Source organism: Kribbella sp. NBC_01484 (genome assembly GCF_036227145.1).
GTDB lineage: Bacteria > Actinomycetota > Actinomycetes > Propionibacteriales > Kribbellaceae > Kribbella.
The window spans coordinates 6,054,288-6,111,958 of the sequence record NZ_CP109437.1 but is presented as its reverse complement, the minus strand read 5'-3'; the positions used below and the strand labels follow the sequence as shown (position 1 = coordinate 6,111,958).

The following is a 57,671-nucleotide window of genomic DNA, read 5'->3' as shown; positions in this document are numbered from 1 at the left end:
CCCACCCCGCCGGCCCCAGCCCGGCGGTTCCGGTCCCCGCCCGGTGCTGTGTGTCGGCGCGGACCTGTCCCGAGCGTCCCCTTTGGTGGGTTGACGTCCGAGATGGCGGGTTGGCGCCCCGGAATCCGGTACGGCAACCCACCACATGGGACGTCAACCCACCAAAAGCCCACGCCGGCCGCCTACCACCTGGACGAATCGCCGGACGACGACCGCGACCACCCACACATCAAGCTGAAGAGCCGGATAACCCATCGAATGGACGGCCGAGGGGGTTTGGGCGTCAGCCGAGCTTGGAGACGTCCCGTACGGCGCCCTTGTCGGCGCTGGTCGCCATCGCGGCGTACGCGCGGAGGGCCTGGGAGACCTTGCGGTCGCGGGCGCGAGGGGCGTAGACACCGCCGAGGGCCTCGCGACGGGCGGTCAGCTCGGACTCGTCGACCAGCAGTTCGATGGAGCGACCGGGGATGTCGATGCGGATCTGGTCGCCGTCCTGGACGAGTGCGATCGTGCCGCCGGACGCGGCCTCGGGTGAGGCATGACCGATCGAGAGGCCCGACGTACCGCCGGAGAAGCGGCCGTCGGTGACCAGTGCGCACACCTTGCCCAGGCCGCGGCCCTTCAGGAACGACGTCGGGTACAGCATCTCCTGCATGCCCGGGCCGCCCTTCGGACCCTCGTAGCGGATCACCACGACGTCACCTGGCTGGACCTGCTTGGCCAGGATCTTCTCGACGGCTTCCTCCTGCGACTCGCACACCACCGCAGGACCCTGGAACGTCCAGATCGACTCGTCCACGCCGGCCGTCTTCACCACGCAGCCGTCGACGGCCAGATTGCCCTTCAGTACGGCGAGTCCGCCGTCCTTGGAGTACGCGTGCTCCAGATCGCGGATGCAGCCGCCAGCCGCGTCCGTGTCCAGCGTCTCCCACCGCTCCGACTGCGAGAACGCGGTGGCCGACCGCTTGCAGCCCGGTGCCGCGTGCCACAGCTCGACGGCCTCCGGCGACGGCGAGCCGCCGCGCAGGTCCCACGTCTTCAGCCACTCGTCGATCGAGTCGCTGTGGACGGTGTGGATGTTCTCGTTCAGCAGTCCGGCCCGGTGCAGTTCACCGAGGATCGCCGGGATGCCGCCGGCCCGGTGCACGTCCTCCATGTAGTACGTCCCGCCCGGTGCGACATTCGGCGCGACCTTCGCCAGGCACGGCACCCGGCGCGACACCGCGTTGATGTCGTCCAGGTCGAACTCGACCTCCGCCTCCTGCGCGGCCGCGAGCAGGTGCAGGATCGTGTTCGTCGACCCGCCCATCGCGATGTCCAATGCCATCGCGTTCCCGAACGCCTCGCGGGAAGCGATGTTCCGCGGCAGCACGGTCGCGTCGTCGTTGTCGTAGTACCGCTTGGTGATCTGTACGACGGTCTCGCCGGCCTTCTCGTACAGCGCCTTGCGCGCGGTGTGGGTGGCCAGCACCGAGCCGTTGCCCGGCAGCGACAGGCCGATCGCCTCGGTCAGGCAGTTCATCGAGTTCGCGGTGAACATGCCCGAGCACGAGCCGCAGGTCGGGCAGGCGTTCTCCTCGATCCGCAGGATGTCGGCGTCGGAGACGTTCTCGTTGACGGCCTCGGACATCGCGTCGATCAGGTCGAGCTTGCGGACGGTGCCGTCGACCAGCGTGGCCCGGCCGGCCTCCATCGGGCCGCCGGAGACGAACACGGTCGGGATGTTCAGCCGGAGTGCGGCGTTCAGCATGCCCGGGGTGATCTTGTCGCAGTTCGAGATGCACACCAGCGCGTCGGCGCAGTGCGCCTCGACCATGTACTCGACCGAGTCGGCGATCAGATCCCGCGACGGCAGGCTGTAGAGCATGCCGCCGTGACCCATCGCGATCCCGTCGTCGACCGCGATCGTGTTGAACTCGCGCGCGATCCCGCCGGCCGCGTGGATCGCCTCGGACACGATCCGGCCGACCGGCGCGAGGTGGGTGTGGCCCGGGACGAACTCGGTGAAGCTGTTCGCCACCGCGATGATCGGCTTGCCGAAGTCCTCGCGGGCTACCCCGGAGGCCTGCATGAGCGCGCGGGCGCCTGCCATGTTGCGGCCGTGGGTGACAGTACGGGACCTCAGAGCGGGCACGACGACATCTCCTTGCTACGTGGACGACTTGTCTGATGTTGCCACGCCCGTCCGGATGGCGGTACGCGGGTCCCGGATTCTGGAGCGGGTGATTCTGTCCACGGCCGCCTCTAGCCTGAGGACATGGCGGGCTTGGAGCACCACACGCGACCGGTGCACCCCGCCCTGCGCCCGTACGTCGGCGACCTCAGCGGCTATGCGTACGACGGTGATCCGCCGGCCCTCCATCGCGGTCTCCCGTCGCGGCACCTGACGCTCGTGATCACCCTGGACGAGCCGCTCGGCGTCGCCTGGCCCGGCTCACCCGTCGAGAAGTTCGATGCGCTCGTCGGGGGTCTGCACTCGACCGCTGTCCACGTCGGTGCGACGCCCAGCCGGGCCGGTGTGCAGCTCTCACTCACCCCAGCCGCCGCCCGTGTCCTGCTCGGCCTGCCGCCGGTCGAGCTCGCGTCCACAGTGGTCGGGCTCGACGACGTACTCGGGCGGCCGGCTCGCGTGCTCATCGACCAACTGCGGGAGGCGCCGAGCTGGGATGCGCGCTTCGATCTGCTCGAGGGACTGTTCCTCGAGCGATGGGCCGGCGACGCCCCCAAGGTGCGGCCGGAGCTCGGCTGGGCCTGGCAGCGACTGTGCGAGCGTGGCGGGGCGATCGCCGTACAGGAACTCGCGGCCGAGGTCGGCTGGAGCCGACGGCATTTGACGGATCGGTTCACCGCGGAGTTCGGGCTCGCGCCGAAGGTGGCCGCGCGGGTGCTGCGGTTCGAGCGCACGGTCGGCCGGTTGCGCCGGCGGCCGGACACCCGGCTCGCCGACCTGTCCGCCCATTTCGGGTACGCCGACCAGGCGCATCTGACCCGGGAGTTCCGGGCGATCGCCGGCTGCTCACCGCGGCAGTGGATGGTCGAGGAACTCCCAAACGTTCAAGACTTCGTCCCGGCCTGGGCCGCAGAGTCGGAGGCATGAACAGCATGACTGAACAGAAAGCAGTGATCGGGGTCTGGCCTGGACTCCACTACCGAGACGGTCAGGCCGCGCTGAAGTTCCTCACCGAGGGCCTCGGCTTCACCCTGATCGCGTCGTACCCCGGCGTGACCGAGGGATCGGTCGCGCACTCCGAGCTGACCTGGCCGTTCGGTGGCGGCATCATGATGGGTTCGGCGGACGCCAAGTCCGAGCCGGACGAGTTCACCGCGCTGGCCGACCGCACGCAGTCGATCTATCTCGTCCACGACGACCCGGACAGCCTGATCGGCCGCGTGATCGGCGCCGGCGCGGTCGTCGTCCGCGGGCTGAAGGACGAGGACTACGGCTCGCGCGGCTTCACCGTCAAGGACCACGAGGGCAATCTGTGGAGCGTCGGGACCTATCGCGGCGAAGTCGCGCAGTAATCCACAGGTTTGCCTTCCGCACCCAGCATCGCCGGGGCGTTCTCACTAGACTCGCGGGGTGACCGAGACAACCGGGCTGCCCGTTTCCGAAGCTGTCGATGTGCTGCGCCGGGTCTTCGGGTATGACGCCTTCCGCGGTGAGCAGGCCGAGATCATCGACACGGTCGTCGCCGGCGGCGACGCGCTGGTGCTGATGCCGACCGGCGGCGGGAAGTCACTGTGCTACCAGATCCCGGCGCTGGTTCGATCCGGTGTCGGAGTGGTGATCTCGCCGCTGATCGCGTTGATGCAGGACCAGGTCGACGCGTTGACGGCGCTCGGTGTCCGGGCCGGATTTCTGAACTCCACACAGGACTTCGAGCAGCGGCGCGAGGTCGAGCAGGCATTCCTGGCCGGCGAGTTGGACCTGCTCTACCTCGCTCCCGAGCGGCTCCGGGTCGAGGCGACGGTCCGACTGCTCGACCAGGGCAAGATCGCGCTGTTCGCGATCGATGAGGCGCACTGTGTCTCGCAGTGGGGCCACGACTTCCGGCCCGACTACCTGATGCTGTCCGAGTTGCACGAGCGCTGGCCCGACGTACCGCGGATCGCGCTGACCGCGACGGCGACCGAGGCGACGCACCAGGAGATCGCGACCCGGCTGAAGCTGGGCGACGCGAAGCACTTCGTCGCGAGCTTCGACCGGCCGAACATCCAGTACCGGATCGTCGCGAAGGACAACCCGCAGCGGCAACTGCTCGACCTGCTGCGGACCGAGCACGCCGGGGACGCGGGCATCGTCTATTGCCTGTCTCGCAACAGCGTCGAGAAGACTGCGGCCTTCCTCACGCAGAACGGGATCGAAGCCCTGCCGTACCACGCCGGACTGGACAGCCGGACCCGCGCGGCCAACCAGGCCCGGTTCCTCCGCGAGGACGGCTTGGTGGTGGTCGCGACGATCGCGTTCGGGATGGGGATCGACAAGCCCGACGTACGGTTCGTCGCGCATCTCGATCTGCCGAAGTCGGTCGAGGGCTACTACCAGGAGACCGGCCGCGCCGGGCGGGACGGGCTGCCGTCGACGGCGTGGCTTGCCTACGGACTGCAGGACGTCGTCCAGCAGCGGAAGATGATCGACACGTCCGAAGGTGATCTCGCGCATCGTCGCCGGCTCAGCGCACACCTCGACGCGATGCTCGCGTTGTGCGAGACCGTGCAGTGCCGCCGGTCGCAACTGCTCGCGTACTTCGGTCAGCACGGCGACACGTGTGGGAACTGCGACACCTGCCTGACGCCGCCGGAGTCGTGGGACGGGACGATCGCGGCGCAGAAGTTGCTGTCGACGGTGTATCGGCTGCAGCACGAGCGCGGCCAGAAGTTCGGCGCCGGTCAGCTGATCGACATCCTGCTCGGCAAGGAGACGGAGAAGGTCAAGCAGTTCCGGCACGATCAGCTGTCCGTGTTCGGGATCGGGACCGAACTCAAGGACACCGAGTGGCGCGGCGTGATCCGGCAACTGCTGGCGCTGCGACTGCTCACGGTGGAAGGCGACTACGGCACGCTCGTGCTCACCGAGGAGAGCGGCGAGGTTCTCGGCCGACGCCGCGAGGTGATGATGCGGCGCGAGGCCGAGCGAACGCGGTCGAAGTCGAGGTCTTCCAGTGCGAAGAAGGCCGCGGCCGACCTGGCTCCGGAGGCCGCACCGGTCTTCGAGCGGTTGCGGGCGTGGCGTGCCGGTGTCGCCAAGGAGCAGGGCGTTCCGGCCTACGTGATCTTCCACGACGCGACGCTGCGGCAGATCGCCACCGACCTCCCCGGTACGCTCGCCGAGCTCGGCACCATCAGCGGCATCGGCGAGAACAAACTGGCCAAGTACGGCGAGGGCGTCTTGGAGGCACTCGCCGAGCCGGAGTGAAATCCGTCGCGGGTGATGTCGAGTCTGCTCCGGCGCCTTCGACGCGAGGGTAGGAAGCGCGGGCAGGCTGTGCTTCACGGAGTGAAGGAGCAGGCAGATGGCTGCATCGGTGTTGTTGATGTCGATGTCCGTCGACGGGTACATCGCGGGTCCGAACGACGCCCCGGGGAATCCGGGCGGCGACGGCTTCCTGCGGTTGCACGAGTGGTACAAGACCGCGGACGGCGACTTCGGCCGCCCGGAAGGGCCGGCCGAAGTCATCTGGGACGAACTGAACGCGACCGGCGCGGTGCTGGTCGGGCGGCGGACCGCGGAGCAGGTCGACTACTACGGTGGTGATCACCACGGCGTGCCGATCTTCGTGCTCAGTCACCAGCCGGCGCCCCCCCGGGGCCGAGAAGTACCCGACGGTGAAGTTCGTGACCGACGGGATCGAGAGCGCGATGGCGCAGGCCAAGGCCGCGGCCGGGGACAAGGGCGTCCTGGTCCACGGCGCGTACACGGCGCAGAAGGCCCTCGAGGCCGGCGTACTGGACGAGCTCCAGATCGACCAGGTCCCGGTCCTGTTCGGCCGCGGCCTCCGGCTGTTCGACGTACTACCCGCGCAGATCGAGCTGGACGTCGTGCGGGTGATCGACACCCCGACGGCCACTCACCTCCGCTACCGCATCCGCCGCTGAGCACCGCCCTCCCCTGTTCAGTTGAGCAGGGGCTGGAGGGCCTTGGTCAGCTCGGCCATCGCGTGGTCGACGTTCCTGTTGCCGTCGGCAAGGAGCACGCTGACGGAGACCTTCTTCGCTGGGATCACGATCAGGAGGCTGGTGTGGTCCGGGGAGTCACCGCTATGACCGAACGCCGTACCGATGCCGAACAGTTCCGAGAACCGCATCGTCCCCAGTCCGTACTCCCCCTCGCCCTTGGTCATTTCGCTGACGACGCCCGCGGGCAGCACGCGACCGCCGTACAGCTGGTATCCCCACCGCGCGACCGTCGGCGCGTCGGCCGCGAGCCCCCCCGTTCGCCGACGAGAGGCTGGCGAACGCGCGGCACGGAAGGTAACCGTCGTTCGCCGGGCCACAGAACTCACTGTCGTCGACCACCACGGGTGGTTGCGGCTTCTCGCCGTCCTGGAAGGCGGCGTGCCGCAGTCCGGCCGGAGCGGCCAGGTCACGCCGGAGCACGGTGGCAAGCGGCTGTCCGGTGACCTTCTCGATGAGCATGCCGAGCAGCACATAGTTGGGATTGCTGTAGCTGAACGGGCTGTTCGGCCGGCCGACCGGCGCTGTGTGGTAGGACAGCGCCTCCTCAGCCGTCCGGTGCTTGCTCGGAGCCGCCTCGATCGCCTTGGTCAGCTGCGCGTAGTCGCCTGGCAGGTAGTCCTGCACACCTGACGTCATCGACAGGTGCTGCCGTACGGTCGCGTTGTTAGCGGTCAGCCGGTGTTTCACGTAGGTCGAGAGCGGCTTGTCCAGATCGACCTTCCCAGCCTTGGCGAGCAGCATCACCTCCGCCGCGACGAACGTCTTCGTGATGCTTGCGACCCCCATGCTCGTCGCCGGCTTCAACGGGTTACCGCGGACATCCACTCCAGCCGCACCGGACCAGTTCCATCGATCGGTCATGACCGCGGCGGTCGCACCGCGGGACCCCGACGGGTCATCCGGGAACGCGACGATCTTCGCCAGCGCGTCCTGGAGCACCTTGGCCTTCGCCGGCTCGAGCGGCGCCGTCGCCGGGTCGGGGAAGCTGACTGTCGCGGGCGTACTCGATGCCGGATCGGCGCTCGGCTCCTGTCCTCCACCCGAGCACCCCACCAAGGCCAGGACGACCAGCGCCGCGACCGCGGACCTCCCCATCTTCCGATGGTCTCACCACCAGAGCTCAGCCGTCCTGCCGCGGTGTCCAGTCGACGGTGGTGGCGAGGTCGGCGAAGTCGTAGAGCAGGCGGGAGCGGCGGGAAGCGATCCAGGCGAGGGCGACCTTGTTGGTGGCGAGCTCGCTTACCGGTACGACGGCGACGTCGGGTCGCTGGTAGTAACTGGCCACTGACAACGGGATGATCGAGACGCCACGCCCCGCCGCGACATGCTCGAGTTTCTCCTCGACGCTGCGATACGCCGTGACCGGCTTCGGCCGGCCGCGACGCAGTTCGACCGCGATGTCACGCCATTCCGGTACGGCGTCCGGATCCTGCAGCAGGTGTTCGTCCGCGAGATCGGTGATCTCGATCATCGGCTTGCCGGCCAGCCGGTGGTCCGACGGGACCATCGCGACCCGGGGCTCCTCGAACAACGGGCGGATGCTCAGCCCCTGCTGGTCGATCGGCAGGCGCACGATGCTGACGTCCGCGCGGCCGTCGTGCAGAACGTCCACCTGGTCGTCCCACGTCGTCCGGATCACCTCGACCTCGAGGTCTGGGTGCGCCGCGGCGAAGGCCCGGACGGCCGGTGTCACGGTGATGCCGGGCATGAAGCCGACGGTGAACGTCTTCGGTCCCCGCGCCGCCTGAGCCACCCGCCGGCGCACGGCCTCGGCCGAGGCGAGCAGGGGCCGGGCGTCGTCGAGCAACTGACGACCGGCTGGAGTCAGCTCGGTGGATCGCTTGGTGCGGAGGAACAGCTGGGCCCGGAGCTCGTCCTCGAGCGCGCGGATCTGCCGGGACAGCACCGGCTGGGCGATGTGCAACCGCTCCGCCGCCCGGCCGAAGTGCAGTTCCTCGGCGACAGCGACGAAGTACCTGAGCTTGCGGAGGTCGACGTCCATAATACCTTCAGGGTATGACAGCGGACGGAACAGGTCTTGGACCGGGACCGCTCGATCCGCGCATCGTGGAAGGGAGTTCCCCCGACCACGAAAGGCAGTTCCATGACTTTGCAGGATCAGCGCGTCGTCCTCCTCGGCGGTACGTCGGGGATCGGCCTCGCGACCGCCGGCCTCGCCGCCGCCCAAGGTGCGACCGTGATCGTTGCCTCTAGCAACCACGAGTCCGTGAAGCGCGCGCTGGACACCCTCCCCACGACCGCAGCCGGCCAGGCCGTCGACCTCACGGACCCCGTGGCGGTCAAGGCCTTCTTCGATGGCCTCGACGCGTTCGACCACCTCGTCTACACCGCGGGTGAGTCGCTCACCCTGCTCGACGTCGAGTCGATGGATCTCGCCCAGGCTCGCAAGGCGTTCGAGCTCCGCTACTTCGGCGCCCTCGGTGCGGTCAGCGCTGCCGCGTCGAAGATCCGCCCGGGTGGTTCCGTCGTACTGACGAGCGGTGCCGCAGGCGATCGTCCGAACCCGGGCTGGTCGGTGGCGGCCAGCATCTGCGGGGCGGTCGACTCCCTCGTCCGCGCACTCGCCGTGGAGCTGGCACCGCTGCGCGTCAACGCGGTCAAGCCCGGCGTGGTCCGCTCGCCACTGTGGTCGAACCTGTCCGTCGAGGACCAGCAGACGCTGTACGACGAGACATCGCGGCTGCTGCCGGTCGGCCGGGTCGGCGAGGTCACGGACATCGCCGAGGCCTACGTGTACCTGATGAACCAGGGCTACGCGACGGGCACGATTCTCACGGTCGACGGCGGCCACGTCCTCGTCTGACACGGCAGACTGAAGAGATGGCACGCATTCTCGTCACCGGATCCGCCGACGGCCTGGGGCACCTGGCCGCCTCCGAGCTCATCGATCAAGGGCACGACGTCGTACTCCATGCCCGCAACCAGGCCCGGGCCGCCGACGCCACCGCCGCACGGCCCAAGGCCTCGGGCGTGCTGATCGGCGATCTCGCGAGTATCGCGGCGACGCGGGAGGTGGCCCAGCAGGCGAACGAGTCGGGGCGGTTCGACGTGGTGATCCACAACGCGGCCGTCGGCTACCAGGAAGCGCGGATCGAGACGGTCGACGGGCTCGAGCACGTGTTCGCGGTCAACGCCTTGGCGCCGTACGTGCTGACCGCCCTGATCGATCGGCCGGACCGGCTGATCTACCTGAGCTCCGGCATGCACGAGGGCGGTGACGTCGTACTCGATGATCTGCAGTGGACCCGGCGGCGATGGCGTGGGGCGCAGGCGTACTCGGACTCGAAGCTGTACGACGTGATCCTGGCCTTCGCGGTAGCCCGGCTGTGGCCCGAGGTCCGATCGAATGCTGTGGATCCGGGCTGGGTCCCGACCAAGATGGGTGGCCGGGGTGCGCCCGGTGATTTGAGCCAAGGACACTTGACGCAGGTCTGGCTGGCCACCGCGCCGAGCACACCGAGCGGCGGGTACTACTACCACCTGCAGCCTCACCGGACGCACCCGGCCGCCTCGGATCCCGAGGTGCAGGCAGCCTTCCTGGACGCCTGCGCCTCGCTCACGGGGATCACGATGCCGGGTCATTCCTGAGACACGTAGAGCCTGTTCCCGTCCTGGTCGCGGAGGCTGAACATCGGCGGAACACCCGGCCATTCGAGCAGTTCGCCGGTGTCGATCCCTGCGGCGAGGAAGTGCTTGTGCGCCGCCGGCGCGTCCGGGCTCGACAGCCGGATGCCGGTGTCGACGCCGGCCGGATTCTCCTCCGAGGCCGGCACCAGGGCGATGCTCGTGGCCGCATCGGCCGGCGCGACCACGATCCACCGGCCGCCGAACTGCGGCAGCGGTGCGTCCATCAACAGCTCTAACCCCAGCGTCTCGGTGTAGAACGTGACCGCCCGATCCTGATCGGTGACCGGTACGCCGACGGTCCGAATGCCAGTGAAGTGGTTCATCGTGGTTCTCCTCCTGGGTGAAAAGGTGCTTTCACCCAGGAGGTAGAAGCCGTCCGGCCGATTTCGACATCACCGGCCGAAGAAGTCCTACTTCGCGACGACCCGCAGGGAGAACTCCGCCTGGCCGTCGCCTGTGGAGCGGGCCACGAAACCGCCGGAGCGGAGGGCCGCCAGGTCCTTGTCGGAGCTGAACCGCGGGCTGAGCGAGCCCGCCGCCTCGAAGTCGACGTACCCGACCGTCACCGCGCCCTTGGTGTCGGGCAGGGCCTGCTTGAAGTTCTCGGACTGGCCGAGGTTGCCGCCCTTGAGCACCTGCTCGGCGTAGTCCTTGTCGGTGGCGAGGACGAGCGTGTCGTCGTCCTTGGCCGTCTCGATCGGGACGTTGGCCGAACTCCGCTCGTGCAGCAGGGTGGTCAGCTTCTCCACCACCGGCTCGGCCTTGGCCGGGTCGGTCTCCATCCGGGCCGCGATCTTCGGGCCGTTCGCGCTGTCCTTGTCGATCGCGACCGCGAGGTTCTTGCCCAGCAAGCTCTTCAGGTCGTCCGGCAGCGTCAGGCCGGTCTCCTCGCTGATCTGCTCGGTGAGCTGCTTGATGTTGCCGTTGGACGCCTTGTCCATCTGTTGCCACATCGTGTCGACCAGGTTCTCGCCGCCCGACACCGCGACCGCGCCGGCCGTGCTGTCCGGCAGCTTGGTGATCAGGTCACCGGCGTCGGCCGAGTTCACCTTGATGCTCTTGTCGCCCTGCGCGATGCCCTTCAGTTCGACGTACGACGCGTCGAACCGCAGCGCGGCGGCCATGCTCGCGTCGCCGATCCCGCCGAGCGCCGCGGAGTCGACCTTGCCGGAGATCGAGGCGATGCCCTTCATGTCGGCCCAGGCGGACATGAAGCCCTGCTCTCCGAGCTTGTCCATGTCCGAGCTGAACTTGGCGTTCTTGTCCAGCGGGTTGTCCTTGGCGGTGGCGACGGCCTTGTCGACGGTGGCCTGGTCGTCGCCGAGCAGCACGTAGCCGTTGCTGAACGCGCGACCCGGCTTCTTGTCCTCGTTCGCCAACAGCTTGTCGAGGCCCTTGGTGGCCTCGCCCTCGTTCTTCACCTGGACCGCGAGGACGACGACCGGGTCGTCCTTGCCGTTGGCGGGCGGGAGCGCGGCGATGCCGGCGCGTTCACCGAGCCACGGCTTGATGTCCTTGTCGTAGTCGACATCGGCCAGGTCGTTGCCTGCGTACTTCTTGATCTGCTCGAACAGCTTCTGCCGGAGGTCGTCCTTCTCACCGGTCAGGCCGAGCTTGTCCTTGACCGACGGGAACTTCAGCAGGAAGCGGATCGCGGCGACCTTCTGGCCGGCCGACGGGTTCAGGTCGACCCGGGCGTAGGCGACGGCGGTGCCCGGCAGCACGGCGGACGGCTGGTCGCCGCCCTTGAGCTTGCCGTAGGCAAAGATTCCGCCACCCGCGACGACGAGCACCATGGCCAGCGCCGCGATCAGCGGGATCACCTTGCCGCGCTTCTTCTTCGGCTCCGGTTGCCACTGCGGCTGCCCGTATCCAGGCCCCTGCGGCGGCTGCCCACCAACGTGCAACTGCTCGTACGACGCCTGCCCACCGGCCGGTCCGTACGGCGCCTGACCCGGCTGCCCGTACTGCGGCGCACCCTGGCCGTACTGCGGTCCACCGTGCGGCTGCTGCGGTCCGCCGTACGGCTGACCCTGCTGCGGCTGACCCTGCTGCGGCGGGCGCTGCTGGTAAGCGGGCTGCTGCGGGCCGGGCTGCGGCGGGTACTGCGGCCGACCGGGCTGGGGCCACAGGTTCTGGCCTTGACCCTGCGGCGGGCCGTACGGGTTCTGGGGGTTCTGCGGACCGCCGGCACCCGGGTACTGCGGGGTGGGCGGGGTGTTCTGGTCGGACATATGCTCCCTCGCTGGCCGGTGGCCTCACCCACCGGACTGGCAAAGGCTATTGCACCGGTGGTGCAGGCTCTGACGCGGCAGGTTGCGATGTGGTTGCAACCGGCTCGCTCCGCCAGGTGGTCGCCGCGAGGATGGCGCACGCCAGCGCGGCACCGATCAGCCAGGCCGCGGCGGGAGTCCAGATGTGCAGTTCGAGCGGCGCCGAGATCAGATCACCGGGCTTGGCCGCCTGCAGTCGCGGCTGCAGCGGATCGTGGCCGAGCAGCATGCCGACACCCCAGCAGATGCCGGAGCCCAGGCACGCGCCGAGCGTCACGATCGCGACCGACCACGGTCCGTAGTTCCGCAGCCACCAGAAGAGCGCCCCACCGAGCACGAGCCCGGCCAGGAACCCGATCGCGGTGAACGTGCCATCCGGACCGAAGATCCGGGTCATCTGCTCCTCCCCCAGCGCTCCACCGTTCTCGTCCACGGTGTACTGCGCGAGCGGCGAGAACTGCTGCCACGCCCACCCGGCCACCACACCGGCGGCCAGGAACACCACGACGGTCACCACGATCGCCTTCGCCCACGGCATCTCCGGCTCCGGCGGTGCCGGCGTACCAAAGGGCCCACCTGCAGGTGGGGGTGCATACGGCGAGGGCTGCCCGGGCTGCTGTGGCAACGACGGCTGCACTGGTTGACTCACCTCGACAGTGTGGCCCATGCCCGGTAGCCGCACCCCACCGCCCCGCTCCGGCGCGCTTGCGCGCTTTCCCTCAGACCCAAGTTCTAGTCGCGTCGGCGCTCGGGCCGTTCCAGGAGCACATCAGGCATCACCCCGGCCACCCTCGCTCAGCTCTCCCGCCTTTCGGTCGTGATCCTCAGCTGGCCAGGCAGGACGGGCCGAGGAGCGCCTTCAGGTCCGCCATCAGCGAGGCGGTCGGCGTGACTCTGAACTGATCGCCGATCCGCAGCACCGTCGTCTTCTGCCGACCTTGCAGCCGGAGGTGCACCTCGGTCATTCCCGGGTGTGACCGCAACACATCACGGAGACCATCTGCCACCGGTTGAGTGCACCGGTTCTCCGCCATCGTGATCACCACCGGACCGCTCGGGCCCTCGGTCAGGTCCGGCACGATCACCTCGGAGCCGCTCAGCTCGACCCGGTCCTCGCGACGACGCAGCCGCCCCTTCATCAAGATGATCGCGTCGTTGCTCAGCAGGTGCGCGTGCAGCTGGTACGCCGAGGAGAACATCATCACCTCGATCGAACCCTCGAGGTCCTCGATGGTGACGATCGCGTAGATGTCGCCGCGCTTGTTCACCTTCCGCTGGACCGCGGTGACCAGGCCGCCGATCGTCACCTGGGTGCCGTCCGGCCGGTCCTCGTCGGCGAGCAGCTGACCGATCGTGCAGTCGCTGCCGTTGGTGAGCACGTGCTCGACACCGAACAGCGGGTGGTCGGACACGTAGAGACCGAGCATGTCGCGCTCGTGCGCGAGCTTGGTCGCCTTGTCCCACTCCTCGATCTCGGGGACGGTGACGGTGAGCCGGCTGTTGCCTTCGCCCTCGTCGGCGTCGTCGCCCATCGAGAACAGGTCGAACTGGCCGTGCGCCTCGTTCCGCTTCAGGTCGATCGCTTCGTCGACGGCCTGCTCGTGCACCGCGACGACCGCACGCCGGGCGTGGTTCATCGAGTCGAACGAGCCGGCCTTCGCCAGCGACTCGATCACCCGCTTGTTGCAGACCGGCAGCGACACCTTGTCGATGAAGTCGACGAAGTCGGTGAACCGGCCCTTCTCCTCGCGGGCCGCGACGATCTCGGCCACCACGTTCACGCCGACGTTGCGGATCGCGGACAGGCCGAAACGGATGTCGGTGCCGACCGGGGTGAAGTTCGAGTCCGACTCGTTGACGTCGGGCGGCAGCACCTTGATGCCCATCCGGCGGCACTCGTTCAGATAGATGGCCATCTTGTCCTTGTCGTCCTTCACGGACGTCAGGACGGCGGCCATGTACTCCGCCGGATAGTTCGCCTTCAGGTACGCCGTCCAGTACGAAACCAGACCGTACGCCGCGGAATGTGCCTTGTTGAACGCGTAGTCGGAGAACGGGACCAGCACGTCCCACAGCGCCTTGATCGACGCGGCGCTGAAGCCGTTCTCCTTCATCCCGGCCTCGAAGCCGACGTACTCGGCGTCGAGCACTTCCTTCTTCTTCTTGCCCATCGCCTTGCGGAGCAGATCCGCCTTGCCCAGGCTGTAGCCGGCCAGCTCCTGGGCGATTTTCAGCACCTGCTCCTGGTACACGATCAGGCCGTATGTCGGGCCGAGGATCGGCGTCAGCGCCTCTTCCAGCTCCGGATGCAGGTAGGTGATCTCCTGCTGCCCGTTCTTCCGCAGCGCATAGTTGGTGTGGGAGTTCGCGCCCATCGGGCCGGGCCGGTAGAGCGCGCCGACGGCCGAGATGTCCTCGAAGCCGTCCGGCTTCATGAGCCGCAGCAAGGCCCGCATCGGGCCGCCGTCGAACTGGAACACACCGAGCGTGTCTCCGCGACCGAGCAGCTCGAAGGTCGGAGCGTCGTCCAGGCTCTTGGCCAGCACGTCCAGGTCCAGCGTGATGCCGCGGCTGGCCTCGACGTTCTTGATCGCGTCGTCCATGATCGTCAGGTTGCGCAGGCCCAGGAAGTCCATCTTGACCAGACCGAGCGTCTCGCAGCTCGGGTAGTCGAACTGGGTGATGATCTGGCCGTCCTGCTCGCGGCGCATGATCGGGATCAGGTCGATCAGCGGCTCGCTGGACATGATCACGCCGGCCGCGTGCACACCCCACTGGCGCTTCAGGTTCTCCAGGCCGCGGGCGGTGTCGACGATCTTGCGGACGTCCTGGTCGGACTCGTACAGCTGCCGGAACTCGCCCGCCTCGGAGTACCGCTTGTGCTGCGGGTCGAAGATGCCGGACAGCGGCACGTCCTTGCCCATCACCGCGGGGGGCATCGCCTTGGTGATCCGGTCGCCCATCGCGAACGGGTAGTCCAGCACCCGGCCGGCGTCCTTGATCGCCTGCTTGGCCTTGATCGTGCCGTAGGTGACGATCATCGCGACCCGGTCGTCGCCGTACTTCTCGGTGACGTAGCGGATCACCTCGGGGCGGCGGCGGTCGTCGAAGTCGATGTCGAAGTCGGGCATCGACATACGTTCCGGATTCAGGAAGCGCTCGAAGATGAGGCCGTGCTGGAGCGGGTCCAGATCGGTGATCCGCATCGCGTACGCGCACATCGAACCGGCGCCGGAACCACGGCCCGGACCAACCCGGATGCCGTGCTCCTTGGCCCAGTTGATGAAGTCCGCGACGACCAGGAAGTAGCCCGCGTAGCCCTTCGAGGTGATGACCTCGATCTCGTACTCCGCCTGCTTGCGGACGTGGTCCGGGACGCCGCCGGGATAGCGCTTGTGCAGGCCGGTCTCGACCTCGGCGACGAACCAGGACTCCTCGTTGTGGCCGTCCGGGCAGGGGAACCGCGGCATGAACCGGCCCTCGCCCTCGGTGAAGCTGACGTCGCACTGCTCGGCGATCAGCAGCGTGTTGTCACACGCCTCCGGAAGGTCCCGGAACAATTCGCGCATCTGTTCCGGCGCCTTGAGGTAGAACTCCTGGCCGTCGAACTTGAACCGGTTCGGATCCGACAGGGTCGATGCGGACTGAACGCACAGCAACGCGGCATGCGCGGGGGCGTCCTCCTGGTGCGTGTAGTGCAGGTCGTTGGTCGCGACCAGCGGCAGGTTGAGGTCCTTGGCGAGTCGGAGCAGGTCCTCCTGCGTCCGCCGCTCGATGTCGATACCGTGATCCATCACTTCGCAGTAGAAATTCTCTGCGCCGAAGATGTCCCGAAACTCGGCGGCTGCCGCGACGGCCTCCTTGTACTGGCCAAGTCGCAGCCGGGTTTGCACCTCCCCGCCGACGCACCCGGTCGTCGCGATCAGACCCTGGCCGTAAGTCTGCAGCAGCTCCCGATCCATCCGAGGTTTGAAGTAGTAGCCCTCGAGGCTGGCCAGCGAGGCCATCCTGAAGAGGTTGTGCATGCCCCCGGTGTTCTTCGCGAGCAGGGTCATGTGTGTGTAGGAGCCACCGCCCGACACATCCTCGCTGCTGTTGTTACTGGCGTCCCCCCACTTGACTCTGCGCCGCTCGGTGCGGTGGGTTCCTGGCGTGAGGTACGCCTCGCAGCCGATGATCGGCTTGACGTCGTACTTCCGCGCGGTCCGCCAGAACTCGTACGCGCCGAAGACGAACCCGTGGTCCGTCGTCGCCAGCGCCGGCATACCCTTCTCGGCTGCGGCTTTGAACAGCTCGTCGATCCGCGCGGCACCGTCCAGCATGGAGTACTCGGTGTGGTTGTGCAGGTGCACGAAGCTGTCGCTGGACGCCATTCGACGCGGACCTCCCAGGGCGTGTGTGAGCGGGACTGAGCCAGCCTAAACGGCGCCATGGACGGTCTCTCAACCGCCGCTCCGGCCAGTCCCACGGCCGCCCGATATCCGGTCGTGGACCAGACCACGATCACACCAGTTGCCGTGCCCCGCCGGCCGCGGCAACTGGCCGGCGAGGCAGGCCCTCCATCCGCCCCAGCCGGAGGGATTCGGAGCGGATGGATCGGCCGACCTGGCGCCGAGCAGGGGTCTCAGGACGCCAGGTCAGCCGGCTTAGGTGCCGTCTGGCAGGAGGGTCCAGACGGCACTGTTCGCGGGAAGCTTCTCGCCCGCTTCGGTGTCGCTGGCGATCAGCACTACGCCCTCGACCGGGTTGCAGACCGGTCGGGACGAACAGTTCACAGCGCACGCGAGTCCGTCGCCGCGAGTGAACGCGAGTACGCCGGGCTCCGTCGGCAGCCATCGGAAGTCGCCGAAGGCGAGCGCCGGGATCCGGTGCCGCAGAGCCAGCGCCTCGCGATAGAGATGCAGCATCGAGTCACCACTGCCCAGCAACAGGTCCGCCGCGTGCTCCGCGAACCAGTCCGGCTGCGGAAGCCACGTCGTACCCCGAGTGCCGTCCGGTGAGAACCCGAAGGAGTCGTGTGCTGCTGTCCACGGTAGCGGTACCCGACAACCGTCCCGCCCGCGTCGCACGCCGCCACTGCGGTGGAACATCGGATCGGTCAGCAGATGCTCCGGCAGATCCGTGACCTCGGGCAGTCCTAGCTCCTCACCTTGATAGAGGTAGGACGATCCCGGCAGCGCCAGCATCAGCAGCGCCGCCGCACGCGCCCGGGCCAGGCCGAGGTGGAGATCGCCGGGTCCGGCACCCGGTGCTCCGCCGGCGTACCGGGTGACGGACCTCGGCATGTCGTGGTTGTTCAGCACCCAGGCGACGGAAGATCCGGACCCGGCGATCGTCCCGAGCCCCCGGTCGATCACGTCATGCAGCGCCTGGTCGTCCCACTCGGCGCGGAGGAACTCGAAGAAGAAGGTCTGATGCAGCTCGTCCGGGCGCTGGTACTGCGCGAGCTGATCGGTGTCCAGGAGGCCGACCTCGCCGACCAGGACCCGGTCACGGCCGGTCCGCCGGGAGTACTCCTCCGCGATCGCTCGCCAACTGCGCCACACCCCGTGCACCTCGGGCTGGTTCCAGGCGTGCGGGTTGATCGGATCGCCGGTGAGTTCGTCGTGCTCGGCGTGCTCGTGGTCGGGCAGCCCGTCGGCCTTGTGCAGTCCGTGCGCGACGTCGATCCGCAGCCCGTCCACGCCGCGGTCGAGCCAGAAGCGCAGGACCTCCTCGAAGTACGACGAGACGTCCGGGTGCCGCCAGTTGAAGTCCGGCTGCTCGGCCGCGAACGTGTGCAGGAACCACTGGGTGTCTGACGCCCGCTGCCACGCGGACCCACCGAAGATCGACCGCCAATTGTTGGGTGGCAACTCGCCGTACTCACCTCGCCCGTCGGCGAAGTGGAAATGGGCCCGCTCCGGACTGCCCGGGCCGGCCGCGAGCGCCGCGCGGAACCAGGGATGCTCGATCGAGCAATGGTTCGGTACGACGTCGACGAGCACCTTCAGGTCGAGCCGGTGGGCGTCCCGGATCAGCCGGTCGAACGACTCGAGCGTCCCGTACTCCGGATGGACGCCGCGGTAGTCGGAGACGTCGTACCCGTGGTCGTGCTGCGGGGACGGATAGAACGGGTTGAGCCAGAGCGCGTCGACGCCGAGGCTGCGCAGGTACGGCAACCGGGCGCGGACGCCGTCGAGGTCGCCGATGCCGTCACCGTCGGAGTCGGCGAAGCTGCGGACGTAGACCTGGTAGACGACCGCGGTCTGCCACCAGTCGCGGGCGCTGCCCGGCAGGGGTGGGCAGCACACTTCGGCTGACATCGGGGTACCTCGGCAACGTGGGGGGAGGGGCAACGTTGTCAGCCACGATCCCGGCCGGACGGCGTACGGACATCGGGACACCTACGGATATCGCTACGTACGTCGTGCGAGTCCAACGTGGAAACGTTACCGATCGGGGTGCTCGGCGACCCAGCGGCCGACCTGGGCCCGGGAGCTGAAGCCGAGCTTGCTGAGGATGTGCTCGACGTGCGTCTCGACGGTCCGCTGGGAGATGACGAGGCGGGCGGCGATCTCCCGGTTGCTCAGCCCCTCGCCGACCAGGCCCGCGATCTCGTGCTCGCGCCGCGTCAGCCGGCCGGCCATCCCCGGCTTCGTGGCGGTCTCGCGTTCCTCCCCCAGCGCCAGCGCGACGGCCTGGTCGAACGAGTACGCGGCACCTTGCGCGAAGGCCCCGTCGAAGACCTCGTCGCCGACCACTGCGCGGATCCGCTGGGCGGTCGACTCGTCGAACTGACTGTACGGCGTCGTCTCGTCGACGTGCGCGCCGCTGGACCGCCAGACCGCGCGGGACGCGCCCGCCAGCCGGGCCGCCCGCTCGTCCGGCGCGGTCGACCCGGCGCACCACGACAGTGCCTGGACGCAGAAGCCGATCCCGGTGCGGTCGTTCATCGGCAGCCACAGCCGGATCGCCTCGCGGAACGCACGCGTGGCCGGCTCGAACTGGTCGTGGTCGCGCCACCGGACGATGCCGGTGCTCCACAGCGCGTAGGCCTTCGACGAGGCCGCGCTTCGGGACTCGGCCAGCTCGTAGGCCTGCCGGCTGAACTCCTCGACCCGCGGATCGCCGAGGAAGAAGGTTGCCGCGGACAACAAGATCAGCAGGTCGAACTCGCCCAGCTCGTCCTGGACCGCACGATAGCTCGCCAGGCCGCGCTCCAGCCGGGCGACGGCACCGGTGAGATCACCTTGGTAGATCAGCGCCTGCCCCTCCACCTCGGCGATCCGGGCCCGCAACTGCTCGTCGTCGTACCGCTCGGCGAGCTCCGCGCACTCGGCCAGCAGCCGGGTCGACTGCTCGGCCTCGCCCAGGAACATCGAGAGATAGGCACCGGCCCAGATCCCCTTCGCCCTGGTCGGGGTCTGCTCCGGCGCGGCGTCGATCGCCAAGCTGAGGTAGCGATGCCCTTCGCGGAGGAACCCGGCGAACCAGAAGTTCCACAGCGGTGCCGCGATCTCCAGGGCGGCCGCGCCTTCACCCGGCTCGCTCAGGCAGAAATCGAGGGCGACCCGGAGGTTCTCGTGCTCGCGCCGCATCCGGATGTACCAGTCGGCCTGCCGCGGGCTGAAGCAGTCCGCCTCCCAGCGAGCCGCCAGCGTCCGGTAGTAGTCGCGGTGCCGGCGCTCGAACTCGCGGGTCTGGCCGGCGTCGGCCAGCCGTCGGCCGCCGTAGTGACACATGGTGCTGAGGATGTCGTACCAGGCGACGGCGTGGTCGGTGGCCACCGTGCGCATGATGACCGACTTGTTCACCAGGCCGGCAATCAGGTCGAGCACGTCGTCCCGCGGGACACCGTCGCCTGAGCAGATCTCCTCCACTGCTTCCAGGTCGAATCCGCCGGCGAAGACCGACAACCGCTCCCACAGCATCCGCTCCGCAGGGGAACACAGGTCGTAACTCCAGCCGATGGCTGCCTCCAGCGCCTGCTGCCTGGCCGGCCCGGCCGGTCGCCCGCCGGTCAGCAACCGGAAGCGGTCCTGGAGCCGGTCGATGATCTGCGCGAGCGACAGCGTCCGCATCCAGACCGCCGCCAGCTCGAGAGCCAGTGGTACGCCGTCCAACCGCCGGCACAGCTCGATCACTTGAGCCCGGTTGGTCTCATCGATCACGAACTCGGGCATCACCGCGCGGACGCGATCCGCGAAGAGAATCAAGGCCTCGTACTGGTCGGCGTCGGCGGCCGGCACCTCGGCCGTCGGCGTCGACAACGGTGGCACGGACAGGACCTGCTCACCTTCGACACCGAGCACGTGCCGGCTGGTGACCAGGATCCGCAGGTACGGTGCCGCCGCCAGCAGCTTGCTCACCAGTACGGCGCACGCCTCGGCCAGGTGCTCACAGTTGTCGAGCACCAACAGCAGGTGCTTGTCCTCCAAGTACTCCGCCAGGTCGGCCGTCGGGTTGGCCGACACCTGGCTGAGCTCCAGCGTCCCGGCCAGAGTGTGTCCGAGCAGGGCAGGATCCTGCAGGGCGCCGAGTTCCACGAACCAGACTCCGTCGGGGAACGTCCGTCGTACCTCTGCCGCCATCCGGAGCGCGAGGCGGGTCTTGCCGACTCCTCCTGAACCGGTCAGCGTGAGCAGACGGCTACTCGACAGCAACCGCCTCGTTTCCGCCAGCGCACGACGCCGGCCCACGAAGCTCGTCAGCTCAGCCGGCAACCGGCCACGAGTCGGCGCCGTGGGCTTCGACTCAGCCATGCCTCAGCCTAGGCCGGATCCGCGCGCTTGAGACCGGCTCGAGGTCGCGGCCGTTCAGACGAGTTCGCTGTCGTAGCCGTTGACGAGGAGAGCCTGACCGTCCCGCAGCGGCAGATACGGTACGCCGGTGCGGTCGTAGAGGTCGGCGACCTTCGCGAGGAGTTCGGTCTCGGGGTGCCCGGGTGAGTCGAGGTGCGGCACGATCGCATGGTCGAGGACACCGAGGCCGTCCCAGATCACCTCACCGTCGACCGCGCCGGCGTCGTCACACAGCTCGAGTCCGCGCAGGCTGGGCGCCAGAACACACGGTCCGGCGCTGTAGCCGGCGTACACGAGCCGCTCGGAGCGGATCAGCTCGGGGAGAAGCTGATCGGCGCCGGAGCGTGCCATGGCCGCTCGGAGGAGGAAGACGTTGCCGCCGCGGACCCAGACACCGTCGTAGCGCAAGAGCTCCGCGCGGAGGTCGGTCGGCTCGCGGAGGTCGACTTCCTCCGCGTGCAGGCCCAACGCAGTCAGCCAGGTGATCTCGTCCGCGACCTTCGCCCGGCGTACGCCGGGATCCTCGGTGTCGATCGAGTTGCAGATGACCGCGACCCGGCCGTTCGGTGGGAGGAGCGCGACGAGGCGGTCGGGATGGTCGCCGAGGCGGAAGGAGGACAGGTAGAGCTTCATTGCGCGTCGACGAGCAGATCCAGCGCGTGGTCGAGGTCGTCCGGGTACTTCGAGGTGAACTCGACGTACTCGCCGGTGCCGGGGTGGGTGAAGCCGAGGCGCATGGCGTGCAGCCACTGGCGGGTGAGTTGGAGACGCTCGGCGAGGACCGGGTCGGCGCCGTACGTGAGGTCGCCGCAGCACGGGTGACCGATCGCGGACATGTGTACCCGGATCTGGTGCGTGCGGCCGGTCTCCAGCGTGATCTCCAGCAGCGTGGCGAACCGGAACGCCTCGAGCGTCTCGTAGTGCGTGACGCTCGGCTTGCCGCCGGCCACGACGCCGAACTTGTAGTCGTGGTGCGGATGCCGGTCGATCGGCGCGTCCACCGTGCCGGTGAACGGGTCGGGATGACCTTGGACCAGCGCGTGGTAGATCTTCTTGACCGTGCGCTCCTTGAAGGCGCGCTTGAGCACCGTGTACGCGTACTCCGTCTTCGCGACGACCATCAGCCCGGACGTGCCGACGTCGAGCCGGTGCACGATGCCCTTGCGCTCGGCCGCGCCGCTGGTGGAGATGTTGAAGCCTGCGCCGGCCAGATGGCCGATCACCGTCGGGCCGGTCCATCCCGGTGACGGGTGCGCGGCGACCCCGACCGGTTTGTCGACCACGACGATCTCGTCGTCGTCGTACACGATCCGGAGGTTGTCCACAGTCTCCGGTACGACGGTCACCTCGCCGGGCGGAGGTGGTAGCTCCACGTCGAGCAGTACGCCGGCCGACACCCGGGACGACTTGGGTGCCGGGGCGCCGTCGACCTGGACCAGACCGGACTCGATCAGCTCCGCGGCCTTGGTCCGGGACACACCGAACAGCCGCGACAGCGCCGCGTCCAACCGCTCGCCCGCGAGTCCGTCCGGCACCATCACGGTCCGCGAACTCACTTGCGCTGCTCCCGGGTGCCGTCGAGCTTGACCCCACGCAGGGTCTGGATCACCAGCAGGATCGCGGCCGACGTGACCGCCATGTCCGCGACGTTGAAGATCGCCCAGTGCGGGGTCTGCAGGAAGTCGACCACGTGCCCGTGGAACGGTGAGGGCTCGCGGAAGATCCGGTCCATGATGTTCCCGACCGCGCCTCCGAACAGCAGCCCGAACGCCACCGCCCAGCCCGCCGACCCCAGCCGCCGGGACAGGTAGACGACCCCGACCGCCACAGTGATCTGCACGGCACTGATGTACGGCGTGTAGCCCGACCCGAGACTGAAGGCGGCGCCGGAGTTCCGGATCAGGTTGAACTTGAGCAGGCTCCCGACCACGTTCACCGGCTCACCCGGCGTCAGATGCGCCAGGGCCAGAGCCTTCGTCAGCTGGTCCAGGAGCAGGATCAGCAATCCGACCCCGCCGAACAGCGCGGTCCACTTCCAGGACTTCCGCCCCGCCTGGCCGCCATCGCCGGCGGGCTCGGCGGGCGAGGCGGCGGTTGCGTCACCGGCCCCGGCATCGGGGGGTGAGGACGACGGAGAACCGGCCGACTGCGCGTCGGCCGGCTCCGGTGGCTCTGCGTCCCCCGCCTGACGGGACGAGACGGGTTCGTTCAGCGGCGTTCTTCGCGTTCTTTGCATGACACGCACAGTGTCGCACGGGGGAACGCCTGCAACCGACCCTTGCCGATCGCGTTGCCGCAGCTCTCGCACACGCCGTACGTGCCGTCGTCGATCTTCGCCAGGGCGCGCTCGATCTGGTCGAGCATGTCCCGGGCGTTGTTCGCCAGCGACATCTCGTGGTCGCGCTCCAGCGTGGTGGAGCCGACGTCGGCCTGGTCGTTCCCGGCGCCGTCACCACCGTCCCGGAGCAGTCCGACGATCTCCTGCTCGGCGTCGTGTATTTCCTTCCTCAGGTGCACCACGTCGGCTTCCAGCTCGCCGCGGAGCTCGGCCAGCTCGGCCGCGGTCCACGGGGTCTCGCCGGACTTCACCGTGAGGGTCTCTGCCTTGTGTGCTGCGGACTTGGCCGGCGCCGTTGCCGGAGTCCTGTTCTCGTTCGTCTTCATGGCCACCCTCTTCGTCGGAGCATGCTTGGCAGGGGTCTTCTTGGCCGGAGCCTTCTTGGCCGCGGCGGTCGATGTCGACTTCTTCGCCGCGGAAGTCTTCGTGGCCGGCGAGGTTTTCGCCGGTGCCTTCTTGCGGGCCGTGGTCGTGGCCGGCTCGGTCGTCTTCTTCGCGGCACTCTTCTTGGCCGCGGCAGTGCGTTGGGGGGCGGTCTTCTTGGGAGCCGATGTAGCCATGGTCAGCTACCCCCTGCCTTCGTCGGTGACTGAAGCGGACTGGTCGCAAGACACTAGGCCACGTGTTCACCACGTGCCAGTCCGACGCGCAGACCGTGGGGATACGGTAGTCGGTTCTTCAAGCCCACTCGATGTTCCGCGCGTCACAGCGAAACTGACAGAAGTTCGGTTACTCCCCTGGCTCAGCCGAGCAGTCGTTTCAATCTCGGCCGGATGTCGCTCTCCTCCCCCTCCACCTCGACCACCTTGTCGCGGCTGGTCACGCCCCGCACCAACGTCACCCCAGAGCGTCGTACGCCGAACGCGGCAGCAACCGCATCCAGGACAGCCTTCGTCGCCTGTCCCTCCACCGCACGGGCTGCCACCGCGACCACCAGGGCCGGACCAGACGGTCCGTCGTACCGGCCCCCGACCGCGGTCCGTGAAGCTCCCGGTCGCACCCGCAGGAGAATTCTCATCCCTGAATTCTTGCCTGACCACCGATTAACGATTCGTAGTTGCCTCGTACTACGCCGTACACTGACAACCGCGATCCGCAAGGCAGTGACGGGGCAATCACCCCTGAGCCGCCGGAAGAACAGTCCGCAAGGACCTATTAGAACCGGCAGCGTCTCGTAAAGGAAGTGGGTGACCGCACTCTGGGTCACCAAGGAGGGTGGTACCGCGCGGTAGCAGGCGACACGCCTGGTGCTTCGTCCCTCGTCAGCAGTCACTGGCGACGAAGGACGACGGAAGATGGCGGCAGACACCCCGGAAACTCCCTGGCGGCAGGTCCCGGCCCAGGTTGACTTCCCCGCGCTCGAGCGAGAGATGCTCACCCTCTGGGACGAGCACGACACCTTCGCCAAGAGCCTCGAACAGTCCGCCGGCGGACAGCCGTGGACGTTCTTCGAGGGTCCCCCGACCGCGAACGGGATGCCCGGTACCCATCACATCGAGGCGCGCGTCTTCAAGGACGTCTTCCCGCGCTACCGGACCATGAAGGGCTTCTGGGTCGAGCGCAAGGCCGGCTGGGACTGCCACGGTCTGCCGGTCGAGGTCGCGGTGGAGAAGGAACTCGGCTTCAACGGCAAGAACGACATCGAGGCGTACGGCATCGCCGAGTTCAACGCCAAGTGCCGTGCGTCGGTGCTGCGGCATGTGGACGCGTTCAACGAGCTCACCGTCCGGATGGGCTACTGGGTCGACCTCGAGCACCCGTACCGGACCATGGACCCCGAGTACGTCCAGTCCGTCTGGTGGTCGCTCAAGCAGGTGCATGACAAGGGTCTGCTGGTCGAGGACTACCGCATCACGCCGTACTGCCCCCGCTGCGGCACCGGTCTGTCCGACCACGAGCTCGCGCAGGGCTACGAGACTGTCGTCGACCCCTCGGTCTACGTCCGCTTCCCGCTGACCTCAGGTCCGCTGGCAGGCAAGGCGTCACTGCTGGTCTGGACGACGACGCCGTGGACACTCGTTTCAAACACTGCGGTCGCAGTGCACCCAGACGTCCAGTACGTCGTCGCCACCGACGGCACCGAGTCCCTGGTCGTGGCCGAGCCCTTGCTGGACAAGCTGGGCGAGGGGTGGACGGTGACCGGTCAGTACGGCGGTCGCGAGATGGAGCGGTGGACCTACCAGCGGCCGTTCGAGCTGGTGGAGTTCCCCGAGCCGGCGCACTACGTCGTACTGGCTGAGTACGTGACCACCGAGGACGGCACCGGTCTGGTGCACCAGTCCCCCGCGTTCGGTGCGGACGACCTCGCGGTGAGCCGCGCCTACAACCTGCCGGTCGTGAACCCGGTGGACGCGAGCGGTCACTTCAACGCCGACGTCCCGCTGGTCGGCGGGCAGTTCTTCAAGAAGGCCGACGAGGATCTGGTCAAGGACCTCGCCGCGCGCGGCATCCTGTTCAGGCACGTACCGTACGAGCACCCGTACCCGCACTGCTGGCGCTGCCACACCCCGGTCATGTACTACGCCCTCCCGTCCTGGTACATCCGCACCACGCAGGTGAAGGACGCCTTGCTCCGGGAGAACGAGAAGACCAACTGGTACCCGGACTCGGTCAAGTGGGGCCGGTACGGCGACTGGCTGCGGAACAACATCGACTGGGCCGTCTCCCGCTCGCGCTACTGGGGTACGCCGCTGCCGATCTGGCGCTGCGAGGACGACCACCAGGTGTGCGTCGGTTCGCTGGCCGAGCTCGGTGAACTGGCCGGACGGGACCTGAGCGAGACCGATCCGCATCGGCCGTACGTCGACGACATCACCTTCGACTGCCCGACCTGTGGCGCCGAGGCTCGCCGGGTGCCCGAGGTGATCGACGCCTGGTACGACTCGGGTGCGATGCCGTTCGCGCAATGGGGCTACCCGTGGGCCGAGGGGTCGAAGGAGAAGTTCGAGCAGACGTACCCCGCCGACTTCATCTCCGAGGCGATCGACCAGACCCGTGGCTGGTTCTACACGCTGATGGCGATCGGCACGCTGGTCTTCGACGAGTCGTCGTACCGCAACGTCGTCTGCCTCGGCCACATCCTGGCCGAGGACGGCAGGAAGATGTCCAAGCACCTGGGCAACATCCTCGAGCCGATCCCGCTGATGGACGATCACAGCGCGGACGCGGTGCGCTGGTTCATGGCCGCGTCCGGCTCCCCCTGGAAGGCGCGCGGCATCGGGCCGAACGTGCTGAACGAGATCGTCCGGAAGGTGCTGCTCACCTACTGGAACACGGTCGCGTTCCACGCCCTGTACGCGCGGCTGGCCGACTGGTCGCCCACGGACGCCCCGGCGGTCGCCGAGCGCTCGGTGCTGGACCGCTGGCTGGTGAGCGAGACCCACCGGCTGGTCCGGGACACCGACGAGGCGTACGCGGCGTTCGACACACAGCGGCTCGGTCTGCTGATCAACTCGTTCGTCGACGTGCTCTCGAACTGGTACGTACGCCGTTCCCGCCGCCGGTTCTGGTCCGGTGACGCCGGCGCACTGGCGACGCTGCACGAGACGCTCGACGTGCTCACCCGGGTGATGGCGCCGCTGATGCCGTTCGTCACCGAGCGGGTCTGGCAGGACGTGTTCCGCCCGGTCACGCCCGGCCTGCCGGAGTCGGTCCACCTGGCCGCGTTCCCGGCGTACGACGAGACGCTGATCGACGACGTCCTCGCGCAGCACGTGTCGATGGCCAAGCGGGTCGTCGAGCTCGGCCGGTCGGCGCGGGCGGAGGCGAAGGTGCGCACGCGCCAGCCGCTGTCCCGGGCGCTCGTCGGATCGGCCGCGATCGCGGACCTGTCCCCCGAGCTGCTCCGGGAGATCGCCGACGAGCTCAACGTGGGCGCGGTGGAACCGCTGTCCTCGGCGGGTGCGGATCTGGTCGAGTTCTCCGCGAAGGGCAACTTCCGCGAGCTCGGCAAGCGGTTCGCGAAGCAGACGCCGGTGGTCGCCGCCGCGATCGCCGCGGCCGACGCCGCCGCCCTGGCCGCCTCCTTCAAGGAGTCGGGTACGGCGACGGTCGTGGTCGACGGCGCGGACATCGAGGTGGGCGAGGCCGACGTACTGCTGTCGGAGCGTCCGAAGGAAGGCTGGTCCGTGGTGAACGAGCAGGGCGAGACCGTCGCCCTCGACCTCGAGGTGACCCCGGAGCTCAAGCAGGCCGGCCTGGCCCGCGAGGTGGTCCGGACGTTGCAGGAGGCCCGGAAGAACGCCGGCCTCGAGGTGTCGGACCGGATCAAGGTCTGGCTGACCTCGACCGACGCCGACCTGACCGATGCCCTCGGCAAGCACGCCGACGAGATCGCCCGCGAGGTGCTCGCCGTCGAGCTGGCCCAGTCGGCACCGTCGGAGTCCGCGGACGTTGCCACCGGCACCGAAGAGGACCTGCAGCTCACCTACTGGCTGACCAAGGCCTGACCACCCCAGCCACCCACCTGCCCATCCGCCCTTTCCGTCCGATGGGTCAGCCCACCAGACGGTGGGTTGGCCCACCGGAATCAGGTGGGTCAACCCACCCGCAGATGGGTCAGCCCACCGGACAGGGACGGTGAACCGGGCGAGGCTATGTCTTGTCCCCACACCCCGGACAGGTGGCTTCCTGACTGATGGGTGGGTCAGGGTTGCTCGTCGGACGACGGATCCACCGCACGTGCGCGAGCCTCGGACACGACAGCGGGACCTGGGACATCTGACCAGATGTCCCAACTCCCCAGGAGATGTCCGCACTCCCGCGCGCAGATCCCGATGCGCCACCACCCCGGACCGAGAACCCCCACCCCGCCACCCGCGCGGACACCGAGTCGTGGATTCCGCATCAGGACTGCCGCGCCCCGAGCATCGGGTAGCAGGTGCTGGAGCAGCTTGGCTCCATGTCCCCACTGTGGGGAACTTTTCAGTCACCCACAGCACATTTAGTTCCCCAAACCGAGCAACAGCACCCCGAGCACCCGAGCACCATCAGCCGAGCACCGGCGGCGTGATCCGTCTCCTACCGCGGGGGAAGATTCCAATCACCCACGGCATACGTTCCTACGGCTGACGCCGTACCGGCTGCGGCCCGTGTGCGTCGAAACGCTCAGCGGCCGCAAAAGATCCTCTCGTCTGGCCCTGACCCCCGCACTGACACCGTGTTACCAACACCGGACGGTGTGTCAAAAGGGCCCGGACATGACGAAGAGGCGGTGCTGCCGGAAAGCACCGCCTCTCGTCGCGAGGTTTTTAGACGCCGTGACCGTGCGCCTGCGCGCGTGCCTCCGGGCGGAAGCCGTTGCGCGGGCTGAGCGTGTCGTCGCCGTTGCCCAGCGCCTTGAGCTGCTCAGTGAAGTAGGTCTTCAGCCGGCTGCGGTACTCGCGCTCGTAGGCGTGCAGGTCGTCGATCGTCCGCTCGAGCTGGCCCTTCTGCTTCTCCAGCGTGCCGAGCATCTGGGCCCGGCGCTCGGCGATCTCGCCGTCCAGCTTCTCGGCGCGGGCGCGAGCCTCACCGGTCATCCGGTCGGCCTTGCCGCGCGCCTCGTTCTCCAGCCGCTCGGCCTTGGCGCGGGCCTCGCCGATGATCTTGTCGGCGGTGTCCTTCGCCTCCTGGACCAGGTCGTCGGAGTGCTTGGTGGCCATCTCCAGCAGCCGCACAGCGGAGCTGGAGGCGTCCCCGACGGTTCCTGCTGCCGCAGCAGCCCCCGCGGCCGCTACAGCGGGTACCACGGGTGGCTTCTCCTCCGGCTTCTCGACCACGACCGGGGGCTTGGGCTGTTGCACGACGGGCGGCAGCGCGGCGGTCTGGTCGACCGGCCGCTCCTGGCCGGCGCCCGCGCGCTGAGCCGCCGCGAGCTTGGCCCGCAGCTCCTCGTTCTCGGCGAGAAGTCGCTCGAGCTCGGCTTCGACCTCGTCGAGGAAGGAGTCGACCTCTGTGACGTCGTAGCCCTCCCGTAGTCGGACGGGCGTGAATTGCTTCGAGCGGACGTCATCCGGCGTCAGCGGCATCTTTCACCTCGTTTGTCTGTGTCTTGGCGGAGTCCCCGTGGCCTACACCATCGGCGACTCAGTAGATCACGTTATCGCTTCGTTGTGTTCTAACGGAATCCGGGCGGGCGAAACAGCCCACTCCGCGGAACGCCGGCAACGAACCGGCCCCGTTTCTGCGTGGTTGTACCTACCCTGTCCCCGGCGTCCTCACCCTCGGACTCGGTGGATGATCCACCGGTTCCCTGTGGTCTGCGCCGCACTGGATCACAGTGAGCGCAGGGCCGTCGAGTTGATCGACATCGCCACGGAGACGATGACGAACAGCATCAGCATGGACAGGTCGATCCGCACCCCGCCGGCCCCGATCGGGGGCAGGATCCGCCGCAGCGGCTTCAGGAGCGGATCCGTGACCGAGTAGATCAGTTCGAAGAACAGCAGCAGCGGGCCCTTCGGGTGCCACTGCGGCGCGAACATGACGATCAGACTGAGTACGAACCGCGCCACCAGCACGAGGAAGAAGGCGAGCAGCACCCAGCTGAGAACACTGAGGACGAGCGCTAGAGCAACCATGTCGTCAATGAGTGTAGAAGACGGCGGAAGGGAGCGGGTCAGCTCTGGTTGTAGAACCCGTCCGCCGCGATCTTCTCCTTCTCCTCGGCGGCCACTGTCACGTTCGGCGGGCAGACCAGGAACACCTTGGTGGTGATCCGCTCGATCGACCCACGGCAGCAGAAGATCAGCCCGGCCGCGAAGTCGACCAGTCGCTTGGCGTCGGCGTGATCCATCTCGGTCAGGTTCATGATGACGGGCGTGCCGTCGCGGAAGTGCTCACCGATGACACGCGCCTCGTTGTAGCTGCGCGGGTGCACGGTGGTGATGCGGGCCAACTCGGTAACCTCCGGGGATGGTGCGACACCACGTCGTTCTGGAAACTTGCTGACCGTCGCGCCCTGCTCCTCGCGGCCTGGGTGAACGTGAGACTCGGCCCGCGGTTCGCGGACGTCCCGGTTCTCCCGGCCGGCGGGGACCGGCTCGGTCTCGTGGGACTCCCCGTCGACGGCTTCGTCGTCGTACTCGTCGAGGTCGTCGTACTCGTCGTCGTACCGCGCGTTGTAGCGCTCCCCGTCCTCGACCAAGCCGAGGTAGACACCCATCTTGCGCAGCGCGCCGCTCATGGCCCTCCAGCCCCTCGATCCGGTTCGGCGACAACGGTGAGCAGGAAGCAAAACCTGCTCGATGTCGACACTAACCCGCGGGGGTACGCGTTCCGAGTAAGGCGCGCCCGAGCCGGACGTGTGTCGCTCCCTGCCTGATCGCGGCGTCCAGGTCGGCCGTCATCCCGGCCGAGATCCAGTCGGCGCCGGGGTGTTCGGAGCGTAGCCGGGACGCTACCTCGCCCAGGCCGGCGAAGGCTTCGTCAGGGTCCGCGCCGAGCGGCGCGACCGCCATCACTCCCCCAAGCTCGAGCCCGTCTGCCGACGCCACCTCACCGGCGAGATCCAGTACGGCGTCCGGCTCGACGCCACCGCGGGCGGCACCGGTCGCGGCGTCCGCGGATCCGTACGACGCGAGACTCACCTGAAGGAGACAGCGAAGGGTCTTCTCTTCGGCGACCGCGGCCTTGGACAACGCGGCCACCAGCGACAACCGGTCGACGGAGTGCACGGCCGACGCGAAGCGGACGACCGAGCGGGCCTTCTTCGACTGCAGCTGACCGACGAAGTGCCAGGTGAGGTCCGGGCAGTCCGGGGCCTTCGCCTTGAGCTCCTGCTCACGGTTCTCGCCGACGTCACGGACGCCGAGGTCCGCCAGCGCCCGCACATCGCTGACTGGGAAGGTTTTGGTGATCGCGACAAGGGTGACCTCGTCCGGAGACCTCCCGGCCGCCTGACAGGCCTTCTCGATCCGCTCCCGGGCGTGGTGGAGATTCGCCCGCAGCTCGTCCGCGCGCGTCGTCACGCCGTGGTCACCGCGCCCAGCTTGACCAGGCCGGCCATCCGGCCACTGACGGGGCCTTCCCGCCGGTACGAGTACAGGGTCTCCGACTCGATCGTGCACGCCGTCGCGTCGACCACCTCGACGCCCAGCTCGTCCAGTTGTGCGCGGACCCCGGCCGCCACGTCGATGGCCGGCGTACCCCAGCTGGTCTCCGCGTACGACGCCGGCACCCGCTCGACGACCTCGGCCCGCATCTCCGCCGGCACCTCGTAGCAGTTCCCACAGGCATAGGGCCCGAGTACGGCGGTGATCCGCGTGGCACCTAGCTCACGCATCGCCTCCACGGTCGCCGGCACGACGCCGACGTACATGCCCTTGCGACCGGAGTGAGCCGCACCGATCACGCCATCACCTGCGAGCAACACCGGGAGACAGTCGGCGGCGCGAACACACAGCACCACATCGTCGCGCGTGGTGACGACACCATCGGCCTTCGGCATCGGCTGCATCGGAAGCTCGTCGTCCGGCCGCACGACAGACACGTCGCGTCCATGGACCTGGCTGACCCGCACGACACCCTCCGGCCGGACTCCGAACTCGGCCGCGATCAGCCGGAAGTTCGCCGTCACCGCCTCGGCATCGTCGCCGACCGCGCTGCCGAGATTCAGTTCGCCGTACGGCGCTTGGCTCGTGCCGCCGAAGCGGTCGGTGAAGGCGAAGCGGACGTCGTCGAGAACCTCGTCGTAGCCGAACACGACTGAAGGTTACCCAGCGACGACCTCTGCTCCCAGCACTGTCCGAGCCTCGTCGGTCACAGTGTTCCGCTCCGGATCCGATGGCAGGCAGAGGACGTGCTCGGCAGCCCGGCGGTAAGCCTCGGCGAAGGCCTGGTCCGCGGGTACGTCGACGTCCGGAGTCACGCCGGTTCCTTCCCAGTTGGTCCTGGAGACCGGGTTCATCGCACGCTGCACCGAGATCGTCGCCTCGAGCTGCTCGTGCAGCTTGAACCCACGCCGTGGATGCGCGCCGCCACCCGTCCGCTCGCCGACGATCACGGCTCGCCCGAGCTGCTGCAGGTTGTACGACAGTTCCTCCGCGCCGGAGAACGTCACCGAACTGGTCAGCACCCAGATCGGCTTGGAGCCGCCGAACCGCGGACCCGGCACGTACGGCGACGTCCAGAACTGCCGCGTGGTCCCGTCGGCCGGCGTGACCAGATCGTTGAGATGGACCGCGTCGTCGGCATCGACCAGATGACTGCAGACGAAGGCGACCTGGTCGGGTGACCCGCCCAGGCAGCGACGCAGGTCGAGGAGCAGCGCGTCGGTCGACGCGAGCAGGGTCATCGCGGCGGTCACGGCCGGGCCGGCGTGGGTAGGGGCGTACAGCAACGGCCGGATCTCCAGGAGCCCGATGTTGCCGTCCAGGCGTTCGACCCGCGCCATCCCACCGGCGTCGAGAGCGGCCCGGCGGCGCCAGTGGGCCTCCTCGGCGATCGGGTCGGCCTCGTCCGGCAGCCCGTCGCGGTGGAACCTCAGCCGCAGATGCTTGTCGTGGTTGCCGATCTGCAGGTCGTCGGTGACCCGCTCGGCCAGCCGCTCGGGCTCCCGGAGCTCGTCGTACCGGCCGTCGGCGGTGGCGGCGGCGAGCCGGTCGGCCACCTCCTGACCGGTCTCGGGGAAGACGTAGTGCTCGGCGACTAGCGCGCCCAGCCGGCCGACGACGGCGCGGATCTCTTCGGTCTGCATGGGCAGGAGTGAAGCATGCGGCTTGACAAAGCGTCAAGAGATATTGACGCTTGATTCATGAGCGAGATCTCCGACCGGCTGGAGGTGTCGACGGCCGCGCAGTTCAAGGCGCTCGGGCACCCGCTGCGGCACCGCCTGCTGTTCGCGCTCGGGCAGGAGGCGGCCACGATCAGCCAGTTGGCCGTCGCGCTCGGCACGGCGAAAGGCAACGTCGCCCATCACCTGGGCGTGCTGCGCGAGGCCGGCATGGTGCACGTGGCCGAGACCCGGCAGGTGCGCGGCGGGACCGAGCAGTACTACCGGCGATCGGCGCGGAAGTTCGACTTCGTCGGTGAGGGCGCGCGGGCGAACAACACGGTCGTCCTGCAGGCGATCGCGGCCGAGCTCGAAACCGACGACGCCGACCCGCTGGTGCTGTTGCGGAACGTCCGGCTGACCGCGGACCAAGCCGCGGAACTGGCCGCGACGCTGGAGCGGATGGTCGATGAACTCACCGACGCCGGCCCCGGCGAGTCCCGGTACGGTGTCGTCGTCTCGGTCTACCGCCCGCATCAGCCCCAGCCATCCGCCGGGACCTGACGCAGGGAATCGGGGGGCGAGACAGGTTATTCCTTGTCTCAGACCACCAGGACCTGTCCACGGCCCCCGCTTGTCGCCGTACGCCGACGTCGCGCGAGGCGGGACCTGGAGACGGGTGGCCGGACCTGGTGGCCGGTTATTTGAGGAAGTCCGGGATGTCGAGGTCTTCTTCGGGGTCCGGCTTGCGGGCCGGGCGGGTCGGGGTGGGCTGGGACGAACCGTTGCCTGACGTCGACCCGGCGCCCGAGCCCGGCGTCGCGCCCGAGGTGCTGGGGCCGTGGGTCGGCCAGGAGTGCTGGGTCCCCGGCGCGGTCGGAGAGGCCGGGGTGTGCGGCGCCGACTGCGGCGACTGCTGCCCCGACTGGACCGTGCGGACCGGATCGCCGGGCTGCGGGCGGGCCGAGTTGGTCGTGCCCGCGCCCGGACGACCCTCGGTCGGAGCCGGCACCGGGACGGTGTCGTCGGTTTGTGCCGGCGGGTTCGTGAACTGACCCGCCTGCCCGTTCGAGGAGCCCTGGCCGGCAGTGGACTGACCGGCACCCGGCTGACCAGCAGCCTCACCAGCGCCCGGCTGTCCACCGGCGAACTGGCCACCCGTCGACTGCCCACCATCTGCGGTCCCGGCGCCCGGCTGGCTCGCCGGGGGCTGACCGGCCTGCTGGCCGGCCGGAGCCGATGGGTTGTTCGTGCCCGACATCGGCGCCGAGTAGCTCTGCGACTCCGACGACGGCCGAGAGGTCTGCGGGCGGGCGGTGCTCATCGCCTGCTCGCGCCGCTTCGGCATCCCGCCGTCGAACCCGGCCGCGATCACGGTGACCCGCACCTCGTCGCCGAGGGCGTCGTCGATGACCGCGCCGAAGATGATGTTCGCGTCGGAGTGCGCGGACTCCGAGACCAGCTGGGCCGCCTCGTTGATCTCGAACAGCCCCAGGTCGGAGCCGCCGGCGATCGACAGCAGCACGCCGTGCGCACCCTCGATGCTTGCCTCGAGCAACGGCGAGGAGATGGCCGCCTCGGCCGCCGCGACCGCGCGGTCCTCGCCGCGGGACGAGCCGATGCCCATCAGCGCGGAGCCGGCGTTCGACATGACCGCCTTGACGTCGGCGAAGTCCACGTTGATCAGGCCGGGCGTGGTGATCAGGTCGGTGATGCCGGAGACGCCTTGCAGCAGCACCTGGTCGGCCTGCTTGAACGCGTCCAGCACGGACACAGCGCGGTCGGAGATGGTCAGCAGCCGGTCGTTCGGGATGACGATCAGGGTGTCGACTTCTTCACGGAGGGCGGCGATACCGTCCTCTGCCTGGGTCGCACGCCGTTTGCCCTCGAACGAGAACGGCCGGGTCACCACACCGATCGTCAGCGCACCGAGCGAGCGCGCGATGCGGGAGACCACCGGCGCGCCACCGGTACCGGTGCCGCCACCCTCGCCCGCGGTGACGAAGACCATGTCGGCGCCCTTGAGCGCCTCCTCGATCTCCTCCGCGTGGTCCTCGGCGGCCTTCTGCCCGATCGCCGGGTTCGCGCCCGCGCCGAGGCCCCGGGTCTCCTCCCGGCCGATGTCGAGCTTGACGTCCGCGTCGCTCATCAACAGCGCTTGCGCGTCGGTGTTGATGGCGATGAACTCAACGCCCTTCAGACCGTGCTCGATCATCCGGTTGACGGCGTTCACGCCGCCTCCGCCGATGCCGACGACCTTGATGAGTGCCAGGTAGTTCTGCGGTGCCGCCACGTCCGCGCCTCTCGCCTCGTTCTGTTCCCGTTGTGGCCGGTTGGCCCCTGTTCCAGCGAAAAGTTCCAGCGAAAAGACTGAACCTCAAGTGGATGCTTAGACTTATGTCAACTTTAGATTACGACGCACGCTACGGGACGGCTTCGGGCAATGTCCACGCGCCTCGCCGGGCGCCCCGTGATGTGCTCTGTGATGTGATCCGTCATCGCTTTTCCCCTTTGGTGACAGGGAGATCGGGCGCCGAGACGTCGTACACCTTGGCCTTGCGTTTCATCAGCACGCTGAGTACCTCGGCCTTTCGCTCGCTGTCATCGGAACTGCCCCAAACGACCTTCACCCCGGAGGCGAGGTTGAGAGTGATCGAGTCCGGCGACAGCGCCGAGATCGACCCGACCTGGGCCCGCAACGTGTCCGGCAGTGCCGCCGAAACCGTCACCAGCGAACGGATCGTGACGTCGCGCCGGGTGCCGGTCACCTTCGCCTCCGGCAGTCCGGCCGGCCGGTCCGGCACCGTCTTGAACGTCGTTCCGGTCGCGTCGACCAGTTCGAACCGCGAGCCGTCGGTGACCACGACCACCGGCACCCGTTCGGTGACGACGATCACGATCTTGTTCGGCCAGGCGCGGGTCACCTGCGCGTCCTCGACCGCCGGGATCGTCCGCACCCGGTCCGCGATCGACCGCAGGTCGACCTGCGCCAGCGGTGTGCCGATCGGTGCCGCCGCCGCCTGCTCGATCGTTGCCACCGGCACCGTGTCCGCACCGCTCACCCGGACTCCGGCGACCGCGAACGCGGACGAGTAGTAGAACAACCAGACGATCAGCGCGGCCAGGACGAGCAGAGCTCCGCCGATCGCCCACGGCAACCAGCTACGCCAGCGCACCAGCCGTTGCCGGCGCGCGAACCGCTGTTGTGCCCGAGCCAGATCAACGCTCTGGCTCATCCAGTCAACCTCACCCTTTTACTCCACCACAGGAGCGAGGACCTCGGCCGCAGACTCGCGGGCGGCAGCGCGTTCGGCCAGCAAACCAACGACTTCCGGTCCGATCAGGGTCACGTCGCCCGCGCCCAGCGTCACCACCAGGTCACCTGGCTCGGCGAGATCCGCGACCAGCTGAGGTACGGCGGACCACGACGGCTCGAACCGCACCTGATCCGGCTTCAGCGGCACATGGTTCGCGATCAGGGCGCCGGTGACACCGGGCTCCGGGTCCTCACGGGCGGCGAAGACGTCCATCACGACGACCTCGTCGGCCAGCGCGAGCGCCTCGGAGAACTCCGTGGCGAAGATCCTGGTCCGGCTGAACAGGTGCGGCTGGAAGCACGCGACCACGCGCCCCTCCCCGGCCACCTGCCGGGCCGCGGTCAGGTCGACGGCGAGCTCGGTCGGGTGGTGGGCGTACGAGTCGAACACCCGCACGCCGTCCTCCAGTCCCTTGAACTCGAACCGCCGGCCGGTGCCTGTGAACGACTCCAGCCCCTCGGCCAGGTCGGCCGCGGAGAACCCGAGCCCGAGACCGACCGTCAACGCGGCCGACGCGTTCAGCGCGTTGTGCTTGCCCGCCTGCTGCAACTGCACCATCGGCAGTCTCCGCCCGCGGTACACCGGCACGAACGACTGCGTCGCCCCGGTCGCAGTGATCTCGGTGACCCGCAGATCCGCGTCCTCGGACTCGCCGTACGTCCGTACGTCGATGCCGCGCGCGCCGGCGAAATCGGCCAGCCTCCGCGCGCCGGCGTCGTCGTAACAGATCACCATGAAACCGCCCGGGAGGACCCGGTCGCAGAACTGCTCGAAGGCGAGCCGGTAGCTGGCCTCGTCGCCGTAGTTGTCCAGGTGGTCCGGCTCGACCGATGTGACGATCGACACCTCGGGCGTGTAGGTCAGGAACGACTTGTCCGACTCGTCCGCCTCGGCGACGAACAGGTCACCGGTGCCGTCGTGGGCGTTCGAGCCCGACTCGTTCAGGTTGCCGCCGATCGCGTACGACGGATCGGCCGCGCAGTGCTGCAGCGCCACGGTCAGCATCGACGTCGTGGTCGTCTTGCCGTGTGTGCCGGCGACCGCGAGGGTCCGGCGGCCGACCATCACCGAGGCGAGTGCCGCGGCCCGCGGCAGGATCGGGATCCCGGCGGCCCGGGCGGCGATCACCTCGGGGTTGGTCTCGCGGATCGCGGTCGACACCACCACGGTGTCGGCGTCGGCGACGTGCTCGGCGGCGTGACCGACCCAGCAGGTGGCGCCGAGCGCCCGCAGCGCGGCCAGCACCTTGCCGTCCTTGGCGTCGGAGCCGGACACCTCGATGCCGCGGGACGCCATGATCCGCGCGATACCGGACATCCCGGCGCCGCCGATACCGACGAAGTGGACCTTGCCCAGCTTCTCCGCGGGCAGCGTCGTGTCAGGAGCGGTGACGATCACGAAGCAGACCTCACCACATCCAGGATGATCCGCGCCAATCGCTCGTCGGCATCCGTACGGATCAGGCCTTTCGCCGCTGTGGACATGGCTGTCAGACGCGCCGAGTCGTGCAGAAGTTGCGGAACGGTGGCACGAACCCAGTCCGGCGACACCGTCGCGTTGTCCACCAGCAGGCCGCCGCCCGCATCCACCACAGGCTTGGCGTTCAGCGCTTGCTCACCGTTACCGTGCGGAAGCGGAACGTAGATTGCGGGCAGACCGACGCCGGACACCTCGGTGACCGTGTTCGCGCCCGAGCGGCAGACCGCGAGATCCGCGGCCGCGTAGGCCAGGTCCATCCGGTCGATGTACGACAGAACGGCGTACGGAAGGGGTCCGGTCTGCGGGACCTCGAGCGTGTTCTTCGGGCCGATCGCGTGCAGGACCTGGATGCCGGCCGCCTGCAGGTCCGCGGCGGCACCGGCGAACGCCTCGTTCAGCCGCTGCGCACCCTGTGAGCCGCCCGTCACGAACAGCGTGGGCGCATCCGGGTCCAGCCCGAAGAACCGCCGCGCCTCGGCCCGCAGCGCGGCCCGGTCCAGCGTGGAGATCGCGCGCCGGATGGGCAGGCCGACGTACTCGGCGTGCGGCAAATCGGTGCCGGGGAACGACGTCTTGACGTGCTGCGTGCAGTAGCGGGCGGCGAACTTGTTCGCGATCCCCGGTACGGCGTTGCCCTCGTGCACCACGATCGGCGTCTTCCGCCGCCAGGCCGCGACGTACGCGGGGGTGGAGACGTAGCCGCCGAAGCCGACCAGGACGTCGGCCTTCGCCTCGTCCAGCGCCTTGCGGGCCGCACCGACCGAGGCCAGCATCTTCCCCGGTACGGCGAGCAGCGCGGGCGTGGGCCGGCGCGGCAGCGGCACCGGCGGAATCAGCTCGAGCCGGTAGCCGGCCTCCGGGACCACGCGGGTCTCGAGTCCACGCTCGGTGCCGAGCGCGAGGATCTCGATGGTCGGATCGAGCCGCCGCAACGCGTCCGCGGTGGCGATCAGGGGTGAGGTGTGGCCGGCGCTTCCGCCTCCGGCCAGGACGATGCTGGGCACAGCTTTCAACGCTCCCGCGTGTTCTCTCGTCAATGCGTGCGCGACGGCAGCCACCCGAACCGCGGCCGCCTGGTCTCCTTCAGGGCAGCCTGCGCGCCGGGCTCGGCCTTCGCGAAGGACAGCAGCATGCCGATCGCGATCAGCGTCGGCAGCAGTGCGGAACCACCGTACGACAATAGCGGGAGCGGGATACCCACGATGGGTAGGAGTCCGATCACGGCGCCCAGATTGACCAGAGTCTGCGCCATGATCCAGATGGTGATCCCGGCCGCTGCGTAGCGGACGAACGGCTCGGTGTTCCGGGTCGCGATCCGCACCCCGGCGTAGGCCAGCGTGAGGAACAGGGCGAGTACGGTGAGCGACCCGACCAGGCCGAGCTCCTCACCGATCACGGAGAAGATGAAGTCGGTGTGCGCCTCCGGCAGGTTGCCCCACTTCTGCCGGCTGTTGCCGATCCCGACGCCCCACCAGCCACCCGTCGACAGCGCGTAGAACGAGTGGTACGCCTGCCACCCGACCGCGGTCGGGTCGGCGAACGGGTCGAGGAAGGAGGTGACCCGCTCCATCCGGTACTTCTCCGCGTTGACGAAGTACATCGCGACCGCGCCGACCACTGCGATCGTGGCGACGAACAACCGCGTCGGTGCGCCGACGATCCAGATCATGCCGATCATCACGGCCATCAGGACGAGCGCCGTACCGAGGTCGTGCTGGCCGACGACCAGTGCGATCACCAGACCGCAGACCGGGACCATCGGGACCAGCAAGTGCTTCCACTGGGTGAGCAGCTTCTCCTTGCGCGCGTACAAGTCCGCGCACCACATCACCAGCGCCAGCTTGGCGAACTCACTCGGCTGGATCTGCAGCGGTCCACCGAGGTTCAGCCAGTTGGTGTTGCCGTTCACGCCGACGCCGAGACCGGGGATGTAGGTCAGCACGAGCAGGAAGATCGAGCCGAGCAGGGCGACGTACGAGAGCATGCGGAAGTGCCGCGGCGTCATCCGGGAGGCGACGTACGCCATCGGCAGGCCGACGCCGACCCAGATCAGCTGGCGGATGAAGATCGTGTAGCTGTTCCCGTTCGTGCGCAGCGACAGCACGCTGGACGCCGACAGCACCATCAGCAGCCCGAGCACCAGCAACAGGCCGGTGGCGCCGAGCAGGATGTGGTACGACGTCAGCGGCCGGTCCAGCACGTCCTTGATGGCCGCCAGCCAGGGCCGCTCGTCGCTCTTCTTCTGATCCGGCTGATCAGCGATCGATGTCACTCGATCACCCCCGGATCAGTTGTCGCCCAGCCGACGTACGGCTTCGGCGAAGGCGTCCCCGCGGGCTCCGTAGTTGGCGAACATGTCCCAGGATGCGCAGCCGGGCGCGAGCAGCACGGTGTCACCCGCCTGTGCGAGCTTCGCCGCCTCCCCCACCACGATCTCCATGGCTCCAGTGTCGGTTGCCTCGATCATGATCCTCGGGACATCCGGTGCGTGTCGCTCGAGAGCTTCCGCGATCACGGCCTGGTCCTGACCGAGCAGTACGACGGCACGCAAACGTTCCCGGGCCGCGATCACCAGCTCGTCGAACGTCGCGCCCTTGGCCTGACCACCGGCGATCCACACGACGTGCTCGTACGCGAGCAGCGACGCCTGGGCGGCATGCGGGTTGGTCGCCTTCGAGTCGTCGACATAGTTGACCCCGGCAACGTCCGCGACGTGCGCGATCCGGTGCTTGTCCGGCCTGAACCCACGCAGCCCGTCCCGGACCGCCGTCGCCGGTACGCCGAACGCCCGGGCCAGCGCGGCCGCGGCCAGCGCGTTCGCCACGTTGTGCGGCGCGGGCGGAGTGACGTCGTCGATCGTGGCCAGCTCCAGCGCCGACGTCGCTCGCTGCTCGACGAACGCGCGGTCAACCAGCAAGTCGTCGACCAGGCCGACCATCGACAGTCCCGGCGTACCGAGGGTGAAGCCGATCGCGCGGCAGCCCTCGATCACGTCCGCGTCCATCACCAGCTGCTCGGTGGCCGGGTCGGCGGCGTTGTACACGCACGCGACCTGGCAGTTCTCGTAGATCCGCCCCTTGTCCTTGGCGTAGGCGTCCATCGAGCCGTGCCAGTCGACATGGTCCGGCGCGAGATTCAGTACGGCGGCCGAGTGCGCGGACATGGAGTGTGTGAAGTGCAACTGGTAGCTGGACAGCTCGACCGCGATCACGTCGTACGGCTCGGGGTCCATCACGGCCTCGAGCAGCGGCAATCCGACGTTGCCCGCAGCAACGGCTCGGTGACCCGCGGCGGTCAGCATCGCGGTCAGCATCTGCACGGTCGTGGTCTTGCCATTGGTGCCGGTGAGGCACAACCAGGGCGCGGCGTTCGCCGGGTCGCGCAGCCGCCAGGCCAGCTCGATCTCACTCCAGATCGGCACCTCCCGCTCGGCCGCCTGAGCGAGCAGCGGCGCGTGCGGCGGTACGCCAGGCGACGTCACGACGACATCGACTTCCTTGGGGAGTTCCGCCGTACTGCCGGGACCGAGGGTGACCTTGGCGCCGAGGACCTCCAGGATCTGCGCCTTCTCGCGCAAGCCTTCGTTGTCCCGGTCGTCGAGTACGGCGACGTGCTCAGCGCCGGCCTGGAGCAGCGAGTCGGCACACGCGTAGCCCGCTGTGCCGAAGCCCAGAACGACGAACCGGGTCGTCGCCCAGCCGTCATCGATGCGTGTTCGCAGTGTCACGGGGCCTCCCGCCCTGGACTGAGGAGCGCAGGGAGCGAAGCGACTGAAGCGACGAGGGAAGGGCGGGAGCCAAGGCCCCGTGACCCGCCGTGCCGGAGGCGCGGCAATTCAACACAGCTCATGAGGCCACCCACTCCGCGTAGAAGATCCCGAGACCGATCACCACGCACAGGCCCTGGATGATCCAGAACCGGATCACCACGTTCACCTGCTCCCAGCCGAGCATCTCGAAGTGGTGCTGCAACGGCGCCATCCGGAAGATCCGTTTGCCGACACCGGTGGTTCGCTTGGTGACCTTGAAGTAGCTGACCTGCAGGATCACCGAGGCGGTGATGATGACGAACAGACCGCCGAGCAGCAGCACCAGCAACTCGGTCCGGGTCATCACCGCCATGCCGGCCAGCGCGCCACCCAGCGACAGCGAACCCGTGTCACCCATGAAGATCTTCGCGGGCGAGGCGTTCCACCACAGGAAGCCGAACAGCGCACCGGTCAACGCGGCGGCGACAACGGCGAGGTCATGCGGATCCCGGACCTCGTAACACTTCGCGCCGACGCCCTGCGCGGTCGCGCAGCTCTGGTTGAACTGCCAGATGCAGATCAGCGTGTAGGCGCCAAACACCATCATCGAGGCGCCGGTGGCCAGACCGTCCAGACCGTCGGCGAGGTTGACGCCGTTCGACATCCCGGCGATCAGCAGCAGGATCCAGATCACCACGAGGATCACCGGCAGCTCCAGCCAGCCGATGTCGCGGATGAACGAGATGAACGGCGATGCCGGCCGCTGGCCGCGCTCGTCCGGGAACTGCAGCGCGAGGACCGCGAACACCACCGCGACCATCGTCTGACCGGCCAGTTTCGCCTTGCTGCGCAGGCCGAGGCTGCGCTGCCGGAAGATCTTGATGAAGTCGTCCAGGAAGCCGACCGCGCCCATCCCGGCGAACAGGAACAGCACCAGCAGCGCCGAGGCGGTCGGCGGGGTCATCGTGAACAGCTTCGCGGCGAAGTACCCGATGATGGTGGCGAGGATGAAGACCGTGCCGCCCATGGTCGGCGTACCGCGTTTGGTGTGGTGAGAAGTCGGGCCGTCGTCGCGGATCTCCTGGCCGTAGCCGCGCCGGGCCAGGAGAGTGATCGCCCAGCGCGTGCCGAGCAGTGTCAGCACCATCGATACGGCGCCGCCGAACAGGATCGAGATCACTGCGCGTCCTCCCCGATCAGCGCGTCCGCGAGACTGCGGAGCTTCGACCCCTTCGAGGACTTCACCAGTACGACGTCACCCGCGCGCAGCTCGGATCGCAGCAGCTCGAGCGCTTCCGGGATGCTGTCGACGTAGGCCGACTCGTTGCCCCAGGAGCCTTCCAGCGAGGCACCGAGATGAATGGGTTTCGCCCCCGCTCCGACCACGAGCAGCCGGTTCACGTCGAGTCGCACCACCAGCCGCCCGATCGCGTCGTGCTCGTCCGCCGACGCGTCGCCCAACTCGAGCATCTCGCCGAGCACCGCCCAGGTCCGCGCCCCGCGCGAGCGGCCGATCGCGACCAATGCCTTCAGTGCGGCGCGGGTCGAGTCCGGGTTGGCGTTGAAGGCGTCGTTGATAATCGTCACGCCGTCCGGGCGCTCGGTCAGCTCCATCCGTGCCGCGGACACCCGCGTGGCGGCGTTGAGGCCGTCCGCGAGTTGCTCGGGGGTCATACCGACCGCCGACCCGACGGCAACGGCGGCCAGCGCGTTCGACACGTGGTGCTCGCCGATGAACTGCAGCTGGATGTCGCCGCTGAAGTCACCGATGCGCAGGGTGAACGCGGGCTGTCCCTCGGCGTCGAGCTTCACGCCCTCCGCCCGGATGTCGGCCTCGGGTGCCTCGCCGAAGGTCAGCACCCGTTCCCGCGTCCGGCTTCGCATCGCGGCGACGCGATGGTCATCGGCGTTGAGCACCGCGGTGCCGCCGGCGGTCACGGCCTCGATCATTTCGCCCTTGGCGACGGCGATGTTGTCCTGGGACCCGAACTCGCCGATGTGTGAGGTACCGACGTTCAGCACCAGCCCGATCTTCGGCGGCGTGATCCCGGCCAGGTAGGTGATGTCGCCCTGGTGCCGCGCGCCCATCTCGGCGACGAGGTACTTCGTCCGCTCCGTCGCCTGCAGCGCGGTGAGCGGGTGCCCGATCTCGTTGTTGAACGAACCCTCCGGCACCACGGTCTCGCCGTGCGAGCGGATCAGCTGCCCGATCAGATCCTTGGTGCTGGTCTTCCCCGACGAGCCGGTCAGCGCGATGACGGTCAGGTCGGGAAGGCGGCTGACCACCAGGCGGGCCAGCGCTCCGAGCGCGGCCTGCGGGTCGGCGACGACGATGCAGGGACTGCCCTCGACCGGCCGGGCCGTCAGTGACGCCGTGACGCCTGCGGCGGTCGCCGTACCGACGTAGTCGTGCCCGTCGACGTTCTCGCCCGGCAGGGCGACGAACAGCCCACCGGGGCCGGCGGCTCGCGAGTCGATCACCACCGCGCCGTCCACGACGTCCGACGGGGCGACGACCCCCGCGAGCTCGCCGTTCACAGCGTCGGCGATCTCGCCGCAACTGACAGGGATCACCGGTCTGCCTCCAACAGCTCACGCACGGTTTCGCGGTCGTCGAACGGGTGGATCACACCGCCGACGTCCTGGCCTGTCTCATGGCCCTTGCCCAGTACGACGACCGTGTCGCCCGGCCCGGCCAGCGCGATCGCGCTCGCGATGGCCTGCCGGCGGTCGCCGATCTCGTGCAGGTCTACGCCGGGGACCGCCGCGCGGGCGCCGGCCAGCGCGGCTGCGCGGATCGCCGCCGGGTCCTCGCTGCGCGGGTTGTCGTCGGTGACGATCACGACGTCCGCGGTCCGCGCCGCCGCGGCACCCATCGCCGGGCGCTTGCCGGGATCACGGTCGCCGCCGCAGCCCACGATCGCGAACAGCCGGCCCTTCGTCGCACTCCGCGCGGCCTGGAGCGCCAGCTCGACCGCGTCCGGCGTATGCGCGTAGTCGACGATGACCGCCAGGCCGTCCTCGCGGGTGAACGCCTCCATCCGCCCCGGGACGGTCGCGGTCCGCAGCCCGGCCGCGATCGCCTCGGCGGGTACGTCGAGTTGCCGCAGCATCACGGTCGCGAGCAGCGCGTTCGCCACATTGAAGTCCCCGGGCAGCGCGATCTCGACCGTCAGCGCCTCGTGCGGCCCCTGGATGTCGAGCACAGTGGTGCCGTGCTCCGACTGATGCCGGCCGGCCACCGTCCAGTCGGCGTCGCCCTTGGTGGAGACGGTAACGACAGGTACGACGGTCTGCGCGGCGAGCCGGCGCCCGTACTCGTCATCGATCGTCACCACGGCCACATCACACCGCTCCGGGGTGAACAGCGAGGCCTTCGCCGCGAAGTACTCCTCGAACGTGCGGTGGAAGTCCAGATGATCCTGCGTCAGGTTGGTGAACCCCGCGACCGCGAAGCGAGCCCCGTCGACCCGGCCCATCGCCAGCGCGTGGCTCGACACCTCCATCGCACACCACGCGACCGCCTGCTCCCGCATCACGGCGAACAGCGCCTGCAGGTCGGTGGCCTCCGGAGTGGTCCGGACGCTCTTCACCACCTCGTCGCCGATCCGGGTCTGGATCGTCCCGATCAACGCTGTCCGGCCGAGCTCACGCAATACGGCGTCCAAGAGGAAGCTGGTCGTGGTCTTGCCGTTGGTCCCGGTCACTCCGAGCAGGCGCAGCTCACTGGTCGGCTCCCCGTAGATCCGCGCCGCGACCGCACCGAGCACGTCCCGCGGCCTGGCGACCACGAGCACCGGGAGACCGGTTGCCGCGGCCCGCTCCTCGCCGGTCGGGTCCGTGAGTACGGCGCCAGCGCCGGACTGCCGCGCTTTCGCGACGAACTCCGCACCATGCGTGACGGCTCCTGGCAGAGCGGCGTACAGGTCGCCGGGAAGTACGGACCGGGAGTCGAGCGTGACGCCGGTGACGTCGGCAGCCGGACCGGCCGGGACCGCTGCTCCGGCGATCCGGGCGACGTCGGCAAGGCTGACCGGCACGACATGTCGTGGCCTGATCGCTGCGACGGCGCCGCCTGCGGCGGTAGGGGTGGACACGGGCCCTGAGGCTACCGCTCCGGACCCTGTGACTCCTACCTGACCCTGCGTCACCAGGTGACGGGAACGTCGGGCTGCTTCGCCCCCGACGGCGGGACGACGTACTTCTGCAGCGCGTAGCTCATCACGTCTCGGAACACCGGTCCTCCTTGGAAGCCACCACCCCGAGCACCCAGGGGATCGTGCAGTACGACGTACGTAACGAACCGTGGGTTGTCGGCGGGAGCGAATCCGGCGAAAGACGTCGCCCATTTGCCGTACTTGCCGGTCTTCGGGTCGACCTGCTGCGCCGTCCCGGTCTTGCCGGCCACCAGGTAGCCGTCGATCGCCGCCTGCGGCGCGGTGCCCTTCTTCGCGGTCACCGCCTCCATCATCGTGGCGACCTCCTTGGCGGCCTTCTCGCTCACCACTCGGTGCGGCGCCGGCGTCTGGTTCGGTACGACGGTGCCGTTCGCGTCGATGTAGTTGCGGACCAGCTTCGGCGGGACGTAGACGCCCCCGTTGGCGACCGCGTTCACAGCGGCGGTCATCTGGACCGCGTTCACCGACAGGCCCTGACCGAACGCGACGTTCGACCGGGTCAGCTCGGGCCACTCGTCGCCCGACTTCATCAGGCCGTTGCTCTCGCCGGGGAAGTTCAGCCCGGTCGGCTCGCCGAAGCCGAAGTCGTGCAGGTACTTCACGAACTGCGGGATCCGCATCTGCTGCGCGGCCATGATCGTGCCGACGTTCGACGACTTCGCGACCACGCCGGCGATGGTCAGGTTGAGCGGGCCGTGGTCCCAGTGGTCCTTGATCGTCCGCCGCTGCACCTCGATGCTGCCGGGAACCCGGAGCTTGGTGTTCAGGTCGATCAGCCCGGCGTCGGCGAGGGCGGCCATCGTGACCACCTTCTGCACGCTGCCGGGCTCGTAGGTGCGCTCCAGCGCGGGGTTGTTCAGGTCGGCCGACTTGTACTTCCCGTTCGGGTCGAAGGACGGGTAGTTGGCCATCGCCAGGATCTCGCCGGACTTCACGTCCATCGTGATCACCGTGCCGGAGGTGGCGTGGTACTGCTCGACCGCCTGCTGGATCCGCTTCTCCGCGAAGAACTGAAGGTCCGTGTCCAGGGTTAGCTGCACGCTGACGCCGGGCTTCGGCTCCTCGACCGTGTGATTCGCGTTCGGGATCTTGTTGCCCCGGGTGTCGACCTCGTACATCGCCCTGCCGTCATGGCCGGACAGCTTGTCGTTCAGGCCGTACTCGAGCCCGGACAGGCCCTTGCCGTCAGCGCCGACGACGCCGACCACGGTCGCGGCGACGCTGCCGTTGGGGTGGCTGCGGATCGGGTCGTCCTCGGTGTAGAGGCCGGCCAGCAGTGGAGCCTGCTGCTCCTTGGCCTTGCCCTTGTTCTGCTCGGCGATGCCGGCGTTCCTGGTCTTGATCTCGGCCTGGATGGCCGTCCAGCTCTGCGGGCTGACCTGGTGCGCGAGGTAGGCGAATTGGCCGGCCCCGGTCATCGCGGCGACGAGCTTGGCGTACGTCGTGCCCGTCAGCTTCGGCGCCAGGATCGCGGCGAGCTGCTCGGCCACGGGCTTCGTCTGGCTCGGGTCCGCGGTGATCGCGACCGCGTCCTCGGACACGGCCAGCTGGACACCGCTGCGGTCCTCGATCGTGCCGCGGGACGCGTGCAGGGGAAAGTCCCGGGTGTTCTCCCGCGCGGCTGCGGCCGCGTAGCTGTCCGGGTCCACGCCCTGCAACAACACCAGCCGCCCGGCGAACAGCGACAGCACGAACGCCATCACCCCGAACGTCATCCGCAACCGCAACCCCGGCCGCCCCAGCTTCAGCACCCGCGGCGGCTTCCTGACCTTCCGCGGCTGCGGAGGCCGCCTGCTCTGCGGCCGCTTCCGCGGCGGGCTCTTCTTGGCCGCAGCCTTCTTCGCCGCAGCCTTCTTGGCAGGCGCTCTCCCGGCTCCGTCAGGAGCAGGGCGAGGCGCCGGCCGGTCGCCGGCCGCCTTCGGCGCCTGCTTGCCCCCCGCGCGCTTGCGCGGCGCAGCCGCGCGCCCCGCACCATCAGGCGCAGGGCGCTTCCGCCCACTCGAGGCCCTTCCTTCCCCGCCCGCGGCCGGGCGGCGCGGAGCGGCACCCTCCTGCTCCTCGCGGGCCTGGCGGAGGAGTCTTTCCCGGGTGGATTCGGGACGCTGGGGGGTGGTTCGGGTGCTGTCTGTAGTGGCGGACGGACGGGACGGAGCCTTGCGGGCCGGGTTGCCCCGGCCCGGTTGAGTGCCGCGCTTGCGCGGCGGCTCGCTGCCCCGTCGGTCCGTCATCCGATCATCCCCCGGTGGTCGTGGTGCCCTGCGCTCCCGTCGTACCGGCGCGCGGCTTGTTCGTCGTGGCGGGCGGCTTGTTTCCCGTCGCCGTACCTGTCCGTGCTGTCGTCGTCCCCGGCTTCACCGTGCCCGGCTTCACCGTGCCCGCCGGCGGCTTGACCACGGGCGGCTTGACGACCGGCGGTTTGGCGGGTGGCTTCGCGACCGGCGGCTTCACGGGCGGCTTGGTCGCGGTGCCCGTCGGCGTCCCCGGACCGAACATCGACGTACCCGTGCCGGCCTTTCCTTCCGCCGGCACCCCGAGCACCCGCCCGTCGGACAGCCGCAGGAAGACCGGGTTCGGGTTCGGCACCATGCCCATCCGCAGCGCCCGGTCGGCCAGGTTCTGCGGCGACTCGAGCGTCCGGACCTGCTTCTCCAGACCTTCCTGCTGATCGCGCAGCTGGTCGGCCTGGCTGTTCAGCCGGGTGATCTCGAACGTCCCGCTCTGCAACTCCGTGTTCAGCAGCAGCAGGCCGACCAGGCCGGCCGCCAGCAGCGACACCACGAAGATGACGAACGGCATCCGCGGCGGCCGGAACGGCGCGCCATAGACCACCCGCAGCTTCGGCTCCGAGCGCTTGGCCGGAGCGGCCGGCGTGACCCGCGCCTTCTGCGGGCTGAAGACAGTACTCATCAGGCCACCATCCCCTTCTCCCGGATGCGTTCAGCCGCCCGCACTCGAGCGGAGGCAGCCCGCGGGTTCGCCGCGACCTCCTCTTCGGTCGGTCGTTCGGCCCCGCGGGTCAATAGCTTCAGATACGGCTCGTGCCCGGCCGGAATCACCGGCAGGTCGTCCGGCACGTCGCTCTTCGTCGCGGCCGCGAACGTCTGCTTGGTGATCCGGTCCTCGAGCGACTGGTAGCTCATCACCACGATCCGGCCGTGCAGCGCCAGCGCCGCGAGCGCGGCCGGCAGGGCTCGCCGAAGGACCTCGAGCTCGCCGTTCACCTCGATCCGCAGCGCCTGGAACGTCCGCTTCGCCGGGTGTCCGCCAGTACGACGGGCCGCCTGCGGGATCGCGTTGCGGACCAGCTCCGAAAGTCGCGCGCTGGTGGTGAACGGCTCGGTCTCGCGCTCCCGCACGATCCGGTCCGCGATCCGCCGGGCGAACTTCTCCTCGCCGTACTGGAACAGGATCCGGGCCAGGTCGGCCGCGCTGTAGGTGTTGACGATGTCGGCCGCCGTGGTCGGGCCGGTGCTGTCCATCCGCATGTCCAGCGGCGCGTCCTGCGCGTAGGCGAAGCCGCGCTCGGCCTCGTCCAGCTGCATCGACGAGACGCCGAGGTCGAACAGGACCCCGTCGATCGCCGGCACGTCGAGGTCGGACAGTACGCGCGGGAGTTCGTCGTACACCGCGTGGACGAGGGTGATCCGCTCCTGGTACGGCGTCAGCCGGTCACCGGCCAGCCGCAGCGCGGCCGGGTCGCGGTCGAGCCCGATCAGCCGGGCGTCCGGGAACTGCCGCAGGAAGGCTTCGGAGTGACCGCCGAGACCGAGGGTCGCGTCGACGAGGACGGCACCGGGATGCGCGAGTGCCGGCGCCAGGAGCGCGACCACGCGCTCCAGCATCACCGGCACATGCCGCTCCGCAGCGTCCATCCTCGACCCTTCCGTCGCCGCGGGAGCGACCCTGCCCCCGCAGGTTCTGTGGTGTTGCGGTGCCGATCAGTGGTGAGCCGTGCGGAGACGACTCCGTCCGGTCAGATCGCGGGTTCGCCTTCCGGGGAAGTACCTCGGGGTCTTGGCGCCGGGGAAGTGGCGCCAACACATGAGGTCGGAAGTCGGACCCGTGATCTCACCGGACGGCCGGTGTGCTCGCGATGCCGCTTGCCCACTGTTCAGCTTCAGAAGATGCCGGGCAGTACCTCCTCGGAGAGGTCGGCGAATGCCTGCTCCTGCTCCGCGGAGTACCTGTTCCAGTTCTCCGTGTTCCAGATCTCCACCCTGTTCATCGCCCCGATGACGACGCAGTCACGATCCAGTCCCGCGTAATCGCGCAGCATCGGCGGAATGGTGACCCGGCCCTGCTTGTCCGGCACCTCGTTGGAGGCCCCGGCGAACAGCATCCGCAGATAGTCCCGCGCACCCTTGTTGGTGATCGGCGCCTGCTTCAACTGTTCGGTCAGCTGAACGAACTCGCGCTCCGGCCACACGGACAGCGACCGCTCCTGTCCACGCGTGATCACCAGGCCGTCAGCCAGTTCGTCCCGGAACTTCGCCGGCAGGAACAGCCGTCCTTTGTCGTCGAGCTTGGGGAAGTGCGTTCCGAGGAACACGCTCCACCTCCCCGTTGCGGACTCTCCGTCTCAGGCGAGCTGTTTCCACCACTTGGGTCCCACTGCGCTCCACCTTACTCCACTTTGCACCACCGTCAACCAACTTCCGCCCCAATCGCTCCCCGTGCCGCCTGATTCCGGCGCGACTCCACCGCGTGTCGCTGCCGCCTCGATCGCCCAGATCCACGCTCAGCCCCTCCACTTCACTCCCCACCCCGCTCCCCTCCACTCCCCTCCACTCGCTCCCCTCCACTCCGCTCCCCGGCCGACCTTGGGCACGCACCAACCAGATTCCGGTGGTCAGAATGGTTGGTGGATGCTCAAAGTGGGGGTCGGGCGCCGGGGTGGGTGAACTCTTGGGGGGTGCGGGCCGTGAACCTTGCAGGCGTTCGGTACGTCGTACGCCCCACGCACTGCTTTCTCCGCCCGTACGCTTGGAGGGACGCCAAATCTCGAAACCAGAGACCGACCCGCCGTGAGGGCGTGTGCCGATGAACACCGAAACGCCAGGTAACGAAACCCCCGCTGCTCTAGGCCCGACCCCTACAGCGGGTGAGAATGTGTCGGCCGTCAATGAATGGAGAGGACTCAGGGTGAGCACCACCGCGACCAGCTCGGCGTTGGCAGGAGCCGGGGATTTCGACGAGCTGTCCGAGGTGGCGGGACGTGTCCGCCGGGCGATGGAGCAGGTGATCGAGGGCAAGCCCGACGTGGTCGAGGTCGCCATCACCGTGCTGCTCGCCGAGGGACACCTGCTGATCGAGGACGTGCCTGGCGTCGGCAAGACGATGCTGGCCAAGGCGCTGGCCAAGTCGATCGACTGCACCGTGCGCCGGATCCAGTTCACGCCGGACCTGCTCCCGTCGGACATCACCGGCGTCTCGGTCTTCAACCAGGAAATCCGCGACTTCGAGTTCAAGCCGGGCGCGGTGTTCGCGAACATCGTGGTCGGTGACGAGATCAACCGCGCCTCGCCGAAGACCCAGGCCGCGCTGCTGGAGTCGATGGAGGAGCGCCAGGTCACCGTCGACACCACGACGTACCAGCTCGAGGCGCCGTTCATGGTCATCGCGACCCAGAACCCGATCGAGATGGAAGGCACCTACCCGCTGCCCGAGGCGCAGCGCGACCGCTTCATGGCCCGCGTCTCGATGGGCTACCCGGAGCCGGCCGCGGAGCTGCGGATGCTCGACGGGCACGCGGCCGACGATCCGCTGCTCACGCTGCAGCCCGTCACCGACGGTCAGCAGATCCTGCGCCTGGTGAAGACAGTGCAGTCGGTGCACGTGTCGGAGTCGGTCAAGGAGTACGCGATCGCCCTCGTGGGTGCGACCCGCCGGTCGCAGGAGCTCCGGCTCGGGGCCAGCCCACGGTCGACGCTGCACCTGATCCGGGCCGCGCGCGCGGCCGCGGCGCTCGATGCCCGGGAGTTCGTCCTGCCGGACGACATCCAGGAGCTCGCGGTGCCGGTGCTGGCGCACCGGGTCCTTCCAGCGGCTGAGGCGCATCTCGGTGGGCGCGGTGCAGCCGACATCATCTCCGGGCTGGTGGCCACCGTGCCGCTGCCCCGCACGCGTCGGGACTGAGACATGCGGCAGGCACTGCGCGGACTGACCACCAGGGGGCGGGCATTCCTCGCTGCCGGTATCACCGCTTCGCTGTGCGCGCTCCTGCTCGGGCAGAAGGACCTGTTGCGGGTCGGCGTCCTGCTGGTCGCCCTGCCGGTCGTGGCGGCGCTCGTCGTCGGCCGGACCAGGCTCCGCCTGCAGGTACGGCGCAGCCTCGCGCCGGACCAGGTCCCGGTAGGGACGCAGGCGACGGTCGAGCTTGCGCTGAGCAACCAAGGCCGGATGCCCGCCGGTCTGCTGCTGCTCGAGGACCGCATTCCTTATGTCCTGGGCCACCGGCCACGGTTCGTGGTGGACCGCGTCAGCCCGAACTGGCGTCGTACCGTCACGTACCCGGTCAAGTCCGACGTCCGTGGGCTGTTCCAGGTCGGGCCGCTGATGCTGACCGTGGCCGACCCCTTCGGGCTGGTCGAGACCAGCCGGACGTTCACCCGCAGCCAGCACCTGCTGGTCACGCCGCGGGTCTACCGACTGCCCGAGATCCGGCTGGGCGCCGACCGGGCCGGTTCGGGCGAGAACCGGCCGCGGGCGATCGCGTCGGCCGGTGAGGAGGATGCGACCGTCCGCGAGTACCGCGACGGCGACGACCTGCGCCGGGTGCACTGGCGATCGACGGCCCGCCGCGGCGAGCTGATGGTCCGGCGCGAGGAGCAGCCCTGGCAGAGCCGGTGCACGATGTTCCTGGACGCGCGGACGATCTCGCACCACGGGCACGGACCGTCGTCCAGCCTCGAGTGGGCGGTCAGCGCGGCCGCCTCGATCGGCACCGACCGGATCCGCCGCGGCTACGTCACCACCATGCTCGGTGGGCCGACGACCCTGGCGGCGATCGCCCGTCGCACGTCGGCCGCCGTCCATCAGCCGTTGACCGCGCAGCAGTTGCTGACCGAGTGCGCGACCGTCGAGGAACACCGGTACGCCGAGGTCGGTCCGCTGCTGACCGTCGACCGCCACGCGCAGGAGCCCAGCCTGGTGATCGCGATCGTCGGCGCGTGCAGCTCCGACGACGTCGTCGCCCTGAACCGGTGGCGGACCAGCCAGGCGACCGGGGTCGCGCTGCTGCTGGACGCGGCCAGCTGGGCGGTCGGCGCCGAGGCGACGGAGAAGGCGGCCCGCCTGAGCGCGGCCACCGCCGCCACCGAGAACGAACTGCGCCGGAACGGCTGGCGGGTCGTCAAGGTCCAGCGCGGAGATCACCTACCCACCGTGTGGTCCACCCTCGGACTGCGGAGCGGAAGGATCGCATGACTCTACTTGTGGCCGCGCCTCCGGCGCGGCGGGTCATGGCCGGGCGTCCGGCGCGGGCGCGGTCAGGGGGCTTTGGCTCATGACCGGTCACGCCAGGATCTCTCTCGCTGCTTGGGGAGCGACCGTACTGGGGTCGCTGGTGCTCACGCCGGTGTTCTCCGGGCCGTTCCTGTTCGTCAGTGCGCTTGTGTGCGCCGTGATCACCGGCGTCGGCGTCCTGTTGCAGAACCTGCGCACCCCGCGGGCCGTCGTACCGCTGGTCCAGTTCGTGGTGCTGGTCGAACTGCTCTCGATCTTCTTCCTGAAGGACACGCTGAAGTTCGGGCTGATCCCGTGGAAGGCGACCGCGCTCGAGTTCAACCAGCAGATGGTCAACGCGATGGACTCGATCAACCGGTTCAGCGCGCCGCTGCCGCCGGACTCGCATCTGACCCTGTTCGCGGTCTCGGTGATCTCGGCGACCGGGTTGCTCATCCACATCATCGCCGTACAGCTCCGGCAGGCCGCGTGGGCCGGGTTGCTGTTGCTGATCATGTACACGGTGCCGGCCGCGACCGTGCACGGCGGACTGCCGGCGCTGCTGTTCATCCCGCCGGCGGTCGGCTACATCCTGCTGCTGTCCGCGGAGGGCCGGAGCAGGCTGAGCCGCTGGGGCCGCCGCATCTCCGGGGTGTCGCACCTGGATGCGGCCGAGCCCGTCGAGGCGTCCGCGCTCGGCCAGGCCGGCCGCCGGATCGGCCTGTCGGTGGTCGCGCTGGCCGCCCTGCTGCCGGCGTTGCTGCCGGCCCTGCCGGAAGGTGTCATCGGCAACGGTCTGGCCGGCGCCGGACCGGGGAGCGGGTTCGGCACGTCGATCTCGTCGACCGACCCGATGCTCGACATGGCCAAGAACCTGAAGCAAGGCGACAACGTGGTCGCGCTCACGTACAAGGGCGGCCCGTCCGGCGGGACGTACCTTCGGCTGACCGCGCTCGACCTCTTCGACGGCAACACCTGGCGGATATCGCCCCGGGAGGACGGCCACAAGATCAACGGCGACCTGACTCCGCCGCCGGGCTACATCGGCGACCTGTCCAAGGTCCCGGAGACGAAGATGGAGATCGACGTCACCCGGAACTTCCGGTCCCAGTTCGTGCCGGTCCCCTACCCGCTGCACTCGATCTCCCTGAAGCGGGACTGGCGGTACGACGCCGGCGCGCTCGACATCGTCTCCGCGGGCGGGCAGGTGATCGCCGGCAAGAAGTACAGCGCGACGTCGTACGACCTGCAGCCGACGCCGGATCAGCTGTCCAGCGCGGTCTTCACCGGCCAGCCGGACCAGTACACCAGCGCCGTCCCGCAGCGCACCCCGACAGAGATCAAGACGCTGACCGACAAGATCATTGCCGGTGCCAACGGCAACAAGTTCGAGGCGGCGGTGCTGCTGCAGCAGTGGTTCCGCAGCGGCGGCGGCTTCACCTACAGCACCGAGAACGCCCGCGGCAGCGGGATGAAGGCGATCAGCGATTTCCTGCTGGAGAACAAGTCCGGGTACTGCGAGCAGTTCGCGACCGGGATGGCGCTGATGGCACGCATCGCGGGCATCCCGTCCCGGGTCGGCATCGGCTTCCTGCCCGGTCAGTCCGGCAAGGACGGTCAGTACACGGTCCGGATGCACGACATGCACGCCTGGCCGGAGCTGTACTTCCAAGGCACCGGCTGGGTCCGCTTCGAGCCGACCCCGGCCGCGCGGGTGGCCAGCACTCCGAACTGGACGGTCGCCGCCAGCCCGGACCCGACGAACCCATCGACCGCACCGAGCACCGCACCGTCCTCGCCCGGCGCGACCGGCGACCCCGAGATCAGCCGGCGGAACCTCGACCCCAACCTGCCGGCCGACAGCGGCATCCCGACCCTGAACAGCGGCAACTGGTGGACCAAGGGCGGGGGCCGTGCGGTCGGGATCGGCGCCGGGGTGATCCTGCTGATTTCCATCCCCTGGATGATCCGCAGCCTGACCCGGCGGCGGCGGTTCGCCCGGGAGCCGGGCCGCGCCTCGGCCGAGGGCTTGTGGGCCGAGATCCGGGACACCTCCCGCGACCTCGGGCTGGACTGGTCCGACGTGTCCACGCCACGACAGACGGGTGAGTGGCTCGTCTCGCAGCTGCCCGCCGAGACGAAGCCCGACGCACTCCGGCTGGCGCGCGGCATCGAGGCGCTCCGGTACGCCGGGGACGCCAATCCAACTGTGGACCTCACATCGGAGGCGGCCGCCGTACGCAAGGCTCTCTGGAGTCGAGCTCCCCGTCGTCGCCGCTGGCGGGCGCGCCTGCTGCCGCCGTCCTGGCGCTGGTACCTGAACCGGGGCAGCACCGAGGCCTCCGACCTCCTGGACGAGTTCGACCTCCTCCTGGCCCGCCTCCGGTCCCTGGTCCTCCCCCGCCGCCACGCCAACTGAGCACCACAGGGGCCGTGTACTCCACCCGGAGTACACGGCCCTTCGCATGCTCTGCCGCCGGTTCAGGAGGCAAAAAACAACCACACCCGTCCCACCAGGGCACGGGTGTGGTTCGTCGACTGGGGTCGCGCTCAGGCGGCGCGTCGCGCTGTCAGAGGTCTTCGTCGCGGCGGCGGCGCCAGCGATCTTCCATCCGCTCCATGAAGCTGCCGGACGAGTCGTGCCGGGTCCGGTGCTTCTTGGCCGGCGGCGGCGGGATGTCGTCGGTGTCCCCGGCGTTGCTGATCCGCTTCATGCTGAGCGCCGCGATGTAGAGGCAGGCGACCATCATCACGAAGCCCACGACTCCGATGATGGTGTTGGGAACGATCGCGCCGGTCATCAGCACCGCGATGCCCAGCACAAATCCGACGCCGGCAAGAACTGCCCGGCGCTTGTAGTACAAGCGCACATTGGTCCCTCGCATGGCGGAAACGAACTTCGGGTCTTCCGCAGCGAGGGCGCGTTCGAGCTGCTCGAACTGGCGCTGCTCTTCTTCCGAGAGGGGCACCGTCGATCCCTCCATGATGAGCGCGATCTCGATAGGCCGCCTTCAGTCTAGGCCGCGCGTGCCCCACACGAAACCCTGACCGCCTGTCCAGCGCGTCACGGTCCGGCAACTGCCCCTACGACACGAGCTCCGAACCCGCGCTCGACGGCATGTTGCTCACAGTTCTCTCACAGCTTCGCGACCGCGGGAAAGCCCCTCCCGCCGCAGGTCACCCGTCGATCACCGTCCGTGATCAGCGGGTGGCGAGGATGTGGAGCTGGGTGGCGAGGGCGCGGAATGCCGGGTGCTGGCTGGCGGCGCGCTCGAGCTCGGCGAGGGACTCGGCGGCCCCCGGTTCGGAGTCGACGAAGGCGGACGGGACGAGGTCGGCGAACGTGCGTACGCCGTGCACCGTGTGCACCATGAAGCCGGCGTCGGCGAGTTGCGCCGTGATCCCGGCCTCGTCGAACCGCCGCGGCATCGGATCGCTCGGACCCCAGCGCCCGTCCGGGTCCTGCAACGCGACGCGTGCTTCGGCGAGGTGACCGGCCAGCGCGCGGGCCAGCACGACAGCGTTGCGCTGGGCAACAAGCAGACTCAGTACGCCGCCCTCCCGCAGTACCGAAGCCATCGCCTGCAACGCCTGAACGGGGTCGTCGACGACCTCGAGCACGCCATGGCACAGGACGGCGTCCGCACTCGACTCACCGGCCAGTCCAGGGAGCTCGGCCGCGTCCCCTTGGACGCCACGGACCAGTTCGCTCACACCCTCATCACTGGCACGCCGCTCCAGCGACGCAAGCGCGTCCGGGCTCGGGTCGACGACCGTCACCCGGTGCCCTTCGACAGCCAGTGGCACCGCGAACCCGCCGGTGCCGCCCCCGAGGTCGACGATGTCCAGCCCGGCTCCCGGATCGGTCCGCGCCCGTCCCGCCAGCGCCACCCGCAAAGCCTCGCCTACCAGCGCGGTCCGCACACCCCGCCGCCGCCGATCCACCATCCACAACCCTCCAGCCGGTCCCCCAACGCCCACCCCACCGGGCCACACCCTACTTCCACCCCGCATCCCACTCCCGACCCGCACCAGGCCCTAGGAACTCGCGCTGGCGTACGAGCGCAACCCGCGGCGCCACAGCATCCGGACGAGCGTCACCGCGACCACCGACAGCGCGATCCCGCCGGCCACCGGCGCCCAGCCGAGGTCGCCCGCCAGCGCCTGGACCGGGAACGTCGTCGCGAACGCCACCGGGAACGCGAAGGTCAGGAACGTCCGCACCACCGCCGGGAAGAACACCAGCGGATACCGGCCCGCTTCGACCAGGTTCAGGTAGATGGCTCCGATCGGGTTCACCGACTGCAGCCAGAACGCGAGGAACGACATCGCACTCCACACGGACGCGAGCAGCACCACCCCACAGGCCGCGAGTACGAGCGCCTGCAGGATCTGCCCCACATCCGGACTGGTGCCCGACTGCACGAGCCCGATCACCAGAACGAGGATGCCGCTCGCGACGTTGCTGAGCTCCGCGACGTTGATCCACCGCAGCGTCAGGTAGAACTGGCTCGACACCGGACGCAGCAGCACCGCGTCGAGCTCGCCCTCGGTGATGTAGGCCGTCATCCGGTCCAGGTTGGGCGCGACGAACGC

The 57,671-nt window shown here is 69.0% G+C and carries 47 protein-coding genes and 1 pseudogene (1 of these 48 only partly in view); 11 read left to right on the top strand and 37 right to left on the bottom strand.

Going from position 1 to position 57,671, the window contains the following annotated elements; translation table 11 throughout:
* Positions 1 to 283 precede the first annotated feature (283 nt).
* A complete protein-coding gene (ilvD, locus tag OG555_RS29800; RefSeq protein ID WP_329475870.1) occupies positions 284 to 2,134 on the bottom strand; it encodes a dihydroxy-acid dehydratase in 1,851 nt (616 codons plus the stop codon).
* Positions 2,135 to 2,257: 123 nt separating this feature from the next.
* On the opposite strand from ilvD, the gene OG555_RS29795 reads away from it, so the two are divergent.
* The 4 genes from OG555_RS29795 to OG555_RS29780 all read left to right on the top strand — a co-directional run bounded on the left by OG555_RS29795 (position 2,258) and on the right by OG555_RS29780 (position 6,096).
* A complete protein-coding gene (locus tag OG555_RS29795; RefSeq protein WP_329475869.1) occupies positions 2,258 to 3,097 on the top strand; it encodes an AraC family transcriptional regulator in 840 nt (279 codons plus the stop codon).
* Complete coding sequence (locus tag OG555_RS29790; protein ID WP_329475868.1) at positions 3,094 to 3,522, top strand: VOC family protein; 429 nt, start codon at positions 3,094 to 3,096, stop codon at positions 3,520 to 3,522. The genes OG555_RS29795 and OG555_RS29790 overlap by 4 nt, the downstream gene beginning before the upstream one ends.
* A gap of 58 nt (positions 3,523 to 3,580) precedes the next feature.
* The gene (recQ, locus tag OG555_RS29785) at positions 3,581 to 5,416 is read left to right on the top strand and encodes a DNA helicase RecQ (protein ID WP_329475867.1); all 1,836 of its coding nucleotides are present in this window, start codon (positions 3,581 to 3,583) and stop codon (positions 5,414 to 5,416) included.
* A gap of 332 nt (positions 5,417 to 5,748) precedes the next feature.
* Positions 5,749 to 6,096: a dihydrofolate reductase family protein gene (locus tag OG555_RS29780; protein WP_329475866.1), complete on the top strand. Its 348-nt coding sequence runs from the start codon at positions 5,749 to 5,751 to the stop codon at positions 6,094 to 6,096.
* A gap of 17 nt (positions 6,097 to 6,113) precedes the next feature.
* Here the strand turns inward: OG555_RS29780 and OG555_RS29775 are convergent, their stop codons facing one another.
* The 3 genes from OG555_RS29775 to OG555_RS29765 are packed head-to-tail and all read right to left on the bottom strand — an operon-like array spanning position 6,114 to position 8,179.
* Complete coding sequence (locus OG555_RS29775; RefSeq protein WP_329475865.1) at positions 6,114 to 6,305, bottom strand: hypothetical protein; 192 nt, start codon at positions 6,303 to 6,305, stop codon at positions 6,114 to 6,116.
* On the bottom strand, positions 6,259 to 7,272 hold the full coding sequence (locus OG555_RS29770; protein WP_329475864.1) for a serine hydrolase domain-containing protein: 1,014 nt from the start codon (positions 7,270 to 7,272) through the stop codon (positions 6,259 to 6,261). Before OG555_RS29770 ends, OG555_RS29775 begins: the two co-directional genes overlap by 47 nt.
* A 25-nt stretch (positions 7,273 to 7,297) precedes the next feature.
* Entirely contained in the window at positions 7,298 to 8,179 is an 882-nt protein-coding gene (locus OG555_RS29765) for a LysR family transcriptional regulator (protein WP_329475863.1), read from the bottom strand.
* A gap of 102 nt (positions 8,180 to 8,281) precedes the next feature.
* On the opposite strand from OG555_RS29765, the gene OG555_RS29760 reads away from it, so the two are divergent.
* Positions 8,282 to 9,001: an SDR family oxidoreductase gene (locus tag OG555_RS29760; RefSeq protein ID WP_329475862.1), complete on the top strand. Its 720-nt coding sequence runs from the start codon at positions 8,282 to 8,284 to the stop codon at positions 8,999 to 9,001.
* Positions 9,002 to 9,018: 17 nt separating this feature from the next.
* Positions 9,019 to 9,786 carry an SDR family NAD(P)-dependent oxidoreductase gene (locus tag OG555_RS29755; protein ID WP_329475861.1) on the top strand — a complete coding sequence of 256 codons (768 nt, stop codon included), beginning with the start codon at positions 9,019 to 9,021 and terminating at the stop codon, positions 9,784 to 9,786.
* On the opposite strand, the gene OG555_RS29750 is transcribed toward OG555_RS29755, so the two are convergent.
* The 11 genes from OG555_RS29750 to OG555_RS29700 form a co-directional block, all read right to left on the bottom strand.
* Positions 9,777 to 10,148 (bottom strand): VOC family protein, encoded by a 372-nt coding sequence (locus OG555_RS29750; RefSeq protein ID WP_329475860.1) that lies wholly within the window; start codon positions 10,146 to 10,148, stop codon positions 9,777 to 9,779. The genes OG555_RS29755 and OG555_RS29750 overlap by 10 nt on opposite strands.
* 87 nt (positions 10,149 to 10,235) lie before the next feature.
* Positions 10,236 to 12,059 (bottom strand): DUF3352 domain-containing protein, encoded by a 1,824-nt coding sequence (locus OG555_RS29745; protein WP_329475859.1) that lies wholly within the window; start codon positions 12,057 to 12,059, stop codon positions 10,236 to 10,238.
* Positions 12,060 to 12,105: 46 nt separating this feature from the next.
* A complete protein-coding gene (locus OG555_RS29740; protein WP_329475857.1) occupies positions 12,106 to 12,747 on the bottom strand; it encodes a hypothetical protein in 642 nt (213 codons plus the stop codon).
* Between the two features lie 175 nt (positions 12,748 to 12,922).
* Positions 12,923 to 16,471, bottom strand: coding sequence for a DNA polymerase III subunit alpha (gene dnaE, locus OG555_RS29735; RefSeq protein ID WP_329475856.1), 3,549 nt, complete (start codon positions 16,469 to 16,471; stop codon positions 12,923 to 12,925).
* Between the two features lie 273 nt (positions 16,472 to 16,744).
* Entirely contained in the window at positions 16,745 to 18,403 is a 1,659-nt protein-coding gene (locus OG555_RS29730; protein WP_329475855.1) for a glycoside hydrolase family 13 protein, read from the bottom strand.
* 126 nt (positions 18,404 to 18,529) lie between these two features.
* Positions 18,530 to 20,842, bottom strand: a complete 2,313-nt coding sequence (locus OG555_RS29725) for an ATP-binding protein (RefSeq protein WP_329475854.1) — start codon at positions 20,840 to 20,842, stop codon at positions 18,530 to 18,532.
* 54 nt (positions 20,843 to 20,896) lie between these two features.
* Entirely contained in the window at positions 20,897 to 21,514 is a 618-nt protein-coding gene (locus OG555_RS29720) for a Type 1 glutamine amidotransferase-like domain-containing protein (protein WP_329475853.1), read from the bottom strand.
* Complete coding sequence (locus tag OG555_RS29715) at positions 21,511 to 22,419, bottom strand: RluA family pseudouridine synthase (protein ID WP_329484892.1); 909 nt, start codon at positions 22,417 to 22,419, stop codon at positions 21,511 to 21,513. The genes OG555_RS29720 and OG555_RS29715 overlap by 4 nt, the downstream gene beginning before the upstream one ends.
* A gap of 14 nt (positions 22,420 to 22,433) precedes the next feature.
* Positions 22,434 to 23,117: a signal peptidase II gene (gene lspA / locus OG555_RS29710; protein WP_329475852.1), complete on the bottom strand. Its 684-nt coding sequence runs from the start codon at positions 23,115 to 23,117 to the stop codon at positions 22,434 to 22,436.
* Positions 23,090 to 23,779, bottom strand: a complete 690-nt coding sequence (locus OG555_RS29705) for a TraR/DksA family transcriptional regulator (protein ID WP_329475851.1) — start codon at positions 23,777 to 23,779, stop codon at positions 23,090 to 23,092. Before OG555_RS29705 ends, lspA begins: the two co-directional genes overlap by 28 nt.
* A gap of 182 nt (positions 23,780 to 23,961) precedes the next feature.
* Positions 23,962 to 24,237 (bottom strand): DUF167 domain-containing protein, encoded by a 276-nt coding sequence (locus OG555_RS29700; protein WP_329475850.1) that lies wholly within the window; start codon positions 24,235 to 24,237, stop codon positions 23,962 to 23,964.
* Between the two features lie 277 nt (positions 24,238 to 24,514).
* Here OG555_RS29700 and ileS point away from each other — a divergent pair, with 277 nt between their 5' ends.
* On the top strand, positions 24,515 to 27,667 hold the full coding sequence (ileS, locus tag OG555_RS29695) for an isoleucine--tRNA ligase (RefSeq protein WP_329475848.1): 3,153 nt from the start codon (positions 24,515 to 24,517) through the stop codon (positions 27,665 to 27,667).
* A gap of 801 nt (positions 27,668 to 28,468) precedes the next feature.
* On the opposite strand, the gene OG555_RS29690 is transcribed toward ileS, so the two are convergent.
* The 6 genes from OG555_RS29690 to OG555_RS29665 form a co-directional block, all read right to left on the bottom strand.
* Positions 28,469 to 29,227, bottom strand: a complete 759-nt coding sequence (locus tag OG555_RS29690) for a DivIVA domain-containing protein (RefSeq protein WP_328521776.1) — start codon at positions 29,225 to 29,227, stop codon at positions 28,469 to 28,471.
* A gap of 246 nt (positions 29,228 to 29,473) precedes the next feature.
* On the bottom strand, positions 29,474 to 29,779 hold the full coding sequence (locus OG555_RS29685; RefSeq protein ID WP_329475847.1) for a YggT family protein: 306 nt from the start codon (positions 29,777 to 29,779) through the stop codon (positions 29,474 to 29,476).
* Positions 29,780 to 29,817: 38 nt separating this feature from the next.
* The gene (locus OG555_RS29680) at positions 29,818 to 30,384 is read right to left on the bottom strand and encodes a cell division protein SepF (protein ID WP_329475846.1); all 567 of its coding nucleotides are present in this window, start codon (positions 30,382 to 30,384) and stop codon (positions 29,818 to 29,820) included.
* Positions 30,385 to 30,454: 70 nt separating this feature from the next.
* On the bottom strand, positions 30,455 to 31,168 hold the full coding sequence (locus OG555_RS29675; RefSeq protein WP_329475845.1) for a YggS family pyridoxal phosphate-dependent enzyme: 714 nt from the start codon (positions 31,166 to 31,168) through the stop codon (positions 30,455 to 30,457).
* Positions 31,165 to 31,902: a peptidoglycan editing factor PgeF gene (gene pgeF, locus OG555_RS29670; protein ID WP_329475844.1), complete on the bottom strand. Its 738-nt coding sequence runs from the start codon at positions 31,900 to 31,902 to the stop codon at positions 31,165 to 31,167. Before pgeF ends, OG555_RS29675 begins: the two co-directional genes overlap by 4 nt.
* Before the next feature lie 9 nt (positions 31,903 to 31,911).
* Positions 31,912 to 32,895 carry a S41 family peptidase gene (locus OG555_RS29665; RefSeq protein WP_329475843.1) on the bottom strand — a complete coding sequence of 328 codons (984 nt, stop codon included), beginning with the start codon at positions 32,893 to 32,895 and terminating at the stop codon, positions 31,912 to 31,914.
* A 57-nt stretch (positions 32,896 to 32,952) separates the two neighbouring features.
* On the opposite strand from OG555_RS29665, the gene OG555_RS29660 reads away from it, so the two are divergent.
* Entirely contained in the window at positions 32,953 to 33,474 is a 522-nt protein-coding gene (locus OG555_RS29660) for an ArsR/SmtB family transcription factor (RefSeq protein ID WP_329475842.1), read from the top strand.
* A gap of 709 nt (positions 33,475 to 34,183) precedes the next feature.
* Here the strand turns inward: OG555_RS29660 and ftsZ are convergent.
* From ftsZ to mraZ, 13 genes and pseudogenes are all read right to left on the bottom strand, one after another.
* Positions 34,184 to 35,203 (bottom strand): annotated as a pseudogene (ftsZ, locus tag OG555_RS29655) (cell division protein FtsZ); the annotation flags it as partial.
* Between the two features lie 202 nt (positions 35,204 to 35,405).
* Positions 35,406 to 36,146 (bottom strand): cell division protein FtsQ/DivIB, encoded by a 741-nt coding sequence (locus OG555_RS29650; protein ID WP_329475841.1) that lies wholly within the window; start codon positions 36,144 to 36,146, stop codon positions 35,406 to 35,408.
* 18 nt (positions 36,147 to 36,164) lie between these two features.
* A complete protein-coding gene (murC, locus tag OG555_RS29645; protein ID WP_329475840.1) occupies positions 36,165 to 37,625 on the bottom strand; it encodes a UDP-N-acetylmuramate--L-alanine ligase in 1,461 nt (486 codons plus the stop codon).
* Positions 37,622 to 38,710 carry an undecaprenyldiphospho-muramoylpentapeptide beta-N-acetylglucosaminyltransferase gene (gene murG / locus OG555_RS29640; protein ID WP_328521784.1) on the bottom strand — a complete coding sequence of 363 codons (1,089 nt, stop codon included), beginning with the start codon at positions 38,708 to 38,710 and terminating at the stop codon, positions 37,622 to 37,624. Before murG ends, murC begins: the two co-directional genes overlap by 4 nt.
* A 29-nt stretch (positions 38,711 to 38,739) precedes the next feature.
* Positions 38,740 to 39,978, bottom strand: coding sequence for a putative lipid II flippase FtsW (gene ftsW / locus OG555_RS29635; protein ID WP_329475839.1), 1,239 nt, complete (start codon positions 39,976 to 39,978; stop codon positions 38,740 to 38,742).
* A gap of 15 nt (positions 39,979 to 39,993) precedes the next feature.
* On the bottom strand, positions 39,994 to 41,433 hold the full coding sequence (gene murD / locus OG555_RS29630) for a UDP-N-acetylmuramoyl-L-alanine--D-glutamate ligase (protein ID WP_329475838.1): 1,440 nt from the start codon (positions 41,431 to 41,433) through the stop codon (positions 39,994 to 39,996).
* Positions 41,434 to 41,551: 118 nt separating this feature from the next.
* On the bottom strand, positions 41,552 to 42,601 hold the full coding sequence (mraY, locus tag OG555_RS29625) for a phospho-N-acetylmuramoyl-pentapeptide-transferase (protein WP_405072231.1): 1,050 nt from the start codon (positions 42,599 to 42,601) through the stop codon (positions 41,552 to 41,554).
* Between the two features lie 29 nt (positions 42,602 to 42,630).
* On the bottom strand, positions 42,631 to 44,028 hold the full coding sequence (locus OG555_RS29620; RefSeq protein WP_329475836.1) for a UDP-N-acetylmuramoyl-tripeptide--D-alanyl-D-alanine ligase: 1,398 nt from the start codon (positions 44,026 to 44,028) through the stop codon (positions 42,631 to 42,633).
* Complete coding sequence (locus OG555_RS29615; protein WP_329475835.1) at positions 44,025 to 45,551, bottom strand: UDP-N-acetylmuramoyl-L-alanyl-D-glutamate--2,6-diaminopimelate ligase; 1,527 nt, start codon at positions 45,549 to 45,551, stop codon at positions 44,025 to 44,027. The genes OG555_RS29620 and OG555_RS29615 overlap by 4 nt, the downstream gene beginning before the upstream one ends.
* A gap of 50 nt (positions 45,552 to 45,601) precedes the next feature.
* Positions 45,602 to 47,383 (bottom strand): peptidoglycan D,D-transpeptidase FtsI family protein, encoded by a 1,782-nt coding sequence (locus OG555_RS29610; RefSeq protein WP_329475834.1) that lies wholly within the window; start codon positions 47,381 to 47,383, stop codon positions 45,602 to 45,604.
* A gap of 481 nt (positions 47,384 to 47,864) precedes the next feature.
* Positions 47,865 to 48,539: a hypothetical protein gene (locus tag OG555_RS29605; protein ID WP_329475833.1), complete on the bottom strand. Its 675-nt coding sequence runs from the start codon at positions 48,537 to 48,539 to the stop codon at positions 47,865 to 47,867.
* The gene (gene rsmH, locus OG555_RS29600) at positions 48,539 to 49,504 is read right to left on the bottom strand and encodes a 16S rRNA (cytosine(1402)-N(4))-methyltransferase RsmH (RefSeq protein WP_329475832.1); all 966 of its coding nucleotides are present in this window, start codon (positions 49,502 to 49,504) and stop codon (positions 48,539 to 48,541) included. Before rsmH ends, OG555_RS29605 begins: the two co-directional genes overlap by 1 nt.
* Positions 49,505 to 49,749: 245 nt before the next feature.
* Positions 49,750 to 50,181, bottom strand: a complete 432-nt coding sequence (gene mraZ / locus OG555_RS29595) for a division/cell wall cluster transcriptional repressor MraZ (protein WP_132144096.1) — start codon at positions 50,179 to 50,181, stop codon at positions 49,750 to 49,752.
* A 647-nt stretch (positions 50,182 to 50,828) separates the two neighbouring features.
* On the opposite strand from mraZ, the gene OG555_RS29590 reads away from it, so the two are divergent.
* The 3 genes from OG555_RS29590 (at position 50,829) to OG555_RS29580 (ending at position 55,494) form a co-directional block, all read left to right on the top strand.
* Positions 50,829 to 51,767 carry an AAA family ATPase gene (locus OG555_RS29590; RefSeq protein WP_442914542.1) on the top strand — a complete coding sequence of 313 codons (939 nt, stop codon included), beginning with the start codon at positions 50,829 to 50,831 and terminating at the stop codon, positions 51,765 to 51,767.
* Positions 51,768 to 51,770: 3 nt separating this feature from the next.
* The gene (locus tag OG555_RS29585; protein ID WP_329475831.1) at positions 51,771 to 53,057 is read left to right on the top strand and encodes a DUF58 domain-containing protein; all 1,287 of its coding nucleotides are present in this window, start codon (positions 51,771 to 51,773) and stop codon (positions 53,055 to 53,057) included.
* A gap of 79 nt (positions 53,058 to 53,136) precedes the next feature.
* Positions 53,137 to 55,494: a transglutaminase family protein gene (locus OG555_RS29580; protein ID WP_329475830.1), complete on the top strand. Its 2,358-nt coding sequence runs from the start codon at positions 53,137 to 53,139 to the stop codon at positions 55,492 to 55,494.
* A gap of 151 nt (positions 55,495 to 55,645) precedes the next feature.
* Here OG555_RS29580 and OG555_RS29575 read toward each other — a convergent pair whose 3' ends face one another.
* The 3 genes from OG555_RS29575 to OG555_RS29565 all read right to left on the bottom strand — a co-directional run.
* Positions 55,646 to 56,059 (bottom strand): DUF3040 domain-containing protein, encoded by a 414-nt coding sequence (locus OG555_RS29575; RefSeq protein WP_329475829.1) that lies wholly within the window; start codon positions 56,057 to 56,059, stop codon positions 55,646 to 55,648.
* A gap of 217 nt (positions 56,060 to 56,276) precedes the next feature.
* Positions 56,277 to 57,023, bottom strand: coding sequence for a methyltransferase domain-containing protein (locus tag OG555_RS29570; protein WP_329475828.1), 747 nt, complete (start codon positions 57,021 to 57,023; stop codon positions 56,277 to 56,279).
* 90 nt (positions 57,024 to 57,113) lie between these two features.
* Positions 57,114 to 57,671, bottom strand: partial view of an ABC transporter permease gene (locus tag OG555_RS29565; RefSeq protein ID WP_329475827.1) — the 3' portion only. The gene runs 285 nt beyond the window's last position; 558 of the gene's 843 nt are visible here — the last part of the coding sequence; its start codon lies beyond the right edge, outside the window; the stop codon is at positions 57,114 to 57,116.

Bases quoted from the DNA above. Each gene is read 5' to 3' on its own strand.
- OG555_RS29795 (WP_329475869.1), top strand. From the start codon at position 2,258: ATGGCGGGCTTGGAGCACCACACGCGACCGGTGCACCCCGCCCTGCGC.
- OG555_RS29790 (WP_329475868.1), top strand. From the start codon at position 3,094: ATGAACAGCATGACTGAACAGAAAGCAGTGATCGGGGTCTGGCCTGGA.
- OG555_RS29775 (WP_329475865.1), bottom strand. From the start codon at position 6,305: ATGCGGTTCTCGGAACTGTTCGGCATCGGTACGGCGTTCGGTCATAGC.
- OG555_RS29770 (WP_329475864.1), bottom strand. From the start codon at position 7,272: ATGGGGAGGTCCGCGGTCGCGGCGCTGGTCGTCCTGGCCTTGGTGGGG.
- OG555_RS29765 (WP_329475863.1), bottom strand. From the start codon at position 8,179: ATGGACGTCGACCTCCGCAAGCTCAGGTACTTCGTCGCTGTCGCCGAG.
- OG555_RS29760 (WP_329475862.1), top strand. From the start codon at position 8,282: ATGACTTTGCAGGATCAGCGCGTCGTCCTCCTCGGCGGTACGTCGGGG.
- OG555_RS29755 (WP_329475861.1), top strand. From the start codon at position 9,019: ATGGCACGCATTCTCGTCACCGGATCCGCCGACGGCCTGGGGCACCTG.
- OG555_RS29750 (WP_329475860.1), bottom strand. From the start codon at position 10,148: ATGAACCACTTCACTGGCATTCGGACCGTCGGCGTACCGGTCACCGAT.
- OG555_RS29745 (WP_329475859.1), bottom strand. From the start codon at position 12,059: ATGTCCGACCAGAACACCCCGCCCACCCCGCAGTACCCGGGTGCCGGC.
- dnaE (WP_329475856.1), bottom strand. From the start codon at position 16,471: ATGGCGTCCAGCGACAGCTTCGTGCACCTGCACAACCACACCGAGTAC.
- OG555_RS29730 (WP_329475855.1), bottom strand. From the start codon at position 18,403: ATGTCAGCCGAAGTGTGCTGCCCACCCCTGCCGGGCAGCGCCCGCGAC.
- OG555_RS29725 (WP_329475854.1), bottom strand. From the start codon at position 20,842: ATGGCTGAGTCGAAGCCCACGGCGCCGACTCGTGGCCGGTTGCCGGCT.
- OG555_RS29720 (WP_329475853.1), bottom strand. From the start codon at position 21,514: ATGAAGCTCTACCTGTCCTCCTTCCGCCTCGGCGACCATCCCGACCGC.
- OG555_RS29715 (WP_329484892.1), bottom strand. From the start codon at position 22,419: ATGGTGCCGGACGGACTCGCGGGCGAGCGGTTGGACGCGGCGCTGTCG.
- lspA (WP_329475852.1), bottom strand. From the start codon at position 23,117: ATGCAAAGAACGCGAAGAACGCCGCTGAACGAACCCGTCTCGTCCCGT.
- OG555_RS29705 (WP_329475851.1), bottom strand. From the start codon at position 23,779: ATGGCTACATCGGCTCCCAAGAAGACCGCCCCCCAACGCACTGCCGCG.
- OG555_RS29700 (WP_329475850.1), bottom strand. From the start codon at position 24,237: ATGAGAATTCTCCTGCGGGTGCGACCGGGAGCTTCACGGACCGCGGTC.
- ileS (WP_329475848.1), top strand. From the start codon at position 24,515: ATGGCGGCAGACACCCCGGAAACTCCCTGGCGGCAGGTCCCGGCCCAG.
- OG555_RS29690 (WP_328521776.1), bottom strand. From the start codon at position 29,227: ATGCCGCTGACGCCGGATGACGTCCGCTCGAAGCAATTCACGCCCGTC.
- OG555_RS29685 (WP_329475847.1), bottom strand. From the start codon at position 29,779: ATGGTTGCTCTAGCGCTCGTCCTCAGTGTTCTCAGCTGGGTGCTGCTC.
- OG555_RS29680 (WP_329475846.1), bottom strand. From the start codon at position 30,384: ATGAGCGGCGCGCTGCGCAAGATGGGTGTCTACCTCGGCTTGGTCGAG.
- OG555_RS29665 (WP_329475843.1), bottom strand. From the start codon at position 32,895: ATGCAGACCGAAGAGATCCGCGCCGTCGTCGGCCGGCTGGGCGCGCTA.
- OG555_RS29660 (WP_329475842.1), top strand. From the start codon at position 32,953: ATGAGCGAGATCTCCGACCGGCTGGAGGTGTCGACGGCCGCGCAGTTC.
- OG555_RS29650 (WP_329475841.1), bottom strand. From the start codon at position 36,146: ATGAGCCAGAGCGTTGATCTGGCTCGGGCACAACAGCGGTTCGCGCGC.
- mraY (WP_405072231.1), bottom strand. From the start codon at position 42,601: ATGGTGCTGACACTGCTCGGCACGCGCTGGGCGATCACTCTCCTGGCC.
- OG555_RS29605 (WP_329475833.1), bottom strand. From the start codon at position 48,539: ATGAGTACTGTCTTCAGCCCGCAGAAGGCGCGGGTCACGCCGGCCGCT.
- rsmH (WP_329475832.1), bottom strand. From the start codon at position 49,504: ATGGACGCTGCGGAGCGGCATGTGCCGGTGATGCTGGAGCGCGTGGTC.
- OG555_RS29585 (WP_329475831.1), top strand. From the start codon at position 51,771: ATGCGGCAGGCACTGCGCGGACTGACCACCAGGGGGCGGGCATTCCTC.
- OG555_RS29580 (WP_329475830.1), top strand. From the start codon at position 53,137: ATGACCGGTCACGCCAGGATCTCTCTCGCTGCTTGGGGAGCGACCGTA.
- OG555_RS29575 (WP_329475829.1), bottom strand. From the start codon at position 56,059: ATGGAGGGATCGACGGTGCCCCTCTCGGAAGAAGAGCAGCGCCAGTTC.
- OG555_RS29570 (WP_329475828.1), bottom strand. From the start codon at position 57,023: ATGGTGGATCGGCGGCGGCGGGGTGTGCGGACCGCGCTGGTAGGCGAG.